The 54,771-nt window shown below is 59.0% G+C and carries 56 protein-coding genes (1 of these 56 cut by a window edge); 23 read left to right on the forward strand and 33 right to left on the reverse strand.

Annotated elements, in window-relative coordinates:
• The 3 genes from AC0QKW_RS21050 to AC0QKW_RS21060 all read left to right on the forward strand — a co-directional run.
• Window positions 1-49: the 3' portion of a hypothetical protein gene (locus AC0QKW_RS21050; protein WP_473153063.1), read on the forward strand. The gene continues 716 nt to the left of window position 1, outside the view; the window shows 49 of its 765 coding nt (coding positions 717-765); its start codon lies off the left edge, out of view; it ends in the stop codon at window positions 47-49.
• A 361-nt stretch (window positions 50-410) separates the two neighbouring features.
• The gene (locus AC0QKW_RS21055; RefSeq protein ID WP_473153064.1) at window positions 411-836 is read left to right on the forward strand and encodes a hypothetical protein; all 426 of its coding nucleotides are present in this window, start codon (window positions 411-413) and stop codon (window positions 834-836) included.
• 49 nt (window positions 837-885) lie between these two features.
• The gene (locus AC0QKW_RS21060; protein WP_473153065.1) at window positions 886-1,404 is read left to right on the forward strand and encodes a hypothetical protein; all 519 of its coding nucleotides are present in this window, start codon (window positions 886-888) and stop codon (window positions 1,402-1,404) included.
• A 216-nt stretch (window positions 1,405-1,620) separates the two neighbouring features.
• Here AC0QKW_RS21060 and AC0QKW_RS21065 read toward each other — a convergent pair whose 3' ends face one another.
• The 3 genes from AC0QKW_RS21065 to AC0QKW_RS21075 form a co-directional block, all read right to left on the reverse strand.
• Window positions 1,621-3,015 carry a di-heme oxidoreductase family protein gene (locus AC0QKW_RS21065; RefSeq protein ID WP_473153066.1) on the reverse strand — a complete coding sequence of 465 codons (1,395 nt, stop codon included), beginning with the start codon at window positions 3,013-3,015 and terminating at the stop codon, window positions 1,621-1,623.
• Window positions 3,012-4,277 carry an imelysin family protein gene (locus AC0QKW_RS21070; protein ID WP_473153067.1) on the reverse strand — a complete coding sequence of 422 codons (1,266 nt, stop codon included), beginning with the start codon at window positions 4,275-4,277 and terminating at the stop codon, window positions 3,012-3,014. Before AC0QKW_RS21070 ends, AC0QKW_RS21065 begins: the two co-directional genes overlap by 4 nt.
• Window positions 4,278-4,508: 231 nt before the next feature.
• A complete protein-coding gene (locus AC0QKW_RS21075; RefSeq protein WP_473153068.1) occupies window positions 4,509-5,171 on the reverse strand; it encodes a Fe2+-dependent dioxygenase in 663 nt (220 codons plus the stop codon).
• 171 nt (window positions 5,172-5,342) lie between these two features.
• On the opposite strand from AC0QKW_RS21075, the gene AC0QKW_RS21080 reads away from it, so the two are divergent.
• Window positions 5,343-6,686, forward strand: a complete 1,344-nt coding sequence (locus AC0QKW_RS21080) for a D-alanyl-D-alanine carboxypeptidase (RefSeq protein WP_473153069.1) — start codon at window positions 5,343-5,345, stop codon at window positions 6,684-6,686.
• Here the strand turns inward: AC0QKW_RS21080 and AC0QKW_RS21085 are convergent.
• Genes AC0QKW_RS21085 through AC0QKW_RS21095 form a run of 3 tightly spaced genes read right to left on the reverse strand, consistent with a single transcriptional unit; the run spans window position 6,656 to window position 9,632 of the window.
• Window positions 6,656-7,918, reverse strand: a complete 1,263-nt coding sequence (locus tag AC0QKW_RS21085) for a lipid-A-disaccharide synthase-related protein (protein ID WP_473153070.1) — start codon at window positions 7,916-7,918, stop codon at window positions 6,656-6,658. The two genes, AC0QKW_RS21080 and AC0QKW_RS21085, sit on opposite strands and share 31 nt — an antisense overlap.
• Window positions 7,919-7,970: 52 nt before the next feature.
• Window positions 7,971-9,284, reverse strand: a complete 1,314-nt coding sequence (locus AC0QKW_RS21090; RefSeq protein WP_473153071.1) for a recombinase family protein — start codon at window positions 9,282-9,284, stop codon at window positions 7,971-7,973.
• Between the two features lie 3 nt (window positions 9,285-9,287).
• Window positions 9,288-9,632 carry a hypothetical protein gene (locus AC0QKW_RS21095; protein WP_473153072.1) on the reverse strand — a complete coding sequence of 115 codons (345 nt, stop codon included), beginning with the start codon at window positions 9,630-9,632 and terminating at the stop codon, window positions 9,288-9,290.
• Between the two features lie 159 nt (window positions 9,633-9,791).
• Between AC0QKW_RS21095 and AC0QKW_RS21100 the strand changes: the two genes are divergently transcribed.
• The gene (locus AC0QKW_RS21100; protein ID WP_473153073.1) at window positions 9,792-10,769 is read left to right on the forward strand and encodes a ribonuclease Z; all 978 of its coding nucleotides are present in this window, start codon (window positions 9,792-9,794) and stop codon (window positions 10,767-10,769) included.
• Here the strand turns inward: AC0QKW_RS21100 and AC0QKW_RS21105 are convergent.
• Window positions 10,758-11,213 (reverse strand): hypothetical protein, encoded by a 456-nt coding sequence (locus tag AC0QKW_RS21105; protein WP_473153074.1) that lies wholly within the window; start codon window positions 11,211-11,213, stop codon window positions 10,758-10,760. The two genes, AC0QKW_RS21100 and AC0QKW_RS21105, sit on opposite strands and share 12 nt — an antisense overlap.
• Before the next feature lie 491 nt (window positions 11,214-11,704).
• Here AC0QKW_RS21105 and AC0QKW_RS21110 point away from each other — a divergent pair, with 491 nt between their 5' ends.
• Both AC0QKW_RS21110 and AC0QKW_RS21115 read left to right on the forward strand, forming a co-directional pair.
• The gene (locus AC0QKW_RS21110; protein ID WP_473153075.1) at window positions 11,705-12,460 is read left to right on the forward strand and encodes a HEAT repeat domain-containing protein; all 756 of its coding nucleotides are present in this window, start codon (window positions 11,705-11,707) and stop codon (window positions 12,458-12,460) included.
• Window positions 12,461-12,561: 101 nt separating this feature from the next.
• A complete protein-coding gene (locus AC0QKW_RS21115) occupies window positions 12,562-13,134 on the forward strand; it encodes a TFIIB-type zinc ribbon-containing protein (protein WP_473153076.1) in 573 nt (190 codons plus the stop codon).
• 97 nt (window positions 13,135-13,231) lie between these two features.
• Here the strand turns inward: AC0QKW_RS21115 and AC0QKW_RS21120 are convergent, their stop codons facing one another.
• Complete coding sequence (locus tag AC0QKW_RS21120) at window positions 13,232-14,218, reverse strand: ABC transporter ATP-binding protein (RefSeq protein ID WP_473153077.1); 987 nt, start codon at window positions 14,216-14,218, stop codon at window positions 13,232-13,234.
• Window positions 14,219-14,270: 52 nt separating this feature from the next.
• Window positions 14,271-14,729 carry an orange carotenoid protein N-terminal domain-containing protein gene (locus tag AC0QKW_RS21125; protein WP_473153078.1) on the reverse strand — a complete coding sequence of 153 codons (459 nt, stop codon included), beginning with the start codon at window positions 14,727-14,729 and terminating at the stop codon, window positions 14,271-14,273.
• 522 nt (window positions 14,730-15,251) lie between these two features.
• On the opposite strand from AC0QKW_RS21125, the gene AC0QKW_RS21130 reads away from it, so the two are divergent.
• Window positions 15,252-15,647, forward strand: a complete 396-nt coding sequence (locus AC0QKW_RS21130) for a bactofilin family protein (RefSeq protein WP_473153079.1) — start codon at window positions 15,252-15,254, stop codon at window positions 15,645-15,647.
• A 3-nt stretch (window positions 15,648-15,650) separates the two neighbouring features.
• Here the strand turns inward: AC0QKW_RS21130 and AC0QKW_RS21135 are convergent, their stop codons facing one another.
• Window positions 15,651-15,812 carry a hypothetical protein gene (locus tag AC0QKW_RS21135; protein WP_473153080.1) on the reverse strand — a complete coding sequence of 54 codons (162 nt, stop codon included), beginning with the start codon at window positions 15,810-15,812 and terminating at the stop codon, window positions 15,651-15,653.
• A gap of 118 nt (window positions 15,813-15,930) precedes the next feature.
• Here AC0QKW_RS21135 and AC0QKW_RS21140 point away from each other — a divergent pair, with 118 nt between their 5' ends.
• From AC0QKW_RS21140 to lexA, 4 genes are all read left to right on the forward strand, one after another.
• Window positions 15,931-16,419, forward strand: a complete 489-nt coding sequence (locus tag AC0QKW_RS21140) for a hypothetical protein (protein ID WP_473153081.1) — start codon at window positions 15,931-15,933, stop codon at window positions 16,417-16,419.
• Between the two features lie 122 nt (window positions 16,420-16,541).
• Complete coding sequence (gene cysE / locus AC0QKW_RS21145; RefSeq protein ID WP_473153082.1) at window positions 16,542-17,279, forward strand: serine O-acetyltransferase; 738 nt, start codon at window positions 16,542-16,544, stop codon at window positions 17,277-17,279.
• 908 nt (window positions 17,280-18,187) lie between these two features.
• Window positions 18,188-19,327, forward strand: a complete 1,140-nt coding sequence (gene rpoD / locus AC0QKW_RS21150) for an RNA polymerase sigma factor RpoD (protein WP_473153083.1) — start codon at window positions 18,188-18,190, stop codon at window positions 19,325-19,327.
• A 416-nt stretch (window positions 19,328-19,743) separates the two neighbouring features.
• On the forward strand, window positions 19,744-20,358 hold the full coding sequence (gene lexA / locus AC0QKW_RS21155) for a transcriptional repressor LexA (protein WP_473153084.1): 615 nt from the start codon (window positions 19,744-19,746) through the stop codon (window positions 20,356-20,358).
• Window positions 20,359-20,417: 59 nt separating this feature from the next.
• Here lexA and AC0QKW_RS21160 read toward each other — a convergent pair whose 3' ends face one another.
• The 10 genes from AC0QKW_RS21160 to rimI all read right to left on the reverse strand — a co-directional run bounded on the left by AC0QKW_RS21160 (window position 20,418) and on the right by rimI (window position 31,152).
• Window positions 20,418-20,942 carry a hypothetical protein gene (locus tag AC0QKW_RS21160; protein WP_473153085.1) on the reverse strand — a complete coding sequence of 175 codons (525 nt, stop codon included), beginning with the start codon at window positions 20,940-20,942 and terminating at the stop codon, window positions 20,418-20,420.
• A 78-nt stretch (window positions 20,943-21,020) separates the two neighbouring features.
• Window positions 21,021-22,058, reverse strand: coding sequence for a UDP-3-O-(3-hydroxymyristoyl)glucosamine N-acyltransferase (gene lpxD, locus AC0QKW_RS21165; RefSeq protein ID WP_473153086.1), 1,038 nt, complete (start codon window positions 22,056-22,058; stop codon window positions 21,021-21,023).
• Window positions 22,059-22,095: 37 nt separating this feature from the next.
• A complete protein-coding gene (gene rlmD / locus AC0QKW_RS21170) occupies window positions 22,096-23,463 on the reverse strand; it encodes a 23S rRNA (uracil(1939)-C(5))-methyltransferase RlmD (RefSeq protein WP_473153087.1) in 1,368 nt (455 codons plus the stop codon).
• 145 nt (window positions 23,464-23,608) lie between these two features.
• Complete coding sequence (locus AC0QKW_RS21175; protein WP_473153088.1) at window positions 23,609-23,914, reverse strand: HigA family addiction module antitoxin; 306 nt, start codon at window positions 23,912-23,914, stop codon at window positions 23,609-23,611.
• A gap of 9 nt (window positions 23,915-23,923) precedes the next feature.
• Window positions 23,924-24,205 carry a type II toxin-antitoxin system RelE/ParE family toxin gene (locus AC0QKW_RS21180; protein WP_473153089.1) on the reverse strand — a complete coding sequence of 94 codons (282 nt, stop codon included), beginning with the start codon at window positions 24,203-24,205 and terminating at the stop codon, window positions 23,924-23,926.
• A 132-nt stretch (window positions 24,206-24,337) separates the two neighbouring features.
• Complete coding sequence (locus AC0QKW_RS21185; protein ID WP_473153090.1) at window positions 24,338-25,663, reverse strand: SUMF1/EgtB/PvdO family nonheme iron enzyme; 1,326 nt, start codon at window positions 25,661-25,663, stop codon at window positions 24,338-24,340.
• A 69-nt stretch (window positions 25,664-25,732) separates the two neighbouring features.
• Complete coding sequence (locus AC0QKW_RS21190) at window positions 25,733-26,329, reverse strand: class II aldolase/adducin family protein (protein ID WP_473153091.1); 597 nt, start codon at window positions 26,327-26,329, stop codon at window positions 25,733-25,735.
• Between the two features lie 9 nt (window positions 26,330-26,338).
• On the reverse strand, window positions 26,339-27,448 hold the full coding sequence (gene mtnA, locus AC0QKW_RS21195) for an S-methyl-5-thioribose-1-phosphate isomerase (protein WP_473153092.1): 1,110 nt from the start codon (window positions 27,446-27,448) through the stop codon (window positions 26,339-26,341).
• A gap of 424 nt (window positions 27,449-27,872) precedes the next feature.
• Window positions 27,873-30,341 carry an ATP-dependent Clp protease ATP-binding subunit gene (locus AC0QKW_RS21200; RefSeq protein WP_473153093.1) on the reverse strand — a complete coding sequence of 823 codons (2,469 nt, stop codon included), beginning with the start codon at window positions 30,339-30,341 and terminating at the stop codon, window positions 27,873-27,875.
• 223 nt (window positions 30,342-30,564) lie between these two features.
• Window positions 30,565-31,152 (reverse strand): ribosomal protein S18-alanine N-acetyltransferase, encoded by a 588-nt coding sequence (gene rimI / locus AC0QKW_RS21205; RefSeq protein WP_473153094.1) that lies wholly within the window; start codon window positions 31,150-31,152, stop codon window positions 30,565-30,567.
• 285 nt (window positions 31,153-31,437) lie between these two features.
• Between rimI and lysA the strand changes: the two genes are divergently transcribed.
• From lysA to AC0QKW_RS21225, 4 genes are all read left to right on the forward strand, one after another.
• The gene (lysA, locus tag AC0QKW_RS21210) at window positions 31,438-32,844 is read left to right on the forward strand and encodes a diaminopimelate decarboxylase (RefSeq protein WP_473153095.1); all 1,407 of its coding nucleotides are present in this window, start codon (window positions 31,438-31,440) and stop codon (window positions 32,842-32,844) included.
• Between the two features lie 90 nt (window positions 32,845-32,934).
• On the forward strand, window positions 32,935-33,855 hold the full coding sequence (cdaA, locus tag AC0QKW_RS21215; protein WP_473153096.1) for a diadenylate cyclase CdaA: 921 nt from the start codon (window positions 32,935-32,937) through the stop codon (window positions 33,853-33,855).
• Window positions 33,852-34,607, forward strand: a complete 756-nt coding sequence (locus tag AC0QKW_RS21220; protein WP_473153097.1) for an isoprenyl transferase — start codon at window positions 33,852-33,854, stop codon at window positions 34,605-34,607. The genes cdaA and AC0QKW_RS21220 overlap by 4 nt, the downstream gene beginning before the upstream one ends.
• A gap of 35 nt (window positions 34,608-34,642) precedes the next feature.
• Window positions 34,643-36,079 carry an SUMF1/EgtB/PvdO family nonheme iron enzyme gene (locus tag AC0QKW_RS21225; RefSeq protein WP_473153098.1) on the forward strand — a complete coding sequence of 479 codons (1,437 nt, stop codon included), beginning with the start codon at window positions 34,643-34,645 and terminating at the stop codon, window positions 36,077-36,079.
• 105 nt (window positions 36,080-36,184) lie between these two features.
• Here AC0QKW_RS21225 and AC0QKW_RS21230 read toward each other — a convergent pair whose 3' ends face one another.
• A complete protein-coding gene (locus tag AC0QKW_RS21230; RefSeq protein ID WP_473153099.1) occupies window positions 36,185-36,445 on the reverse strand; it encodes a type II toxin-antitoxin system RelE family toxin in 261 nt (86 codons plus the stop codon).
• Window positions 36,438-36,671, reverse strand: a complete 234-nt coding sequence (locus AC0QKW_RS21235; protein ID WP_473153100.1) for a hypothetical protein — start codon at window positions 36,669-36,671, stop codon at window positions 36,438-36,440. The genes AC0QKW_RS21230 and AC0QKW_RS21235 overlap by 8 nt, the downstream gene beginning before the upstream one ends.
• Before the next feature lie 262 nt (window positions 36,672-36,933).
• Here AC0QKW_RS21235 and pgsA point away from each other — a divergent pair, with 262 nt between their 5' ends.
• Window positions 36,934-37,458 (forward strand): CDP-diacylglycerol--glycerol-3-phosphate 3-phosphatidyltransferase, encoded by a 525-nt coding sequence (pgsA, locus tag AC0QKW_RS21240; protein ID WP_473153101.1) that lies wholly within the window; start codon window positions 36,934-36,936, stop codon window positions 37,456-37,458.
• 23 nt (window positions 37,459-37,481) lie between these two features.
• Here pgsA and AC0QKW_RS21245 read toward each other — a convergent pair whose 3' ends face one another.
• The gene (locus AC0QKW_RS21245) at window positions 37,482-38,231 is read right to left on the reverse strand and encodes a dienelactone hydrolase family protein (RefSeq protein ID WP_473153102.1); all 750 of its coding nucleotides are present in this window, start codon (window positions 38,229-38,231) and stop codon (window positions 37,482-37,484) included.
• 194 nt (window positions 38,232-38,425) lie between these two features.
• On the opposite strand from AC0QKW_RS21245, the gene AC0QKW_RS21250 reads away from it, so the two are divergent.
• Entirely contained in the window at window positions 38,426-39,412 is a 987-nt protein-coding gene (locus AC0QKW_RS21250; RefSeq protein WP_473153103.1) for a GntR family transcriptional regulator, read from the forward strand.
• A gap of 30 nt (window positions 39,413-39,442) precedes the next feature.
• Here AC0QKW_RS21250 and AC0QKW_RS21255 read toward each other — a convergent pair whose 3' ends face one another.
• Window positions 39,443-40,411, reverse strand: coding sequence for a glycoside hydrolase family protein (locus tag AC0QKW_RS21255; protein WP_473153104.1), 969 nt, complete (start codon window positions 40,409-40,411; stop codon window positions 39,443-39,445).
• Between the two features lie 179 nt (window positions 40,412-40,590).
• Between AC0QKW_RS21255 and mnmH the strand changes: the two genes are divergently transcribed.
• The gene (gene mnmH, locus AC0QKW_RS21260) at window positions 40,591-41,664 is read left to right on the forward strand and encodes a tRNA 2-selenouridine(34) synthase MnmH (protein ID WP_473153105.1); all 1,074 of its coding nucleotides are present in this window, start codon (window positions 40,591-40,593) and stop codon (window positions 41,662-41,664) included.
• A gap of 80 nt (window positions 41,665-41,744) precedes the next feature.
• Here the strand turns inward: mnmH and AC0QKW_RS21265 are convergent, their stop codons facing one another.
• The gene (locus AC0QKW_RS21265; protein WP_473153106.1) at window positions 41,745-42,080 is read right to left on the reverse strand and encodes a hypothetical protein; all 336 of its coding nucleotides are present in this window, start codon (window positions 42,078-42,080) and stop codon (window positions 41,745-41,747) included.
• A gap of 351 nt (window positions 42,081-42,431) precedes the next feature.
• On the opposite strand from AC0QKW_RS21265, the gene leuC reads away from it, so the two are divergent.
• Together leuC and AC0QKW_RS21275 are read left to right on the forward strand one after the other, a co-directional pair.
• Entirely contained in the window at window positions 42,432-43,844 is a 1,413-nt protein-coding gene (leuC, locus tag AC0QKW_RS21270; RefSeq protein ID WP_473153107.1) for a 3-isopropylmalate dehydratase large subunit, read from the forward strand.
• A gap of 315 nt (window positions 43,845-44,159) precedes the next feature.
• Window positions 44,160-44,846 carry a Crp/Fnr family transcriptional regulator gene (locus tag AC0QKW_RS21275; protein ID WP_473153108.1) on the forward strand — a complete coding sequence of 229 codons (687 nt, stop codon included), beginning with the start codon at window positions 44,160-44,162 and terminating at the stop codon, window positions 44,844-44,846.
• Window positions 44,847-44,874: 28 nt separating this feature from the next.
• Here AC0QKW_RS21275 and AC0QKW_RS21280 read toward each other — a convergent pair whose 3' ends face one another.
• The 5 genes from AC0QKW_RS21280 to xdhA all read right to left on the reverse strand — a co-directional run bounded on the left by AC0QKW_RS21280 (window position 44,875) and on the right by xdhA (window position 51,082).
• Entirely contained in the window at window positions 44,875-45,861 is a 987-nt protein-coding gene (locus AC0QKW_RS21280) for an XdhC family protein (protein ID WP_473153285.1), read from the reverse strand.
• 12 nt (window positions 45,862-45,873) lie between these two features.
• Entirely contained in the window at window positions 45,874-46,560 is a 687-nt protein-coding gene (locus AC0QKW_RS21285; RefSeq protein WP_473153109.1) for a hypothetical protein, read from the reverse strand.
• A complete protein-coding gene (locus tag AC0QKW_RS21290) occupies window positions 46,554-46,958 on the reverse strand; it encodes a RusA family crossover junction endodeoxyribonuclease (protein ID WP_473153110.1) in 405 nt (134 codons plus the stop codon). Before AC0QKW_RS21290 ends, AC0QKW_RS21285 begins: the two co-directional genes overlap by 7 nt.
• 74 nt (window positions 46,959-47,032) lie before the next feature.
• Window positions 47,033-49,360, reverse strand: coding sequence for a xanthine dehydrogenase molybdopterin binding subunit (gene xdhB / locus AC0QKW_RS21295; protein ID WP_473153111.1), 2,328 nt, complete (start codon window positions 49,358-49,360; stop codon window positions 47,033-47,035).
• A 261-nt stretch (window positions 49,361-49,621) separates the two neighbouring features.
• Window positions 49,622-51,082 (reverse strand): xanthine dehydrogenase small subunit, encoded by a 1,461-nt coding sequence (xdhA, locus tag AC0QKW_RS21300; RefSeq protein ID WP_473153112.1) that lies wholly within the window; start codon window positions 51,080-51,082, stop codon window positions 49,622-49,624.
• 157 nt (window positions 51,083-51,239) lie between these two features.
• Between xdhA and AC0QKW_RS21305 the strand changes: the two genes are divergently transcribed.
• A complete protein-coding gene (locus tag AC0QKW_RS21305) occupies window positions 51,240-51,797 on the forward strand; it encodes an HD domain-containing protein (RefSeq protein ID WP_473153113.1) in 558 nt (185 codons plus the stop codon).
• 247 nt (window positions 51,798-52,044) lie between these two features.
• Here AC0QKW_RS21305 and AC0QKW_RS21310 read toward each other — a convergent pair whose 3' ends face one another.
• Together AC0QKW_RS21310 and AC0QKW_RS21315 are read right to left on the reverse strand one after the other, a co-directional pair.
• Window positions 52,045-52,911: a CAP domain-containing protein gene (locus AC0QKW_RS21310; RefSeq protein ID WP_473153114.1), complete on the reverse strand. Its 867-nt coding sequence runs from the start codon at window positions 52,909-52,911 to the stop codon at window positions 52,045-52,047.
• On the reverse strand, window positions 52,892-53,452 hold the full coding sequence (locus AC0QKW_RS21315) for a nucleoside deaminase (protein WP_473153115.1): 561 nt from the start codon (window positions 53,450-53,452) through the stop codon (window positions 52,892-52,894). The genes AC0QKW_RS21310 and AC0QKW_RS21315 overlap by 20 nt, the downstream gene beginning before the upstream one ends.
• A gap of 35 nt (window positions 53,453-53,487) precedes the next feature.
• On the opposite strand from AC0QKW_RS21315, the gene rsmD reads away from it, so the two are divergent.
• On the forward strand, window positions 53,488-54,051 hold the full coding sequence (gene rsmD, locus AC0QKW_RS21320) for a 16S rRNA (guanine(966)-N(2))-methyltransferase RsmD (RefSeq protein WP_473153116.1): 564 nt from the start codon (window positions 53,488-53,490) through the stop codon (window positions 54,049-54,051).
• 3 nt (window positions 54,052-54,054) lie between these two features.
• Here rsmD and AC0QKW_RS21325 read toward each other — a convergent pair whose 3' ends face one another.
• Window positions 54,055-54,465 (reverse strand): tellurite resistance TerB family protein, encoded by a 411-nt coding sequence (locus AC0QKW_RS21325; protein ID WP_473153117.1) that lies wholly within the window; start codon window positions 54,463-54,465, stop codon window positions 54,055-54,057.
• Window positions 54,466-54,771 lie beyond the last annotated feature (306 nt).

Raw genomic sequence — 54,771 nt, forward strand, 5'->3', positions numbered from 1 at the left:
CGCCGAGCCCATCACCTCTGACGAAATTCAAACCTTGCAGCGATCGTAGCTTGAGCTCCTCCGGTTGAGACCCAGCCGCGACCACGGGGCGCGATCGCTCATTGCAACATCATTGCAGGCAGATGTGGGGATGACCTAAAGGGTGATCTCCTTTTTTGCTGTGGGCTTTTCTCCCTCCAATGAGCGATATCGATCGCCCGTCATCGTTGTTACAACGCCACAACAGCCGCCAGCTTTGCGACTGCTGGGGGCTTGCCATCGGGCGATCGAGCAGGCATACATTGCTGACCCTTTGAAGGCCACAGCGAGCTATGTACCAGCGGGGCGGGGCTGCTGTTAACCCTCAGCAAGCCGCTGGTGTCATGGCACCCGTTGAGAAAACCCCAATCAAATGATTAAGGAGAACCCCAATGACTATGTTGAAAGCGATCCGCCAGGGGATGATTGCCCTGTGTCTGGGGGTGGTGCTACTGACCACCAGCGCCTGTGGTAGCGCCTCCTCAACCAGCACTGCCCCTGGGTTAGCGCCTACGGTGGCCTACGGCCAGCTAGAACGGGGTGACACTGCCAGCGGCGAAAGCTATGGCCGCTGGGTGATGCAAACCGCCCGAGGGCTGGTGAGCGATGCCTTTGTTCGCGATAACGACAAACTGGGCGTTGTGATCTCGCCAGAGGTCAAGCCGCAGGAGGTCAAGACGCTGGCCCAATCGCTCTTGCAGGGATTCCATAAAAAATTTCCTAACCGAGACCTCAGTGTGCTGGTCTATGCCCCCGATAAAGAGCTGATCTTGACCGCCAACTACGACGAGACAACCCAGCAAATTAGATACCAGTAGAAGCCCGCCTCAGGCATCAAAACTCAAGCATGAAAAATTAGGAGACCCTATGACTAGCAGCAAAGACTATAAACGCCAGATTATGAATGACCTGGCCGGTGGCAATGTTGACAACATTGATGACCTCGCCACTCAACCTGAAAAGGAATACGCCAATTTTGACGATTTTGCCAACCGTTCGTCTCGCGATGAGCGGCGGCAGCTGGTGGGTCGCGGGTTTCACCCCGATCGCATTCCTCCCAGCGAGATGGAGCCCGAACTGCGCCAGGCGATCGCACAAATTAAACCTAACGAACGGGATGACGTTGCCCGCGACTTGGTTAAGCATCTCAAAGGCCGTGGCCTAAGCGATCGCGATCTGGAAAAACAGCTGGGGCTGTCTACCCACCACGCCAGCCGCATGAGCGAAGATGACGTGACCAAGCTAGCGGCTTTTACCTACCACAGCCACCCAGATATTTTTCAGGATGTGCTGGCCGATCAACCCGGAATTCTGAAGTTTTTCAGCAATCCCCTGGTGGGGGCAGCGGTAGGGGCGATCGCTGCCAAGTGGCTGAGCAAGCGCTAGACTCCTGACGCACCTACGGGTGCTATCCCCCCTGGCTTTCACTGCGGATCTATTGACCTGTTTAAGGTTGATAGATCCGCTTTGCCGTTAGGGCTCTCTTGCCTTTGCAAATATTCCCTTCTGCCTAAATCAGGGGCTTGAATTCCTCAATTGCTTGGGTTGTGGCGGGCTCAGGCTGGGGGTGGCCATGGCCCAGGGGTTTCTTGCGGAAATCTCCTACAGCGATCGCAAAAACCGAATCAGCGCGGCGCGATCGTCCTTTTCCATCGCGAGAAAGGTTGACCGAGCCAGCTCCGCCTCGCCCCCGTGCCATAGCACCGCTTCTTCTAGGGTGCGGGCGCGGCCATCGTGCAAAAAGCCTGAGAAGGGTAAGACCGTTTGGGCCAGCCCCACGCCCCACAGCGGCGGCGTGCGCCACTCACGGCCTGTGGCTTCAAAATCGGGCCGACCATCCGCCAGCCCTGGCCCCAAGTCGTGGAGCAGCAGATCGGTGTAAGGGTGAATGGTTTGGTTCGTCAGAGCCGGAATTGGGTGGGGGCCAGTGCGCAGTTCAGACACATGGCAGGCAGTGCAGTTGGCCGCCGCAAACAGGCGCTCGCCCCGCTGTACCTGGGGGTCGTCGAGCAGCGTGCGGGCGGGCACCGCGATGGTCTGCACGTAGACCGCTGCAGCCTCCAGGGTGTCCATGGCGATATCCACCTGACCATCAGCGTCAGGGAAGAGCGGGTTAGTCACCCCCATGTCGTTGATGTAGGCCGAGGCCGACTGCTGCAACAGGGTGGGGGTATTGGCCTTCCAGCCAAAGCGGCCCAGGGTAGGGCGCTGCTCGATCACGTTCCACACCCGGTTGGGGCGACCCGAAATGCCGTCGCCATTGCGATCGCCGGGGTCGGCCCGCTGCACAATGTCGGCCTCGGGCACTGCCTCTAGCAGGCCCGCCCCAAACACCGGCTGCGGAATGCGGTGGGAGATGGCAATGCCCTCGGGCAGGGGCGTACCGTCGAGAGACAGCAGGGTGATCTGGGGCGATCGCAGCCGATACTCGGTGCCGTCGGGGTAAGTGCCTGACTGTTCTTCCCACACCAGTTGCACAATGCCCTCGGGGGCGTAGCCATGCACCCCCTGCTCTTGCAGCTGGGTGCCAATGCCGGGCACTGCCGGGGTATTGGCACCCGGCGACTCGGCCTCCAAGGCGTAGGGATGATCGACCCTCGGCCCTAGACCAGGCTCTACCTGGCTGACCCGCACGGCCCGCTGCCCCTTCTCGGGCAACCCCCGACCATTTTTGATGTGGCACCCGGCGCAGGCGGTGCCGTTAAACAGCGGCCCCAGGCCGGGGTTAACCTGGGCCGGAGCGGTGACAAAGGCGGCCTCAAAGGCCAGGTCGCCCACGGCGTGGCGCTCGGCCCAGTAGGCGTCGAGGTTGGGGGCGGGCTGCTCGTAGGCGCGGGAGGTGCGACTGTAGATTGTGGTGTCGCCGCCCGCCTGAGGTCTGGGGGTTTGGGAGTAGGCGGGCGATCGCAGCAGCCCCGAGAGAGCGATTCCTAACCCCAGGGCCATCAGCGCCAGCAGCGCGTGACGGCCCCAGCGCCGGAGCCTGGACGGCATCATTGCTGGACGAGGGGCAGTACCCGCTGCTCAAAGGTCTCAAACAGGGTGGCAATGCTGTCTACCGCGTTTTCGATTTGGGGCTGGGCGGTGGGGTCGCACAGGGTCTGCTCAATCGGGCCGGGGATGGCGGCTACCGCCGTTTGGGCCGTCTGCATCTGGGCCTGAATTTCGGCATCTAGGGCTGGGTCAACGGCGGCCACAAACGTCTGAAGCCCTTTGCCTTCGGTATTGCCCGCTGGGAAGGTGCCTAGGTAGGCGTTCTGGGCGCTAGTTAAATTGTCCTGAAAGTCTTGGAGGGAGCTTTGGGCGAAGCGGGCCTCCAGCAAAAACGGGTTTTGGGTGGTCGCCGCTTCGCCAATTTTGACGTTGCCCAGTTCATCCAAAATCCCCAAAATGCCCTGGACAATCTCTTCCCCGGCGGCCTGCACGGTGAGGTAGGTGTTGCTATCTTTCCCGGCCTCCACAAACTCATCGCGGTAGGCGGGGAAGCCGTCGATGCCCTCAGTCCAGCTAGCCAGCAGGGCGTTGGCGGTTCCGTCAAACACCGGCCCGATCGCGGCCAAATACTCTAGCTCGCTCTCGGTGAACGACTCCAGCGGTTTGTCGGCGTTAGTGCCGAAGAGGAGAAATGCGATCGCATGGAAGCCCTTCTGACTGGTCTGTAACCCGGCCACATACTCAGGGGTGAGGGCCTGCTCGCTCTCCAGCACCGCCTGCACATCGGTCTCGTTCAGGGGCCAGTCGTCCAGTTCGGCATCGAGCCCTAGGGTGGCAGCGGGGCCAAAGGCAAAGGCTTCGCTCTGCTCCCAGGGCTGGCGGGTGGCCAACCAGGCCTGGCGGGCCGCCGCCAGTGTGTCATCGGTGGGGGTAGCGACAAAGGCGGCGATCGCCTCAGCAAGCGCCCCCGATCGCTCGGTGAGCTGCTCGTAGTTGGGCACGATCAGGGCATCGACAAAGTCGGTGATGATCTGGCGATCGCGAAACTGATCCTCCGGCGCTAGCACGACGGTTTCAGCCGTTTCAGCGGGGAGGGCTGCACCGCCTTCGCCGCCCTCGCCGCCCTCATCAGCCCCGCCGCCCTCGCCGCCGCCATTGACGGCGATCGGACGACAAACGGAGTTTTGACCCACCAGGGTGGCGTCGGCACCACTGCTGGCCCCAACAGTTTCGGGCGTGACGCCTGCCATGGCCGCAGTTTGCGCCCCTGCCACCATTACCCCCGCCGCCAAAAACAGGTCTACGGCCTTGTATCGAGCATTCATGAAAAATCCTGCGTCACGATGAAATGATAATTTCAGACTGTATTCTAAATGAGAATTGCTGTCAAATAGATCTGGGTGGATGAATCTCTCTGGCCAGCAAAATCCTTGCTTGAAAGGGGTTTTAGCGCAAAAGGTCTCAAGGAACTCGCTTTTATGCCGACTCCTGATTGATAAAGAACTTTTTTATTGATAATAGTTCTTGCTGAGGTGAGGGCGTACGGCGGTACGCCCCTACGTAGCCCACTGGCGCAGCAGGTTGGCGGTGGTTTTGGTCAACAGGTCAAACTCTGGGGTCTTGCCGGTTTGGGCAAACAGGGTACGCTTCACCGTTTCAAGGTCAAAGAGAATTTCGCGGTGGGCGGCGTCGCGTACCAGGCTTTGCACCCAGCCCACTGCTACAGTGCGATCGCCCCTCGTCACCGGCTCCACCCGGTGCAGCGTGGTGGAGGGGTAAACAATGGCGCTCCCCGCCGCCAGCTTGTAGGGCTGCTCGCTGTCGGCCCCCTCGATCACCAGTTCGCCGCCGTCGTACTCCTCCGGCCCGCTCAAAAACACCGTAAACGACAGATCTGAGCGGTAAAAGTTAGTGCCCCCCATCAGAGCATTGTCGGTATGTCGCCCGTAGCTCATGCCCACCCCGTAGCGGCTAAACAGCAGGGAGTGGATCATGCGGGGCAGGGCGATCGCCTGAAACAGCGCATTCCTGACCAAAGCCTTCTGCACCACCGCCTTCAATGGCTCAGCTGCCTGCTTAGCCGCCTGCTCATTCTGCTTGACCAGCTTGGCGTGCCACCCCGCCGTCGTTTCCCCCGGCACAAACTCAGCCTCGGCCAAACCAGCCTGAATTTGGGCCACCTCATCCGGGCTCAGCACATCCCCAATGCAAACAATCATCAGCCCCAGCCAAAAACACAGCTAACCTACAGCCTAAAAGATCCAAAACGCCCCATCACCCATCTACCCATTCACCCATCCACTCCCCCACCCCCCACTCCCTAACATCTGAGGTATCTTAGTCGGGTATCGCCCACCCCCTGGGCTACACGCGTGGAGGATTCGCAATCCGTGGCTTCCCTATCGCTATTGGCCCTGCCCCTGGGCGTGCTCTCCGTCATTCTCGGCTTGGGTGAACCCCAGCCCCTGCAACCCTCTGGGCTCAACCCCACGGCCTTGCAGCCCCACTGGCAGTCGCCGTGGATAGCCGGACTGGCCCGCGATCCGGAAGTGGAGGCGATCGTCGAGCAGTACCTGGCAGGGCTGCGGAGCCAGGGTTGGTCGATTCCTGATCAGGGCGTATGGATTCAGGCGGGGCAGAGTGTGGTGGCTGAGCACCGGGGCGACGTGCTGATGCCAGCGGCCTCGTTGACCAAGCTGGCGACCACCCTGGCTGCCCTCGAAACCTGGCCTCTAGACCATCGTTTCGAGACCCTGGTGGGCATCCGAGGCGAAGTGAAGGAAGGTATTCTCTACGGCGATTTGGTGATCCAGAGCAGTGGCGACCCGCTGTTTGTGTGGGAAGAGGGCATTGTGCTGGCCAACCGTCTGCAAGAGCTGGGCATTCAGCGGGTGACGGGGGAGGTGCTGGTGAGCGGCTCTTTCACCATGAACTTTGAAGAGGAACTGACGGACTCCCTGCGGGCGCTGAAACAGGTGATGTCGGCCTCGACCTGGACCTGGGAAACCCGCCAGGCCTACGCCAATCTGCCCCCCGACACCCCTCAACCCAGCCTGCAAATTGACGGCGGTGCCCGCTGGGTAGCCCCGACCGAGCTAGAAACCTTTGCGGTGGATTGGGTGGTGCGGCACCAGTCGCTGCCCCTGGTGGCCATTCTCAAGGCGATGAATATCTACAGCAACAACACCATGGCTGAGATGGTGGCCGACCTGGTGGGAGGGCCTGGGTCGGTGATGGCAAAGGCTACCCAGGCCACAGAACTGCCCGCCGGGGAAATTAGCCTGGTCAATGGGTCGGGCCTGGGCACCGATAACCAGATGTCGCCACGAATGGCGGTGGCCATGACGGTGGCCATCCAGCGATTTCTGTCCGACGCAGGTTTTTCGGTAGCGGATGTGCTGCCGGTGTCTGGGGAAGATGTGGGGACGCTGGTCGATCGCCGCCTTCCCCCCACGGCCGCAGTGAAAACCGGCAGTCTGGCGGAGGTCAGTGCCCTGGCGGGAATGGTGCCCACCGCTGAGCGCGGCCCGGTGTGGTTCGCCATCATCAACAAAGGCTGGGATCTCCCCGACCTGAGGATGCAGCAAGACCAGCTGTTGCAGGCAATTCAGGCGCACTGGGGGGTGGCGGCAGCGCCCGCCGATATGAGGACGAAGGTGATCATGCAGACTGGGCCGTTTCGCTACGGCGACCCCAGCCGCAATCAGGTGGCCCAGGAAGTAGTGTCGGAGTAGGGCGGATGGGCGTAGTGCTGGTGCAGGGCTTGGGCGATCGCCCCGGCAGCCCCCGGTGGCCCCATGCGACAGCGACCGTTCTCCGCAATCTGCTGGAGCCGAGGGGCGTCGGCTAGGCAGGTTTGTAAGGTGACCCCCGCTTCGCCGGGCTGGTTCAGCAATATGATTGATCGCCCCAGCAGCCGCGATTGCGATTCAGCGAAAGCGTAGGTGAACTGTGGCCCAGAGCCAGGGAAGGTGATGACGGGCTTGCCCAGGCCAACGGCCTGCTCGGTGGCGGTGCCAGCGGTGGCCAGGACGGCATCGGCCAGGTGCAGGCATTCGGCAAAAGCGTTGGTGGTCAACACCAGCACCCCATTACTGCGTTGAAACGTAGGGTATTCCCCAGCCACGGGCTGCCAGCCTACGTCCAGCAGCACATCCTTAAACGCTGCCAGGTTGAGGGAGGGAGCCAGGGCGGCGAGCAGGCGGATCTGGCGATCGCCGAAGGTCTTCATCACCGAGGCAACAGCCGTCACCATGCGCTGCCAGTTGTCAAACACCTCGGGCGCACGAGAGCCGGGCAGCAGCGCCAGGGTGAGCCGAGCGGCAGCCGGGGGAAACGTTGCGGTCAGCCGGGCCAGCTTGTCGGCGCTGGTTTCCAGATCATCCATCATCGGGTTGCCGGGGTAGCGGGCGGGCACTCCTCGTTGCTGCAAAATGTCGGCGGTGAGCTGGTCGCGCACAAACACCCCCTGACAGCGAGAATGAGCCATCAGCCAGCGCTCCCAGGGCACGTAGACCGAGCCCGACCAACCCTCCAGCGGTGGGCGACCGGGTAGGCGATGGGTTTCATCGCGCAGGTAGTATTCTGACTTGGCGGTGCCCACAAAGCTGTACTCAGCCCCGCTCTGCCAGGCGATCGCCAGGGGCACAATATCGCCCACCGCCAGAATCTTGCCGCCGCCCTTGGCCCACTGCCGCGCGGTTTTGAGCTGGGCCAGAGTCAACCCCACCAGGCCCCCCTGCAAGTCGCGCACCAGCTCATGGCGATCCATATAGATGAAGCCGCCGGAGGGCATCGCCTGGGTCGGCCCCTGAATGGCAATACCTGCTTTTTCGTAGGCGCGTCCTTCACCAACAATGGGCAGGGCGGCTAGGCTGGGCGCGCCGGGCAGCTGACGCAACTGCTTGAGAATGCGAACGGCGATGCCGTCTTCACCGTGGCCATTGCTGATGCAGAGTAGCTTCATCCGTGGATGCTCAATACCAACCACAACCCTAACAGAAAACCAAAACCCTCCCTCAGAACACCAGCACCAGCTCGATCTGCCACTGGTCTCCCTGGCGCACAATCTGAATCTCGCGGATAAATTCGCGAAAGAAGAAGCGACGCTCGGCCTCGGACAGATCGAGCCAAAACTGAGGAATCGACACTGACTGGGACAGTTCTCGAAGATTCACCGGGGGCAGCTGGGCCAGCTGCTGGTGTAGGTCAGCCACTTCGCCTCGCAGCTTGTAACGGCGCAGGGCGGCAGTTTCGGCATCGAGAATGCCAGAGGCTTCTAGGTCGGGGAGCTGAGCCAAGACCGCTGTTTTGGCATCAATTTCCCCCTGCAATCGGGTGCCAGGGGCGGGCACACCGGGGGGCATGCTGGCGGAGAGCTGGGCCACGGCCTGGGGTAGCACTAGACAAATCTCAGCCACGATCCGGCTCAGGGCCTCGTCGTAGGGAATGGCTTTGCAGCGAGGACTTCTAGAGCAGCCCTGGGGCCGCAGGTAGAGGTAGCTTTTGGCCTGTCCCCTGGGGGCAGTTTTAGAAATGGTCATTGGCTGGCGGCACTCCTGGCAGGTGACTAGGCCTGCGAGCGATCGCGGTGCCCCCGCCGTCCGGGGTGGCAAGGGCCGGTTGCGGCGCAGCAGACGATCGATCTGAGCTGCCTCCTCGCGGCCAATGATGGCGGCGTGGGTGTCGCGCAGCACGGTGCCATCTTGGTATTGCAGATCGCCCCGGTACACCGGGTGGGTGAGCCAGCGCCGCCCAGTCGAGGCTGAAATGCGCTTGCCCAGTTTGTTCTCAATCAACCGCACTGCCCCCCGCAGCGAGCCGTAGAGCAAAAACTCATTGACCAAGGCGGTGACCACCGGAGCAGTGGTGCGATCGATCAGGTAGCGGCCCTGGCCCCGGCGATAGCCGTAGGGCGGTTTGCCCGGCGGTGGTAGAGCCTGTAGGCGGCTGCGGGCGTGGCCCTCGCGCAACCGGCGGCGACGCTGATCGGTCGATAGCTCTGCCCCGTGCAAAAGACTGTCTAAATCGATCGCCCCCGTTTCTACGGTGACCACCTCAGCCCCGGCAGCGGCGATCGCCTGTACCCAGTGGCGCATCTCGTCGAGGTCATTGCCCAGTGTGGCCAAATTGTTGACCAGCACCCGATCTGCCGGGTTGACTTGCAGGTCGGCCAGCAGGCGATCGCGCTCGGGCCGATATCCCGGCTCCGTTGGCAGGGCGATGTCGGTATAAACTCGCTCAATCGGCCCCAGTTCAGTCTCATCCAGCGGGCCGGGCCGGGGCGGCACCCGGTCATCAGTCTCTCGGTAGCAGTAAGCAACAATGCGCATGACCTAGAATGCCAGCTTCAACGCTTCCCGCAGGGCAAGCGATTGATCGTCGTCAGTACCCGCCACAACGACCATGACCGTGGTGATTGCTGGTGGGTTCTCCAGACAGACAAACATGGCGGTTACGGTCTCAGATCGACCGGCAAGGCTGATGGCATCGTTTTGAACTGGGTCTAAGCCCTGGGCTTCGAGTGCTTGCCGGGCTCTCTCCAGGCATTGGGCTGTATCCATATCGAGCACCTGCCAGGCGTAGTGCAGTCCTGGCGGTGCGGCCTGGGTGGGGGAGACATTGGCTGCCAGGCCCAGACCGGTCAGTAACGCTGTCAGCACGTAGGTCATTGCCATCATTGATGTTTCCTCACTGCTGCCTCAATGTCGATGATACCGCCTGGGCCTAGATTCAGCCGTGGGCTCCGACCATTGGCTCTGGGCCATGGCAAGATAGGTGGGTAGGCTGGGCCAGCGGGTTTCCCCTGTGCCCCATGGCGTTCCCCCGAGGCGGTTTCTTTGCAGATTACATTTTTGGGCACCAGTTCTGGCGTGCCGACGCGATCGCGCAATGTGTCGAGCGTGGCCCTGCGGCTGCCCCAGCGGGCCGAGGTGTGGCTGTTTGACTGCGGCGAGGGCACCCAGCACCAGTTTTTGCGCAGCGAGTTTAAGTCGAGCCAGATTCGCCGCATTTTCATTACCCACATGCACGGCGACCACATCTTTGGCCTGATGGGGCTGCTGGCCAGCTGCGGCCTAGCTGGCAACCGGCAGCAGCGCATCGATATCTACGGTCCCAAGCCCCTCAACGACTACCTGCAAGCCAGCCGCCGCTATTCTCAAACCCACTTCACCCTGCCGATCAAAATCCACGCCGTCGAGCCGGGGCTGGTGTTTGAAGACGATGAGTTTCGCGTGTTCTGCGATCTGCTCGAGCACCGGGTGCCCGCCTACGGCTACCGGGTCGAAGAGCGCGATCGCCCAGGCCACTTTGACGTCAAGCGAGCCCAGGCCCTAGGCATTCCCTCGGGGCCAATCTATGGTCAGCTCAAGCAGGGGCAGCGGGTCACCCTTGACGATGGCCGCACCATCAATGGGGCCGACCTCTGTGGGCCAGACCTGGTGGGGCGCAAGCTGGTCTACTGCACCGATACGATCTACTGCGATCGCGCCGTGGCCCTCGCCGCCAACACCGACGTGCTGATCCATGAAGCCACCTTCTCCCACCGCGATGCCGACCTGGCCTACCAGCGGCTGCACTCCACCTCGACCATGGCGGCCCAGGTGGCCCTCGGGGCCCAGGCCAAGCAGCTGATCATGACCCATTTCAGCCCCCGCTATGCCCCCGGCAACGACATTCAGCTCAGCGACCTGCTAGCCGAGGCCAGGGCTATTTTCCCTCGTACCAACCTGGCCCACGACTTCTTGATCTACGACATTCCCCGCCTAGACGAGCCCCGCCCCGGCGAGGCCGTGTTGTCTGCCTCAGCGGTGTAGGTTGGTTGTTGGTTTGACATGGCTCTGGCTTTTCTTCTGGGTCAACCGCTGCTGAAGTGTCGTTAGCCGATCGCGATCGGCTACGCCCGTGCGGGGCATGGGTACTTCGGTATTGGGCCAAGTGGGTAAGTCGTTGCAGGGGCAGAGGTGGGTGGCCGTGCCGGCAGTGGGTATGGCGATGGGCATGGTGCAGCGAGCGCAGGCGATGATATCCCAGGCGGGCGACAGCATTTCGGCGATACTCTGGGTGGTGCCGTCGAGGTAGCAGCCTTGGCCGTTGGTCACCATAATCTGATGCCAGCAATCCTCAAACGATGCACTGTAGTGACCGTTTTGAAAGATGGGAGAGGGCAGGCAGGCAGGCCGATTTGCCGCCAGCACCACAGATTTGCCCAACTGAAACCAGTGGGCCAAAAAATCTCTCACTTCAGTCTGAGATGCCATGTCGCTTGATCCTTATTGTGTCATCGCGTAGCTGAACAGGCCTGGGGGGTATTTTGTTGTGAACTGATGAGGTCCTGAAGGGCTGATACCCCACTAGCCCAAGTGAAGGGAGTCTAGAAAAATGTGCCTCTAGGCAAGGCGTTTGAGCGAGGCCTTTGAGGCCTTTAGGAGGGCTAGCCGCCTGGTCTATGCCCATATCCTAGCGGCTGCCCCGCCTGGTTCTGGCAATCTACTGATAATCTTCGGAAAGATTTTTCGTCTAGCCCTAGGCCCAAAGCGGCGATCGCATCTCCGCAGCCAGGCTATGGCCCCAGTGCCTGCCCAGAGGAGCGGTGCGACTAGGGGCTAACCCGCTCTAGCGGGTGGTGTAAAGCGCCCAGCAAAGCCCCGAAAAGCCTTAGATTCCCTGGTCTGTGCTGTCAACTTAACGAAAGTTTGCAGAGGCCTAGGGTAACCGCTAAAAGTGGGGCACAACCGGATAAAGTAGCCCTATGTATGACGACGACCTCGCTACCCAAAACCCCGATTTGGAGTTTGCTGACCCCCTCGATGCCCTCGGCCCCGTCGAGGCAGACGCAGCCCCTCAGTATGACCCCGAGGCCATGCTGCCGCTGCTGACGGCGGCCGACCCCCAGCAGCGAATGCTGGCCGCGCGCACCTTTTGTGAAGTAGAAGACGGGCGGGCGGTAGTCCCGCTGCTGCTGTTGCTCAACGATTTGTGCCCTCTGGTGCGGGTGAGTGCCGCCTACGCCTTGGGCCGCAACCCCAATGGGCTGGCGGTAGAGGCGTTAATTGCCCAGCTGGCAACCGACTGGAACGGCTATGTGCGCAAAGGTTTGGTCTGGGCCTTAGGAAATGCCCACGACGGGCGATCGCTCAACCCCCTGATCCAAGCTCTTCGCACCGATATTTCTGCGGTGCGGCTGTGGGCCGCCAGTGCCCTGGCCCAGATGTCCCAGGTGGGCTACGACTGCGTGATTGCCGCCATTCCGCCCCTAATCGAAGGATTGCGCCGTGACCCAGTGCCCGCCGTGCGCAGCAACTGTGCCTGGGCCGTGGGTCAGCTATGTCGCGAGCTGCCCTCCAACGTGGTGTACCATACTGCGATCGATGCCTTGATCGAGAGCTTTGCCGAAGAAGAAGACCTAGGCGTGCGCGAAGATGCTCGCACGGCACTGCTCAAGGTGGGCGATACCCGAGGGCTGCAAACCATCGAAGAAATTGAGCAGGATGGCTTCTTCTTTTGATCTGTATCCCCGGCAAAGCCTCGCCTTTGGCCCCAGGCTGGGTGGTTTAATAGTCAAAGAGATCCACAGGGATTTGTTGAAGAAACGCGGGAGCCAGTGCCTTGTATCAGTGCCCTAAGGAAGGGAATATCGACCTCCAGGATGGTCAACTTGCCCCAGATCTGTCGGTTAAAGCCTGCCCTAGCTGTGGCGGCGCATGGATTTCCCCCGAAGATTACATCACCTGGCAAAAGCAGCAGGTCGATACCGAGACGCCGGTCAAGGTATCCATTCTGCCCCTATCGCTCAGCACCCCCTTCCAGCCTGCACCCTTAGACAACCGGGCGGCCCTTTGCCCCGACTGTCGCAGCTACCTGGTGCGAGGGCGAGTGACGCTCCAAAACGGTTCATTTTATGTCGAGCGCTGCCCCAGCTGCACTGGCCTCTGGTGCGACGCTGGCGAGTGGGAGATCTTGCAGCAGCTCAACCTCCATACCCACGCTGAGTACATTTTTTCTGCCGACTGGCAGGCTCAGGTGCGCGACCTAGAGCACAGCGAGCGAGAGCGCCAGGCCACCATTGCCAAGCTCGGGCCAGACATAGCCCAGCGCCTATTTGAGCTAGCCGATCTGCTAGAGCAGCACCCCAATGGCGACTTTGGGGTAGCGTACTTGATGCGACGGGTCGATCAGTAGGCAATTTAGGCTAAAACTACCCAACCTCGCTGAGGCTGACATGCTCGACCCAATGGATCCAGTAGCTTTGATGCTGGATCCAGTCAATTCTACCCCTCTACCCCGCCGCAGAGCCGGCGGCAAACACCCGGCCAATCACTTCCTCCACTGGCGGATCGCTGACGGTCAAGTCCTGTACGTCTAGCTCTCCCAGCAGTTGACCCACGGTCTGAGTTAAGTCTTCCCGATGCACAATCAGCCGGGCGGTACAGCCCTCTAGGCTTTCAATTTCGCCGTAGCGGCTGAAAGTGTCGACATCACAGTTTGTAGCCAGCTCTACGGTCACCTCACGATAGGGGGCAAACCGATCGAGCAGCCCCTCCAGGCTGCCATCATAGATCAGCCGCCCTTGGTAGATCAGCAGCACCCGTCGACAGAGAGCGGTGATGTCGGCCATATAGTGGCTAGTGAGCAAAATGGTGGCCTGGTAGCGCTGATTGTAGTCGCGCAAAAATTCTCGCACTGCCACCTGAGCGTTGACGTCGAGGCCCAGGGTGGGCTCGTCTAAAAACAACACCTGGGGCCGGTGCAGCAGAGCCGCCATCATCTCGGCCTTCATCCGCTCACCCAAGGAGAGCTTGCGCACCGGCTGGATTAGCTGACTCTGTAGCGACAGCATCTCAGCCAGCTCGTCGACCCGGTAGCGAAACTCTTTATCGGAGAGGCCGTAGATGGCCGCGTTGATGCGCAGCGAATCGAGGGCAGGCAGGTCCCACAGCAGCTGCTGTTTTTGGCCCATCACCAGGGTGATGGCCTGCAAAAAGTCGGCCCGCCGCTGAAAGGGAATGTGGTCCCCCACGCGCACAGTGCCCTCTGAGGGGTGAATCAGGCCGGTGAGCATCTTTAGGGTAGTGGTTTTGCCTGCCCCGTTAGGCCCCAAAAAGCCCACGACTTCTCCCGGCTCGATCTGAAACGATACGGACTGCACCGCCTCTACCAGTCGATACTGGCGGCGAAAAAAATGTCTCAGGGTGCCCCCCAGGCCAGGATCTTTTGCGGCTACGGGGTAACGCTTGCTGAGTTGATGAACGTCAATGGTGGGCATGGTGGCGGCTGAGCATCTGGTTTCTACTTTACCGCCAACGCCCACCCGAGGCTTAGCCTACGACTCGACGCAAAAAGTGCAGGCGCTCGTTTAGGCCCATGGCATCGATACGAGTTAGCAAATTTTTGGGGGCCGCAAAGCTATGGGGGGCACTCTCCAGGTGGCAGGCATCCAGCGGTAGCCGACCGGCAGGAATCAGGTGCACCATGCGGTGCCAAAAGGCCAGCTTCATATTGATGTTGAGGGCTTGGTAGGCCTGACTAAAGCGAGTGTCGGCCCCGGCCAGAATGTCGCGTAAAATCGAAACCTGGTCGTGGCTGTCGACCTGCTGCATTTGACTGATCAACTGCTGCACGGCCTGGGAGAAGAGGGCCACTGGAGCGATCGCCGCAAAAGCCTGACCCAGGGTCTCGTAGGTCTGCCAGATGACCGCGATGCGGCAGTCTACCTCAGCAGCCTCGAAAGATTGAACGACCTGCTCAAATTGAAGCGGAATATTGACGGCAGTCATGGCAGTTTTTCCTTATTTAGCTTGTTATGAGGAGCGGTACGGCAAAGGCCGACCGTGGGTTAGACCTAAGAGAGCTCTAAAGAGGCTCTAGGTCTGTCTATAGACAATGTGGTCGAGAATAAACTGAGCGAAATCAACCAAAGGTGTGGCTGATTCCCTTGAGAGCTATAAATCCGACTCAAGAGGGACTCTACCAGCGGTGCCTCTATAGCGGAGGTTGATCAATTTAAAGTGGTTTATCGTCTGTTTATATTGATCCCTATTATTTTTCCCGATGGCCGCTTTCTTCCAAGTTTCTTTTGATTTGCTCTACCCCTGACCGAGTGGCGGTAAGCGTGAGGCAGCTCCAAATCCGCTTCTAGCTCTAAAGCGTCAGGGTCTCAGGTCAGGGCGGAGCCATTGTCTTTTAAGATTTAATACGTACTGTTCAAATACCTACTGTGTTGCCACCTTGGCAAACAATGCCTATAGATAGGGTTGTTCTTGCGATACCGCTCCCCAGAGTAATGAGGGCAATTTTGGATGTTTAAGCGCAAACCGGCTCCGCTGCTGACCTACCTGAGCCAAAAAACTGAGTTTGAGGGAGTCCTCCATGCCGAAGGCATGCTGCGGGTCGATGGCATTATCCACGGCACCGTAGATATCAAAGGCGATCTAGAAATTTCCTCGACCGGGCTGATTGAAGGGCCTGAAGTCAAAGCCAACAATATTGTGGTGCAAGGAGTGCTCAAGGCTCGGGTGTTTGCCGAAGGCAAGCTTACCCTCAGCAGTACGGCTCGTCTTGAGGGCGATGTGGTAGCTGGCTCCCTAGAAATTGAAGCAGGCGCTTACTACACTGGCTACATTGAGACGCGCGATGCTAAGTCACTGCCCCCGGCTCGAGATCTGCCAGAGCTCTACGGCACGACCGAGGTCTAGGGGTTAGGGCTGATCGCCCATGAGCCAGGTGGCCAAAATAAGCCCGATCCCGCCCAGTAGCCAAGGGGAAGGCACCAGTAATTGCCCCAGATGGGGCAGACTATCGACGGCAGTCGCGATCGCCCAAGCTGCTGCTGCAAAGACGATAAGGGTTATGAGTTCCATGGGGTTAGTTCTGCCAGGGGCTAACAGCTGAACAGACAGTTTAAATTTCTGTCTATTATGAGGGGCGATCGCATCCGCCGCCCAGCATCATAGAGTTGAACCGCAAGAGGCTGGAGCCATGGCTGCCCAATCCCACTTCCAATTCAACCGTAGGGCTCTAGCGATGGGGCTGCTCCTGGGTCTGATGGGCGCACTGCCTGCCCTGGCTCAGTCGGCCAACTTTGACTCCTTTGATCTGACTGGCGATCGCCCAACCGCCAGCGTCAGCGGCTTTACCAACGGCATCTTTGCCCTGTCTAATATTGCTGGACGCGATCGTCGTGGCATCATCTGCACCGGGTTTGCCGACAGTAACCCCGACCACATCATGGTACTCCAGCAAGACTTTGCGGCCCTCACCCTACAGGTCAACAGCGGCGGCAATGACACCAGCCTGCTGATCCAAGGCCCCAACGATGGCACCGTGCGCTGCGGCGAAGACACCGGTCGCCGCAACCCCGACGCCCAGGTGCAAGACCAGGGCTGGTCAGCGGGCACCTATCGCATTTGGGTCGGTTCCCACAGCCAGGGGCAGCGCTACAACTACTCTCTGACAGTGAGCCCCTAAGGGTCTTCTCCAGAGCATCTTTTATCGTTATTCAGGTAGACCGTGAGTCCTGCAACAGAGCGATAACGAGAGGACAACCCCACGTTAGGATAAAGAAGCTGCCATTCATTCCATCGATTGCCGTGCTCAAAACCTTGATCGCTGATTTTCGCATCGTGTTCGAGCGGGATCCAGCTGCCCGTAATTGGGTAGAGGTGCTGACCTGCTACCCTGGCCTCCATGCCTTGATGCTGCATCGGTTTAGCCACTGGCTGTGGAATCTTGGCCTACCGGTAGTGCCGCGCCTACTCTCTCACCTAGCTCGGTTTCTCACCGGTATTGAAATTCATCCCGGTGCCACCATCGGCGAAGGCGTGTTTATTGACCATGGCATGGGAGTTGTGATCGGCGAAACCGCCATCATTGGTAACTACGCCTTGATCTACCAGGGCGTTACTCTGGGGGGCACAGGCAAGGAAATCGGTAAGCGGCACCCGACCCTGGGCGACAATGTGGTAGTCGGTGCCGGGGCTAAAGTGCTCGGCAACATTTACCTTGGCCACAACGTTCGCATTGGTGCGGGCTCCGTGGTGCTGCGAGAGGTGCCCTCCGACTGCACTGTTGTCGGCATCCCTGGGCGCATTGTGTACCGAGCTGGAGAGCGCACTGAGCCCCTAGAGCACGGCAGCTTACCCGACTCCGAGGCCCAGGTGATTCGCGCTCTGCTCGATCGCATTGAAGCCCTCGAAAAAGAAGTCCAGACCCTGGGGCAAACCCACCGCGAACCCGTCTTAGTCGGAGCCATCAAGCCCAAAGACGCCTCTAGCTGTCGCCTGCAAGACCGAGTGCTTGAAGAATTTCTTGACGGTACCGGTATTTAAGCCCTAGGCCCCACCGCTGCCCTGAGGAGTCTCTGCTGTAGCTAATCAGCCCCTGGCAGAGTCTCTGGGAAAGAAGATACCCCGATGGATGGGCGCAGATGTATGGGCGCAGGGTCTGCGCTCTCGAAAGGTAACCAAAATTCTTCGGCATTTTGTTGTCATAACTCGTGCTGTCAGAATTGGCCTAAACTTCTTTCCGCATCTGCGCCCAAGGGTTGCCTAGGACAACTGCATAGGGTAAGCATCGCCAGTCCTGTCAAGATGGATCCCATACTGATCCCCCTCCTTTGCCAGATTAGATCTATTGCCAGATTAGATCTATTCTTCCTCAGCCAATAAATAGATGGAGGCATAGTCCCCTCCTCTGCCGATTTCTACTGGCGTCATGTAAGGATTCTGTTACAAAAGCCCCGCCTCTGTCGGCAGAATTTATAACGAAACGGAGATATTTAAGCCGGGCTCGACTCGACGGGTGATTTTCCCAGCTGAGGGGGAGAATATTCTTCCTAACACCGTAAAAAGGAGCCTTAAACTAGTTTGCTTGTCCTAGTTGACGGAATTTTGAGGGTGCCCCAACGGATTTTTTTCGTCGCTTTTTTACTCTTAAACTAGGCATTTAAGCGGATCTCGGCTTCACCCCCACAAGTTGGGGTGGTACATCCCTGGATATTGCAGTTAAAATTGAAAAGCCTTGGCCCCGTTGATGTATTCCTCTAGATAGAGGCGGTGGCTGGCCTAGGCTGACAGCTCCGGTGCGTGGTGCCAACAGCCTAACTGCCTCAGCGCTACCACGACTCCGCCCAAAATTAGATCCGCACTTTTTCGGATGTGTGGGCATCTATCAAAAGGAGCTGTTACTCTGATCACAGTCTTTGTCTTTAGAACTCAAGGAGCACGAGGATCGCGGCATGACCCAAGCAAATCATCTGCTCGGCACTATCAATCCTGAAACTGAACTTGACCTGCTGGTCGACGGTAATGATAGTGACGAGAACTTTGCCGATCAAGATGACGAGGCCGGCGCCGACGAAAAAGCGCCCAAGGGGAAAACAACCCGCCGCCGTACTCAAACCAAAAAGCGTCACTACACTGAAGACTCCATTCGCCTCTACCTGCAAGAGATTGGTCGCATTCGGCTGCTGCGGGCTGAGGAAGAAATTGAGCTGGCCCGTAAGATTGCCGACCTGCTCAAGCTAGAGCGCATCCACGACGAGCTATTTGACTCCCTTGAGCGTGACCCTTCAGATATCGAGTGGGCAGCTGCCGTCAGCCAAGATGAGGGAGCCAACTACACTGTGGCTAGCTTCCGTCATCGGCTGCATATCGGTCGCCGAGCCAAAGACAAAATGGTGCAGTCTAACCTGCGTCTGGTGGTTTCGATCGCCAAAAAATACATGAATCGGGGTCTTTCCTTCCAAGACCTAATTCAGGAAGGCAGTTTGGGCCTGATCCGCGCCGCCGAGAAATTTGACCACGAGAAGGGTTACAAGTTCTCCACCTACGCCACCTGGTGGATTCGTCAGGCCATTACTCGGGCGATCGCCGATCAGTCTCGCACCATTCGCCTGCCGGTGCACCTTTACGAGACCATCTCTCGCATCAAAAAAACCACCAAGCTGCTCTCCCAAGAACTCGGTCGCAAGCCCACCGAAGAAGAGATCGCCACTCGTATGGAAATGACCATCGAGAAGCTGCGGTTTATTGCCAAGTCGGCTCAGCTGCCCATCTCCCTTGAAACCCCCATCGGTAAAGAAGAAGATTCTCGCCTCGGCGACTTCATTGAGTCTGACGGCGAAACCCCTGAAGATCAGGTTTCTAAGAGCCTGCTGCGAGAAGACCTCGAAAGCGTGCTGGGCACCCTCAGCCCCCGTGAGCGTGACGTGCTGCGTTTGCGCTATGGCCTTGACGATGGTCGCATGAAAACTCTCGAAGAAATTGGCCAAATCTTCAACGTCACCCGCGAGCGCATTCGCCAGATAGAGGCCAAAGCTCTACGCAAGCTGCGCCACCCCAACCGCAACAGCATTCTCAAAGAGTATATTCGCTAGATCTAGGGCTTGAATATAGCCAAGGCTGACCCAGCTTTGAGCTGACAAAAAGGCTACCGCTCCGGTGGCCTTTTTTATTGTCTAGGAACTGAATATCCGAGGGGCTAATACCCAATCCTGCTTGGCTGTCCCCGATTTAGCAAGACGCACGGCGGCGCACCCTTGCAGGTTGGCCGATTGAAAGCGGGGGTTGTGGAATTCGGATGCAGCATAAGACCAATTTCAGTAACAAAGGGCACCGCCGCATTTTGGTTTCCTCCCGAGAGCGCAGGCCCTGCGGCTCTAGGTGAGAGTATTTTCTTGCGCAGACATCTCCTCACGCCCTGACTAAATGTTTGTTGCCCATAGTGGACAGAATTTGGTTCAGTTGGTACACTTGTTCCATGAAACAATTCAAAGCCGTGGCTTAAATCCCTATGGAATCCCTCACTACTGCTCAACAGGAGCTCTACGACTGGCTGGTCGAATATATTCGCGCCAATCAGCATTCTCCCTCCATTCGGCAAATGATGCGGGCGATGAACTTGCGCTCTCCCGCCCCCATCCAAAGTCGTCTAGAGCATTTAAAAAATAAGGGCTACATCGAGTGGAGCGAGGGAAAAGCTCGCACTATTCGAGTGCGGGATGATCTGCGTGGTGTCCCCATCTATGGGACTATTGCCGCCGGTTTTGTCAGTGAGGTGTTTACGGATACCGTGGAGCGTTTAGATCTTAACGGGCTACCGATCCAAAACGGCGACTATGCCCTGAAGGTAACTGGTGACAGTATGATTGATGCCATGATTCAGGATGGTGACGTGGTGATCATGCGGCCGGTGAAGGATCCTCACGGTATTCGTGAGGGCACTATCGTGGCGGCCCTGGTAGAGGACAGAACAACCCTCAAGTATTTTCACCGTCAGGACAACCAGGTTCAGCTCAAGCCCGCTAACCCCAGCTATCCGGTCATGGAGTTTCCTGCGGATACGGTGAACGTGCAGGGGAGACTGGTGGCTGTGTGGCGCGGTGTAGACCCCGACTTTACGGTCTAAGGTGAGGTGATTTCCATAGGCTTCTTGCCGCTGCTGCCTTGGGTCGCAGCGGTTTTTCGTTAGCTGCTGGTGTCTCCGTCAGCTTCGGAGGCGACGGACTGGGGGAGATGGTTGAGACGATCTAGGCAGGCTACTAGGGTGGCCCGCACCGACTCATGGGTATATTCGTCGTCTGGGTGGGGTGCTTGGCCTGGCTGTTGAAAATGAGGGCGGCTGTCGTAGATCTGCCCCCAGATGACATCGGCCTGGCGTACCAGTTCGTAAAGGGTTTCGGGCGATCGCAGGACGGCTTCGATCAGGTCTTTAGCCGCTTCCAGGGGATTGGTCATATGGCGGCTGAGGCGAGTTTCATCGTCCAGTAGCCACCGTTCTAATACCTGCTGGAGGGCACCTGGGCCATCTTGCAAAGACGATTTAAGCGCTTCCTGAGCGCCGTGCTTGGCCTGCACCAGAGGCGGTATGGGCGAGGCCCCCTTCATAAAATTGCCAGCCTCCTGGCCAATGGCATCGGCCAGGGTAAACGGACGGCTCAGGCGAATCTCCTGCTGGATATCAGGATTTGAATCTTGAGGCTCAACAGCCATGGCTATCAGCTTATTGAAGAACAACCGAGCGCATACTCATCCACCCCCCACCCATCCACCTCTTCATTCAAAGGTTATCTAGGGCAAGTGCTTTTGCAGGCGCTGGAGAGTTTTGTACATTTCTGGTAGGCGGCGATATACCGCTGAAGCTTTCAGAAAAACCCTGTGGGGTAGGGCTGGAATGCCAGTCACAATTTCGCCGGGAGCTACATCGCCGTGGATGCCGGCCTTAGCGGTGGCGATCGCCCCATCGCCGATCACAGCCTGGTTAGCGATGCCCACCTGGCCCGCCAAAATGACCCGGTTGCCAATAGTCACACCGCCAGCCATACCCACCTGGGCGGCCATGGCTACGCCTTCGCCGACCTGGCAGCCATGGGCGATATGGACTAGGTTGTCGAGCTTGGTGTTGCGGCCCACGCAGGTGGTGCCCACGGCGGGGCGATCGATGGTGCTGTTGCTGCCCACCCGCACCCGGTCTTCAATCACCACGTAGCCCGATTGATCCATTTTCTCCCAGCCGGCGGCGGTGGGCACAAACCCAAAACCCTCGGCTCCAATTACCGCGCCGCTGTGGATGGCGCAGTCGGCCCCGATCTGGGTGCGCTCATGGATTGTGCAGTTGGCGTGCAGCACGGTGCGATCGCCCACCTGCACCTCGGGATAGAGCACGACGTTGGGATGTAGGCAGACCCCGTTCCCCAGTTTGACGTCTGCCTGAACCACGACGTTCGCGCCAATAGACACGTTCTCACCGATCGCAGCGCTGGGGTCGATGACGGCGCTGGGATGAATGCCAGGGGCGGGCTGGTAAGGCTGATAGAACAGGGCAATGGCACGGGCAAACGCCAGGCGGGGATCAGGAGTGCTCAACCAGGCTAGACCCCGCTCGGTAGCCTGGGTTTGTAGATCTGGGTTCTGAGGCAAAATCAGGGCGCTAGCCTGGGTGGTGGCGATAAAGGCGGCAAACTTGTCGCCTTCGATATAGCTCAGCGTGCCAGCGGAGGCCTGATCGACGGCGGCGACCCCAGAGATCTCTGGATCGTGGGCGGGGTTGGCGGAGAGGCTAGAGGCCGCAGTGATCTGAACTTTGTCGGCAATGGTGCTGAACTTCATAGGAGCTGGGAGAAACGCCTGAAAACCAATCTGGCTTTTACGCTACCAGAAATGCGACGCATTCGACGTGGGGAGTCTGGGGAAAGAAGTCGGCGGGCTGGGCCTTAGTTAGGGTGTAGCCGCCTTCCTCGCGCAGCACCTTGAGGTCGCGGGCTAGGGTCGCCGGGTCACAGCTCATGTAGACGATGCGGGGGGGGCGAAGCTCGATTAAGGCGTCGAGCACGGGGCGATCGCAGCCCTTGCGGGGTGGGTCAAGCACCACAATGTCGAGTGGGTCGCTGAGGCTGGCGGCGGCATCGATCAGCAGAGCACCCACATCGCCGGCGCGAAACTCGACATTGTCGATGCCGTTAAACCCGGCATTGGTGAGCGCCTGGGCCACCGCCTCGGCCTGCACCTCTAACCCCATCACTCGCTTGGCCTGTTGGGCCAAAGGCAAAGTCAGGGTGCCCACGCCGCAGTAGGCGTCGATGATGGTTTCGCTGCCGGTGAGCTGAAGCTCATCGAGAATTACCTGCAAGACTCGCTCTGCCTGCTCGGTGTTGACCTGAAAGAAAGTAGTGGCGTGGATCTGAAACCGCAGGTCGGCAAAGATCTCTTCGATATAGGGGACACCATCGATCACCAGGGTTTCGGCCCCGAAGATGGCGTTGGTTTTGTCGGGGTTGAGATTGACGCAGACGCCGACTAGATCGGGGTAACGCTCTCGCCACTCTTGGGCCTGGAGCTCAATATCTTTAAGGTTGGGCGCGGTGGAAACCAGGGTGAGCAACTGCTGCCCGGTGCGGCGACCCACCCGCAGCGCTAGGTGCCGCAGTCGCCCCTGGTGCTTGGTCTCGTTGTAGACCGACCAGCCCCGCTCCTGAATGTCGCGCTTGACCTCTGCCAGCAGGGGATTCAACCGTTCATCTTGCACGGGGCACTGGTTGAGGTTGACTAGCTTGTGGCTGCCCTGGCGATAGTAGCCCGCTTTGACTTGGCCTTCAGGCGATCGCCCCAGGGGGTAGGTGGCTTTGTTGCGGTAGCCCAAGGGCGCTTCAGTGCCCAAAATTGGCAATACGTTTGGCTGCTCAAACCCACCAATGCGGGTAAAGGCCGCCACCACCTGCTGCTGCTTGGCAGCCAGCTGAGCCGGGTAAGCGATCGATTGCCACTGGCAGCCGCCACATTTGTCGGCTACGATGCAGGCCGCCCGAATGCGATCGGGGGAAGGTTCGAGCAGCTGCTTGACCTGGGCCCGCCCGAAGGTGGGCTTAGCTTGCACTAGCCTGGCCCGAACTTTGTCTCCCGGTACGGTGTTGGGCACAAACACCACTCGCTCCTGCCAGCGGCCCAGGCCGTCACCACTGCTGGTGAGGTCGGTAATGTCTAAATCCAGGGTTTCTCCCTGCTGCCACTGATCCACGGTGTTGCTCCCAAACAGTTAATACGGCGAATGCCGCCTATCGACTGTAGCAAGGGAATAGGACAGATGGAGAAAAGCCGTGACGTAATGCAACCGAATTGGTTGGGAACATAGATACCACACACCCTGGCTGATGTAGATTTCGCTAGGACTGGTTAATGAGTGCCGCAACCTCCTGTCTAAGGCGATCGCCCATTTCATCTTCAGCGACATCGAGGTCGTAGTCCATTTGCAGGCCCAGCCAAAACCGGGGCGACATACCAAAATAGTGAGCTAGGCGTAGGGCCGTATCGGCGGTAATGCGCCGATTGCCGTGAACAATCTCATTTATGCGCCGAGCAGGCACCCTCAGGGCCAGGGCGATTTGGTTTTGGCTCAGACCCATGGGTTTGAGAAATTCTTCTAGCAAAACTTCGCCTGGATGCACTGGTTTGAGCTTGTCTTCACCCATAAAATCTCCTCAGTGATAGTCCACAATTTCTACATCAAGTGCTTCACCGTCTTGCCAGCCAAAGCAAATTCGCCACTGATCGTTGATCCGAATGCTGTATTGGCCAGCCCTATCGCCGCTGAGGCGCTCTAGCCGATTAGCGGGTGGAACCCGAAGATCTTGGAGAGTTTCGGCACGGTTGAGCATTCGCAATTTGCGTAGGGCTACCTGCTGAATGTCCGATGGCAGCCTGCGGGAACGCTGCCGCTCAAAGATTTTTTGAGCTTCTTTATCCTTGAAGTTGCGAATCAACGTATCAAGCTTGTGAGCATGCCACCAGTGTATGACGACACGCGTTAAGCGCCAAGGGATAAGCTCACATTATCACCTGCCTTGCAGGCAGCCTGGATAACACTGAGGCTATTGCTTTGAAGCCGGGGAGTGCTACGCGGGAACCGACACAACCCGAAATCCCACATCGCCGTTAGAGTAATCCTGTGAGCAGTAAGTCCGAAGTGTCGAGCTACAGTAAACAGGATCGAGGGCAAATGAACCACCGCGTAGCACACGCCAATGTTGATTGCCGCCTGCCATCCAGGCCGAACTATCAGAGGGGGCACCTTTATAGTTAGCGTGCCACACATCCTGGCACCACTCCCATACGTTGCCGTGCATGTCGTGCAGGCCAAAGGCGTTAGGAGGAAAGCTGCCTACGTCTGTTGTTTCTGATCGAAACAGCCCTTTAGGCCCATCCCCGTATGCATAGTTGCCATCGTAATTGGCTAACTCTGTGGTGATCGTTGGTCCATAGTGAAAGGGTGTTGTCGTGCCTGCTCGACAGGCATACTCCCATTCGGCCTCGCTGGGCAGACGATAGGTCTGCCCCGTCAGTGCCGACAGATTCTCACAAAACGATACGGCAGCATCCCAAGATACTTGCTCAACCGGGCGATTGGCTCCCTGATGATAGGATGTGTTTTCCTTTACAACAGCTTCATACTGGGCCTGAGTGATTTGAAAGCGTCCCATTAGGAAACTGGGTGTGGAGATAATTCTCTCAGGACTTTTCCCATTTCTGCGTCCTTCCGCATCCGGTGGTGACCCCATTACAAACTTCCCGGCAGGAATAGCCGCCATATCCAGGCCAAGGCCATTGCCCAGGTCTTGGCGAAAGACGGTCCCTTGCCTTTGCTGACGCTCAATAACGTTCCCCGTTTGATTGATCCTGACGGATTGAAATTCAACTATGCTCAGGGCATTCGGGCTTACCCCTAGAGAAGTAGCCATCCGTTCTTGCGCTTGGCGCTGCCGCTCAGCACTTAATACATCTACCACTCGGCGAATGCCTTCTTCCACGTCAAAAAAGGCTTCCGCTTTGTCTTCCCAACGGGTGACGGGCTTGCCATCTTTGGGCAACACCTGTAGGTGTTTGAAGTCGCTATATTTCCAGCCACAGGGTTCCAGAATAATGGGGATTACCCTGGCGGTGCCGTCGTAGTGGCGCTGCACGGCTCGCTGCATTTCGGTTTCGTAGCAGTAGTCTGAGGCCAAAAAGTGGCGGGTAATCAGTAGCAAGACGATGTCGGCTTTTTCGAGATTGTTTTTGATCTCGGTGGCCCACTCGGCCCCGGCCTCGATGTCGCGGTCTTGCCAGGTGCGAATTTTGCCCTCCCGTTGCAGCAGCTTGAGATGATAGTTCACCAACTCATCCTTGAGCCCTTCGTCGCGGCGCGAGTAGGAGATGAATATGTCTAGCGCCTCGCCTGCCATGCCCCGTGCTGCCTCTGCGATTGCCCCATTATAGTTTCACCTGTTTTGCCCAGGTTCCGCCTGATGTGGCTACAGCTTGAGGTACTGGTACAGCACCTGGGCGGCGGCATCGAGGGTGGGACCAAAAGTGAGCACGCCTTCTTCATGGCCGGCCATGATCAATATGCGGGTTTGGGCCAGATCGCCCTGGTGCAGGAGCCGGTGCATTTCGTAGGCCATGGCCGGGGTGCCGTAGGGAACGGTGGCGGCAGTGGTGGGCAGCACGCCCTGGTAGCGCTGCCAGAGATCCCGGTTGTGGACGTGGACTACAGCGCCAATCTCGGCGCTGTAGTCGTATAGAGCGGCGTGGGTGAGCGACTCTGACGAGGCCTGGATGGGGCCGATGCAGTGCAGGGTGTTGCGATCGATGTCCCAGCCATCTACCAGGGTGTAGTGGTCGGCGGTGGTGGTGGCCAGGTGGCCGGTCTGGGTGCCAGAGACGACGAAGGTGCTAGGCGACAGGCGCAGGCTGATATTGCCGTAGCCGATGCCGTTGGGGTAGAGGCCGATTTGGCCGGATTGGTGGAGGCGATCGCGCCACGCAATCAGTTCCGCTAGCTGGTTCGCTGCCAGCGGCGGACCAGGCGTCCAATGGCTGATATATTTAATGACCCCCTCGTCCATCATGGGTGTGGCCTAGGACGCTGCCTGTTCTGGAAACAGGCCCAGCAGCCCCTCCTCCGAGGCTGGGCAGATGCCCCGTTCGGTAATCAGCCCGGTCACCAGGCGGGCGGGGGTAACGTCAAAGCCGTAGTTGGCAGCGGGGGAAGACTCGGGGCAGATTAGCACTGAGGTAATGCCGTGGGGCGACAACCCATCCATGTACTTGACCTCGTCCTGGCTGCGCTGCTCGATGGGGATTTCTTTCACCCCGTCCCGCAGGGTCCAGTCGAGGGTAGACGAAGGTAGGGCCACGTAGAAGGGCACGCCGTTGTCGTGGGCGGCCAGCGCTTTCAGGTAGGTGCCGATTTTGTTGGCGACATCGCCCTGGCGGGTGGTGCGATCGGTGCCCACAATCACCAGATCGACCATACTGTGCTGCATCAGGTGGCCCCCGGCGTTGTCGGGGATGACGGTGTGGGGCACCCCATGCTGGCCCAGCTCCCAGGCGGTGAGCTTGGCCCCCTGGTTGCGGGGGCGAGTTTCATCGACCCACACATGGACGGGAATGCCGCGATCGTGGGCTTGGTAGATGGGTGAGGTGGCGGTACCCCAGTCGACACAGGCCAGCCAGCCTGCGTTGCAGTGGGTCAAAATGTTGACGGTCTGCTCCGTTTGGGCATAAATCTCTTCGATCAGCCGCAAGCCATGGAGCCCAATTTGGCGACATTGCTCTTCGTCGGCATCAATAATGGCCTCAGCATTCTGACGCAGCCGTTCCACCGCCTCTGACGACGTTGCCACCGGTTCTAGCGCCCTAAGTTGAGAGGTCAATGCCCAGTGCAGGTTGACGGCGGTGGGGCGGGTCTGGCCCAGGGTGTTGGCCGCCTGGTGTAAAAAGCTGCGAAAATCTTTGACTGACAATGCTTCTAGGGCGGCCAGATACATGCCCATGGCGGCGGTGGCCCCAATCAGTGGAGCACCTCTTACCACCATATCTTTGATGGCGTAGGCGGCTTCATCGACGGAGCTCAGATCTACCCAGGTGAGCTGATGGGGCAATTGGCGCTGATCGATCACCTGCACAATGCGAGCATCATCTTGGTGCAGTCGAATAGTTCTAGTGGGCTCGCCGTTAATTTTCATAGGCCTGTCCAATCGTCCAATGGGCATTATGACAGACGGCTGGGATAGGTGCAGTGCTCATCGGCGACGCTGTGCCGTCAACTTTCACTGCGCAGTACGTCAAGGGTCTCTTGACTAAGCAGGGGTTTCAGCTCAGCCTGCACGGTTTCAGATTGATTGCCCCAGAGCATTTTACAAAATGCGCTTTTACCCTGCTGGCTAGACCGGTTAAACACGGCCGCTAGCTTTTCGCAATTGGTGGTGCCGTCCATGGTGAAACCTTATCTACGGTATTGCGTGCTGCCAGCATAGCGGCTCTAGGTACCCACAACATTACCTACGGATAAAAAGTAAAATGTCGCCCTCCTTTGGAAGAGCGACATTTATGACAGCAGATGATTTAAACCAGACCTAAGTTCAGCCTTGGAAATTATTCCAATTGATCCTAGCTTTCAGCAGAGATCAGCTCTCGCTTCTGTTCAGACTGGATGACTACCTTGCCAGCTTCGTCGACATCGACGGTGGCGGTGTCGCCGTCGCCCAGGCGACCGGAGAGAATCTCTTCGGCCAGGGTGTCTTCGAGCAGGCGCATAATCGCCCGACGCAGCGGCCTTGCCCCGTAGCTGGGGTTGTAGCCCTCTTCCACCAGGCGCTCTTTGAAGCGCTCGGTGACCTGGAGGTGAATGTTCTTCTCGGTGAGCCGACCGAACACTTCCTTGAGCAGAATGTCGGAGATCTCCTTGACCTCGTCCTTGGTGAGCTGGCGGAAGACGATGATCTCGTCGAGGCGGTTGAGGAACTCAGGGCGGAAGTACTGCTTGAGTTCTTCGTTGACCAGGGAGCGAATGCGGTTGTACTGCGACTCGGCCTGGTCTTGCTCAAACTCGAAGCCGAGACCACCGCCACCCTTCTCGATCACCTTCGAACCGATGTTCGAGGTCATGATCAGCAGGGTGTTCTTGAAGTCAACGGTGCGGCCCTTGGCGTCGGTCAGGCGACCGTCTTCCAAGATTTGCAGCAGCATGTTGAAGACGTCGGGGTGAGCCTTCTCAATCTCGTCGAACAGCACCACGGTGTAGGGCCGACGACGTACTGCTTCGGTGAGCTGACCGCCCTCGTTGTAGCCCACATAGCCCGGAGGAGAACCGATCAGCTTGGAGACGGTGTGGCGCTCCATAAACTCAGACATGTCCAGACGAATCATGGAGTCTTCGGAGCCGAAGAAGTAGGCGGCGAGGGACTTGGCTAGCTCAGTTTTACCAACCCCGGTGGGGCCAGAGAACACAAAGCTGGCGATCGGTCGGTTGGGGTTTTTGAGGCCGACACGGGCACGACGGATGGCGCGGGAGATGGCTTTCACCGCTTCATCTTGGCCGATCAGGCGCTGGTGCAGGGTGTCTTCCATGTGCAGCAGCTTCTCAGACTCGGACTCGGTGAGCTTGCTCACCGGTACCCCAGTCCAAGAGGCGACGATGTGGGCGATGTCTTCTTCGCCTACTACGGGCATATTTTCTTCGCCGCCTGCGTCTTCATTGACCTTATTCTGGGCGATCGCCCGAATTTCGGCCTTGATCTCCATTTCGCGATCGCGCAGTTCCCCGGCTTTGTCAAAGTCCTGGGAGCGGACGGCGTTGTCTTTATCTTTGAGCACCTGGCGCAGCTCGCGATCGAGCTCCTTCGCGGCTGGGGGCAGCTGGGAGTTGAGCAGGCGCACGCGGGAGCCCGCTTCATCGATTAGGTCGATGGCCTTGTCAGGCAAGAATCGATCGGCAATATAGCGATCGGAGAGCTTGGCGGCAGCTTCGAGGGCTTCGTCGGCGATCTTCAGCTTGTGGTGCTGCTCGTAGCGATCGCGCAGCCCGTGGAGAATCTCAATAGTTTCATCGACGCTAGGCTCACCCACCATCACCGGCTGGAAGCGGCGCTCTAGGGCAGCGTCGCGCTCGATGTGCTTGCGGTATTCATCCAGCGTTGTGGCCCCAATGCATTGAAGCTCGCCCCGCGCCAGGGCAGGCTTAAGGATGTTGGCAGCGTCGATCGCCCCCTCGGCAGCCCCGGCCCCAATCAGGGTGTGAACCTCGTCGATCACCAGGATGACGTTGCCCGCCGTGCGGATCTCATCCATGATTTTTTTCAGGCGCTCTTCAAACTCGCCTCGGTACTTGGTACCGGCCACCAGCAGGCCAATATCCAGCGTTACCACGCGGCGGTCTTCGAGGATATCGGGCACGTCGCCGTTGCCGATGCGCTGGGCTAGACCTTCGGCGATCGCGGTTTTACCCACGCCAGGCTCACCAATCAGCACCGGGTTATTTTTGGTGCGGCGACCCAAAATTTGAATCACCCGCTCAATTTCTTTCTGGCGACCCACCACCGGGTCGAGTTTGCCGTCGGCGGCCATCTGGGTCAGGTTAGAGCCAAACTCGTCGAGAGTTGGGGTTTTGGTACGGCCACCACTGCTGCCGGCAGACACCTCCGCCGTTTCACCCAGCATACGAATGACTTGGGTACGCACCTTGGAGAGGTCAACCCCCAGATTTTCGAGCACGCGGGCCGCGACCCCCTCGCCTTCGCGGATCAACCCCAGAAGCAGGTGCTCGGTACCAATGTAGTTGTGGCCGAGCTGACGGGCCTCTTCCAGGGAGAGTTCAAGCACCCGCTTGGCTCTGGGGGTAAAGGGAATCTCAACGGCGACAAAGCCGGAGCCACGACCAATAATCTTTTCGACTTCGATGCGCGCATCCTTGAGGTTGACGCCCATTGACTTCAAGACCTTGGCGGCTACGCCCGTGCCTTCCCCAATCAACCCCAGGAGGATTTGCTCAGTGCCCACAAAGTTGTGGCCGAGCCGACGAGCTTCCTCCTGAGCCAGCATGATGACTTTGATTGCTTTTTCTGTGAAGCGTTCAAACATGGCGGTATATATCACCTGGTGCGTGCCGGATAGGCAAATTCTAGCACAGCGATTTTTATCGGTTGTGCCCTACTAAACAGCCGGTTTACCGCGCCTCCTTAGGGCGCTCCTATGGGCCTTGAAATCGGTTGGGATCACCGCTTGTCAATGGATTGAGTCTAGAGAAAATGTGAATTTTCTCAACTTTAAAGGTTCGGTTTTAGGTTCGGTTGGCAAATGTTTTTTAGGCGTTAATCTGCCATCCCTGGCGCTCAAGGCGATCAATAGCAGCCTGACGTTGCTCACCCAGGCGATCGCGAAATTCGGGAGTTTTAAGGGAATTTTGCCAGAGAACCAGGGCATCTTCGCCATCGGCATAGTATCGGCGGCGGCGGCCCAGAGTCTCAAAGCCAAAGCTTTCATAGAGGGCCAGGGCGCGACTGTTGGAGGGGCGCACCTCCAGAGTGGCCCGGGTGAGGGCGCGCTCCCTGGCATCCATCAATAAGTTTACCAACAGCCACTTGCCCAGCCCTCGCCGCTGATAATGGGGATCAATCGCCAGCACTGTAAGATGGGCTTCATCCAAAATTGCCCAGTAGCAACCCAGACCAATGGTAGAGTCGGGGTCAACCATCGACAGCGTCGATGGCTGCTCAGCTGTCTCCTGGCTACGCTGGGGACTGTGGACCAGCATAAGCAGACAGCTATTGGGGCTGTCGATTTCGCGGGCATAGCCCTCTGCCGACCACAGCCCCCCTAAGGCAAGCTGATCGAGCGCTACTAGAGCAGCAATGTCACTGTGGCCTGGGGTATGGCAATGAAGGTAGCCCACGAAATATAGATTGGCTAGAAAAAATGGCTAGAAACTGGCACAGCCCTTAATTGTACACTGGGGGTTGAGCTGACCTACCTATGCCCCTGCCAGGAGTAGACCCACCCCTACCCCTCCCAGGAGGGGATGCTGAGTGCCATCCCCTCCTGGGAGGGGTGCCCGGCGGGCGGGGTGGGTCTTGGGTCTAGGCTGACCCACCCCTGCCTCACCCCTGAGGGGATGCTATTTCGCATTACTCACAACACAACCGATTCACAACCGATTCTCCAGCGAGTTCACCGTCCTATGGTTTCGACTTCTCCCCTGTCTGCCGCCGACAGCCGCCAGTACTTGCCCCCGACCAATCCAGAGGGATCACTGTCTCCCAACCAGCAGCTCCTGCCCCTGACGGCTACGGTCACGGCTGACCACCTCAGTGTCGGCGGTTGCGACGTGGTGGAGCTAGCCCAGCAGTTTGGCACGCCTCTCTATATTTTAGATGACCACACTCTGCGCACTGCCTGCCGTCAGTACCGCCAGGGCTTTGAGCGCTACTACCCCGGCGAGGCGCTGGTGCTTTACGCCTCTAAGGCCTGGAGCTGTATGGCGGTCTGTGCGATCGTCACCGACGAAGGGCTGGGCATTGACGTGGTGTCGGCTGGAGAACTGCTGACCGCCACCGAGGCCGGAGCATCGCCAGAGAATATCTACTTCCACGGCAACAACAAGTCCTTTGAAGAGCTGACCCTGGCGGTAGAGGTGGGGTGCCGCATCGTGGTAGACAACTGGCTTGAGCTCAAGACCCTGGGCGAGATCGCTACCAAAGAGGGCAAGACTGTGCCGGTCTTGCTGCGGGTGACCCCCGGCATTGAGTGCCACACCCACGAATACATTCGCACTGGCCACATCGACAGCAAGTTTGGTTTTGACCCCGATCAGATCGAGCCAGTATTTGAGTTCTTGCGCGGCCAGCCCCAGCTCCATTGCCTGGGCGTCCATGCCCACATTGGCTCGCAGATTTTTGAACTCAACCCCCACACCGACTTGGGCGGCGTCATGGCCCAGTGGGTGGTGACGGCCCAGCGCTACGGCCTGGCACTGACCGAGCTAGATGTGGGCGGTGGCCTGGGCATTCGCTATACCGAGGGCGATGACCCGCCGAGTATTGACACCTGGGTGAAGACCGTTTGCGAGAGCGTAGTGGCCGCCTGCGAGGCCCAGGGCATAGCGCTGCCGAGGTTGCTGTGTGAACCGGGGCGATCGCTGATTGGCCCGGCATGCGTCACAGCCTACCGGGTGGGCAGTCAGAAAGAGATTCCTGGTCTGCGCACCTACGCTTCGGTGGATGGGGGCATGTCTGACAACCCTCGCCCCATTACCTACCAATCGGTGTATCGGGCGCTGGTGGCCAACCGCATGAGTGCGCCTCTAGCTGAAACGGTAACTCTAGCGGGCAAGCACTGTGAGTCAGGCGACATTTTAATCAAAGATGCCCCTCTGCCGACGTTGAAGAGTGGTGATGTCGTTACCATTGCGGCCACAGGTGCCTACAATTACAGCATGGCTTCGAACTACAATCGGGTGCCTCGGCCAGCGGCGGTGCTGGTGGCCGAAGGCGACGCCACTTTGATCATTCGCCGAGAAACTGTGGCCGATTTACTCCGTCAAGACTGCCTGCCCGAAACCCTGCGCCCAAAAGTAAAGTCTACCTAAGCCAGCAAGGGTGGTGCGCCTTGGCCGATGTTTTGGCCGGGCTGGGGCAATCCACCGCACAGCCGCTCAGGCACCATTCTCTAACGCTGCATGAACTACCTCTGGGAGCAATGGCTATCAAACCTAAACCAGGTTAGGTTCCTGCTTCAGGCGCTCGACATAGCGCTGGTGCTGCTGCTGAGCTACGCAGTGCTGGTCATTATTGGCGATCGCCGTACCCTGTGGATGGTGCGAGGACTGATCTTTTTAATGCTGGCGGCGGCGCTGGGCAAGTTTTTGGGCCTGGCGCTGCTGGGTTTTGTGCTCGACAAGCTGGTGATTGGCTCGGCGGTGGCGATGGCCTTTATGCTCCAGGGGGAGTTTCGGCGATTGCTCGAACTGCTGGGTCAGGGTCGCCTGTGGGAGTTGTTAAGCCCCTCGCGAGAAACCATGCCCCAGCCGGACAATGTGATTGATGAAATTGTCGATGCGGTGAAGGAACTCTCCCAAAACCGCACTGGGGCGCTGCTAATTCTGGAAACCGATAAGCCCATTGACGAGCGCGACTTCACGGTGCCTGGGGTGCGCATTAACGCCGAGGTCTCCAAGGAACTGATTCAAACCATCTTTCAGACCAGTACTCTGCTCCACGATGGGGCTATGCTGGTGCGCGGGTCGCGCATCTCGGCGGCGGGGGTGATTTTGCCGATTTCTGAGCGGGTGGCATCGCGCCAGCTGGGCACTCGCCACCGGGCGGCGATGGGCATTACCGAGCGGGTAGAGCACTGTGTTTGTGTTGTGGTTTCTGAAGAAACAGGCTCTATTTCTTTGGCGGAAGGCGGTATTCTAGATCGGCCTCTGACCAGCAGCCGCCTGCGCAGCATTCTGCGGTCTAAGTTTTCTAAATCGGTAGACCGCGAAGCAGTGGCCCCCCAACTCAGAAGCCTTGGTCGGCGGTTGAGCAGCCTGGGCGGTGCTTCGGTGCTGCGTTTGTTCCGTCTTTCCTCATCGTCTCCCCGAGAGAAAAAATGACCACCAAGCCGATTGTGCATTACCCTATGCCCGCCGACCTCAAGCCCGATCGCATGCCTCAGCATGTGGCGGTAATTATGGATGGCAATGGGCGCTGGGCTAAGCGGCGGGGGCTGCCGCGCATTATGGGTCACCGCCGAGGGGTAGACACGCTCAAAACGCTGCTGCGCTGCTGCCGCGACTGGGGCATTGGGGCGCTGACTGCCTACGCCTTTTCGACGGAGAACTGGGGCCGACCCATTGAGGAGGTTGACTTTTTGATGGCGCTGTTTGAGCGGGTGCTGCGCCAGGAGCTGCTGGAGATGATGGAGGAGAACGTACGCATTCGCTTTGTGGGGAATCTGGCGGCGCTGCCCCCCTCACTGCAAGATGAAATCGACCAGGCGGTGACCCAGACCAAAGATAACCCCGGCATTGAGTTTACTGTGGCGACCAACTACGGCGGTCGACAGGAGATTGTGCAGGCCTGTCGGGCGATCGCCGAACAAGTGCAGCGGGGCGAGATCGACCCGGCCCACATTGATGAAGCGCTGTTTAGCCGCCACCTCTACACCGCTGACATCAGCGACCCCGACCTGCTGATTCGCACCAGCGGCGAAATGCGCATCAGCAACTTTTTGCTGTGGCAGCTGGCCTACGCCGAGATCTATGTGACCGATACCCTCTGGCCTGATTTTGACACCTCGGAGTTCCATCGGGCGATCGCCGCCTACCAACAGCGCGATCGCCGCTTCGGCAAGGTGAAGGGGTAGTGCAACAATAGTAGAGACAGCCTGCCCCAGCCACTATGCCGAAAATTTTCCTCTCCTACCGCCGCAGCGATAGCGAAGACATTGCTGGCCGCATCTACGATCGCCTAAAAGACCACTTCGGCAAGGACTCCATTTTCTTCGATATCGATACCATCCCCCTGGGCATTGACTTTCGCGAGTTTCTCCAGGGCGAGGTGCAGCAGTGCCAGGTGTTGGTGGCTATCATTGGCCCCACCTGGCTCGGCACCACCGATGGCGACGGCCACCGCCGCCTCGACAACACCGCCGACTGGGTTCGCATCGAACTCGAAACCGCCCTGGCCCGCCAGATCCCCATCATTCCTCTGCTGGTGCGCGGGACACAACTGCCCAAGGCCAACGAACTGCCAGCCAGCCTGCAAAACCTGGCCTACCGCAACGCGACTACCGCCCGCGCCGGTCGCGACTTCCATACCGACATGGACGTGCTGATCCGGGGGATTGAAACCCTGATAGAGCGCTTTCTCAACCCCACTACGTCCACACCTCAATCCCTTCCTGTACGGTGGGCGCCGCCCACCGCCGCGCCGCCACCCCAGAGACCCGTAATAACTCCCCCAGTAGTCCCTCAGGCCTACCGTGCAGAGCGTGTGGAGAGCTACCCCACCTTTGAGTTTGAAACCGTCACCATTACCGGTATCGAGAAAACTGGACTACTGGGGTTTGGCCAACCCAAGCTTAATCTCACCCGCCGTCGCGCCCAGGCCGAATACTTTCGCGAAGACCTGGGCAACGGCATCACCCTGGATCTTGTGAGAATCCCTGCTGGTCAATTTTTGATGGGTTCCCCAGTGGGTAATGAAAGCCCCCAGCATCGGGTCACCGTTCCAGAGTTTTGGCTGGGCAAATACCCTATCACCCAGGCTCAGTACCAAGCCATTATGGGCGAGAACCCCAGCCACACTGGCGAAAATGGTGCCAACCGCCCAGTGAATAGAGTCAGCTGGATTTATGCCCAGGACTTTTGCCATAAGCTCTCTGAGAAGACGGGGCGCACCTATCGCCTGCCTAGTGAAGCCGAATGGGAATACGCTTGCCGGGCAGGTACTACAACCCACTTCTACTTTGGGCAAACAATCACGCCCGACCTGGCTAATTACGACGGCAACTACACCTATGGCAACGGGCTAAAGGGCATTTACAGAAATCAAACCACTGAGGTAGGTCAATTCCCGCCCAATGCCTTGGGTTTATATGACATGCACGGCAACGTGTGGGAATGGTGCGCCGATTACTGGCACCCCAACTACGATGGAGCGCCCACAGATGGTAGTGCCTGGTTATCCTCTAGTGTCGATCATCGGCTGCTGCGGGGCGGTTCATACAATAGAGACCCGGAGTATTGCCGCTCGGCCTATCGCACCAGTCTCCACCGGATCGAACGCATCGCCGGCTTTCGCGTGGTGTGTGCGGCGGCGAGGTCTCTTTTGTAGAGCTTTACTCTTTAGTACTCTTGCACTATTCACTTTTTTGTCTTGACGAGGTCAGCACCCCAGTTTTTCAAAGAGGCAGGGTGCTTGGACACAGCATGAAATTTGCTAGTCATAGACCTCTCGGCGGTGCTTGATCAGCAAAATGATGACCTCTGCTGCATCATCGTCAATGCGGTAGACCACACGATAGTCTCCTACCCGATAGCGGTAGCGTCCAGCCAGTTCTCCCTTCAAAGCCTTGATATTGGGATGCTGACGCGGGTTTTGCTCTAGCGTCTCAAATGCTCTAGCTAGCCGCTTTGCCAGGGGAGTTTCTGCTGATCGATAGAACTGAGCGGCACGCTTGGTCAGCTTGACCTTATACATCGCTGCGCACAGCTCGCCAGTCGGTGAGTTCGCCTACATTGGCCTCCTGTTCAGCCGCATCTAGCTCAGCTGCAAACCCAGGAATGGCCAGCAGCTCTGCTGTGGCGTCGCTATTTTCGCGTTCCACCAGGTACGACAAAAAATCTAGCACCACCGCCAACCGCTCTTGGGACAGCTGCTCCACATAGCGATAAATCTGTTCTCGCGTATCCGATGAATTCAGCATAGACCGCTCGCCACGTAGGGTAAATCCATTGTAAAACCCTTATCAACTAGGGAGTGGACTAGGTGTCTCAGGAAGGTTCCCTGTCCAGCAAGCTCTAGCCCTCTCTAGCCCGACACTGAATTTGTCGAGGAAAACGACATTCTGACTCTGCTGCCGCGCAAGGGGTGTAAGTTAGGTTTAAGGCTAGCGCGTCGACCATAAGATTATTTTTGTTAAGGCGTTAATACTTAAAGCCATTGATCGATTTTTCCCTTAGCTCAAGATGAATCTCCCCACCTGGATCACTGTCTCTCGCCTGCTGGGGGTGCCGCTGCTGCTAGTGCTGCTGCAATCGCCCAGCCCGGCCCAGCGCTGGTGGGCAGCGGGCATTTTTTTGCTGGCAGCGGGTACTGACTGGCTAGATGGCTATCTGGCCCGCAGACTCAACCAGGTGACGGATCTAGGCAAATTCCTCGACCCGCTGGTGGATAAGCTGCTGGTACTGGCCCCGTTTTTAATGCTAATTGAGCTGGGGCAGGTGCCCGCCTGGGGGGTGTTTTTGATCGTGGCGCGGGAGATTACCATCTCGGGCTGGCGGGTAAACCCGGCTATGCAGGGGAGCGCGGTGCCGGGGGCTAACCTGTGGGGCAAGGCCAAGACGGTGGTGCAGATCGCGGCGATCGCCCTGTTGATCGCCCCCCTACCTCCAGGGTGGGACTTGCCAGCGCAAATTCTCTTCTGGCTGGCGGTAGCTCTGACCCTGGTTTCGGGCGGCATTTATCTGCTGGGGGCAAAATCTAAACGGTAGCGGGCTCGATTTTAGCCCCATGGTTAAGCCTCGCTGGGGAGCGTGGTCTTGAATAACTCCAGCACATGCCCCCATGCCTTGCGGGCGGCTTCGGGGTCGTAGCTGTAGCGCTGATCGCAGAAAAAGCCGTGGTCGGCGTCGGGGTAGCGAAAGATTTGGTGGGGGATGCTGTTTTCCGTCAGTGCGGCCTCGATCTGATCCACTTCCTCAGCCGTAATCAGCGGATCTTTGCCGCCAAAGAAGCCGTAGAGGGTGCCTTTGATCTGAGGGGTAAGAGTGAGGGTGGGGTCGCCGCCGCCCGGCGTCATGGTCGTAATGCCTGCGCCGTAGAAAGAGGCCGTGGCTTTGACCTCGGGTAGGGTCGCCGCCAGGTAGGCCCCATGGCCACCAAAGCAAAAGCCGATGCAGCCCACCCCGTCGGGGATAACGTTGTCTTTGCCGTAGAGGTAGGCGATCGCCCCCTGTATATCGGCCAGCAGTTCCTCAGCCGTCGTCCCCTGTTTGTAGCGGCGGCCTAGCTCCAAATCTTCAGCGGTGTAGCCCACCTCAAAGCCAGGAGCCTGGCGGTGATAGATGTGGGGAGCGATCGCCACATAGCCCGCCCTCGCCAGACTCTCAGCCACCTCGCGGATGTGGCTGTTGACCCCAAAGACTTCTTGAATGACCACGACGGCCCCAAAGCGCCCAGAGTGCGACGGCTCGGCCAGGTAGGCCAGAATTTCGGTATCGCCGCTGGGGATGGAAATGGTTTCGGTGCGCACTGGAGATGTCATTGGGCTAGGTCGTTGCCAACTCTCTTACCTTAACGTCGGCATGGCTGCAATTGTCAAAAATCATTGCGGTAGCCGGAGCTAGGGCTCAAAAACCAGCGACTTTTTTAGAATCGTCCTAAATTGGCAGTACAGCCAGTGTATTTAGTCTGAAGAGAACGGCACGATGTATCTGGCAACAGCCTGGAGGTAGTTTGGTGGTGCAGTTTCATATTCAGCCCGACAGCGAAATACCGGCGTCGACCCAGCTGTACGACCAGGTCTGGTTTGCGATCGCCTCGCGGCAATATCCCCCCGGCTATCGGCTGCCCAGCACCCGCCAGCTGGCCATGCAGACGGGCCTGCACCGCAACACCATTAGCAAGGTCTATCGCCAGCTCGAAGACGCGGGGGTAGTCGAGGCCATGCCCGGTTCGGGCATCTACGTGCGTGAGCAAAACAGCACCGACAGCGCCCGTCCCCAGACCGTACTCTGGGCCGAGTTTCCCCAGGCGCGGGAGGTGGTGGAGTCGGGGCTAGACGAGCTGCTGCGCCAGGGCTGCTCGCTCAACCAGGCGCGGGAGCTGTTTCTCGCGGAGATCGACTGGCGGCTGCGCTGTAGCGCTCGAGTGCTGGTCACCACTCCGGGCCAAGACATTGGCGCGGGCCAGCTGATGGTGCGCGAGCTAGAGGCGGCGCTCAAAATTCCTGTGCAGCTGGTGCCCCTTGAGGAACTCGATACGGTCTTAGCCCAGGCGCGATCGGGCACGGTGGTGACCAGCCGTTATTTCATTAGCGAAGCCGAGGCGATCGCCGCTCCCAAGTCGGTGCGCGTCATCCCCGTCGATATCTACGACTACAAAAAAGAATTGGGCCTGCTGAAGGATCTGCCCAAGGGCACCTGTCTCGGCATGGTCAGCGTCAGCTCGGGCATTTTGCGGGCGGCGGCGGTGATCAGCTACAGCCTGCGGGGCGACGAGATTTTGCTGATGAGCGCCCAGCCCGACGATGCCTACAAGCTCAATGCCGTCATCCACAGCGCCCAGACCATCGTGGTCTTTGATGAGGCCAGCTTGCCCACGGTCAAAGAGGCGATCGCTGCCGCCCGCGACGACCTGATTCGCGCTCCCAAGCTGATCATCTGTGACAACTACATCGGCGAAAAATCGATTCTGCTGCTCAAGCGCGAGCTGGGGTTAGACTGACGCGGCAACCGTTGACTACGGTAAGTGGCCTCAACCGTTCCAATTGACCACCAGCGATGAAAAGTCGCGATCGCAGGGCTGAAACCCTGTCTTCACGCCGCTGCGGCGGAGACCTCCGGTGGCGCTGTCAAACCCGACCATCTCGCCGCCCAGCTCAGGAATGATGCGACAGGCGTACAGCCCTGCTGACTCTGGCAGCAGCACGTGGGGCCGGTCACCAACGTTGCCCAGTTGGGCATGGGTAAACCCCTGGAGCCCCCCTGCCCCCTGAGTGGAGGGGGCAAAGTCATACTTTGCCCAGGTAGAAAACACCAGCTCGTAGTGGCCCTGACCATTGCGGTAGATCTGGGGCACCTCCATTTCGGCATAGCAGCGGGGGCGGGCCAGGGGCTCTAGGTACTCCCAGGGGTCGTTGAGCGGGTCATTGCCCTGGAGGCGGAGAAGGGCGATCGCCCCGTTTCGGCCCAAGTCATCTGCCGCCACCTTGGCCGAAACCAGCATGTAGGTCTGACCGCGATCGCGAAACAAAAACGGGTCACGCCAGGCGTGAATGGTGAGATCTCCAGAGACACTTTGGCGCTGGTAGCCCTGCCCTGGCTGAATTTGTAGCAACGAGAGCTGCCACGGCCCTTGCAGGCTAGGGGCGTAGGCGGCTCCTATGTGCTGGGTCATACCATCGTCCAGAAATTGGTCTCTGGAGGTGAAAAACAGCAGAAATCCGCTGGAGACTTTGACCACATCCCCTGTCCAAAGGGAGGTGTTGGCCCAGTGGTTTTTGGCCGCAGTCAGAACTTGGTAAGCCGCCTCGCTGCCCCAGGCCATCTGGATGAAGTCGGGGGTAGTGGCATAGCCGATGCAGGCGTTGTAGGGGTGGTGGCCCAGCGGCACCAGGGCCGGGTCGGCGTTGAGGTAAAAAACGTGAAAGAGCTGGTCGGCGGGGTTGAAGTAGTACCAAAAATCCCAGACGTAGCGGCTAGGGTGTTGCAGGGTGGGAAACATTGAGGAGCAAGCGGCAGGGCAAGAACTCGAAAGGACTCTAGCAAATCTTGGTGAAAGCCGTGGGCCGTTCTTGGGTGAGCATTGCGGTAAGTTGGTAAAACCTGCTCAGAGAACGGGTCTTTTTTAGTTGCAGTTACGCTGAATCTAACTGTCGCTGTGAGGGGCGATCAACTCAACCCATGCCTAAGCCTTTGGATATTGACGCCTTTTTGCAAGGCCCAGGCCCCATTCTGGATGTGCGCAGTCCGGGGGAGTACGCGCACGGGCACATTCCCGGCGCGGTGAGTTTTCCGCTGTTTACTGACGAAGAACGCGCCCAGGTGGGCACCTGCTACAAGCAGGTGGGTCGTGAGGCCGCAGTGGAGCTGGGTTTCGACATTGCTGGCCCCAAGTGTGGCGAGTTTATTCGCGCTGCCAAGGCTCTGGCCCCCGATCGCCAGCTGCGGGTGCACTGCTGGCGGGGCGGCATGCGCAGCGGCGGCATGGGCTGGATTTTGGAACTGGCCGGGTTTGCGGTACATATCCTGGAAGGGGGCTACAAGGTCTATCGTCGCTGGGTGCGAAAAACCCTGGCCACCCCCCAGCCGATTGTGATCCTCGGCGGCATGACGGGCAGTGGCAAGACCGAGATTCTCCACGCCTTGGCGGATTTGGGGGAGCCGGTGCTGGATCTGGAGGGGATGGCTAACCACCGGGGCAGCAGCTACGGAGCACTGCTGCTGCCGCCCCAGCCCTCGACAGAGCACTACGAAAATCTGCTGGCGGAGCAGTGGGTGAGGTTCTCTAGGGAGAGTCAAGGACTGGCCTCAACGGGGCAACGGCCCATTTGGCTGGAGGCTGAAAGCCGTCGGGTGGGCATCTGTCGCATTCCTGACGAGCTGTTTGCTCAGATGGAGACGGCCCCGGCGGTGGAGGTGGTGCGATCGCTCGATGAGCGGCTAGATTTACTGGTGGAAATTTACGGCGAAGCCGATACTACAGGGCTGGTGGAGGCGACTCAGCGGATTCGGAAGCGGCTGGGGGGCGATCGCACTCAAGCCGCCATCCAGCATATTCAATCGGGCCGTCTGCGCGAGGCCTGCGCCATCATTCTCGACTACTACGATCGCAGCTACCGTTACGACCTAGAGCGACGCGGCAAAGTCATTCCCCAGATCGATATTGCTGGCCTGTCGCCCCAGGGCAGCGCCCGGTTGTTGATTGACAAACTTTCTCATCTTCACCAAGGCTCTGTAGACACAGCCGCCAGATAAAGCAAAAAAAAAGCGGCCAAAACCTAGGTTTTGGCCGCTCTGGTTATCTATAGCTGATCTATGGCCTAGGGCAAGTTTGCCTAGGAGTTGGGCTCGGCGGTGACGTTGGTAGCGCCGTCTACGGTGAGGGCGACTTTCTTCGCCTGCTCTAGCACACTTTCAGCATCGGGGTTGTACTTGAGCACCACGGTAGAGCCGGTTTGGGCCACCCACAGACCCACGCTGTCAGAGATGTTGGCTTGGTCGAGGGCCAGGGCCACGCGCTTGGCCAGACCGCTCTCGTCAAACTGACCGTCGATGCCCACCTTGGCAGGGTCGATAGAAGCGGCGGCGGCAGCCTGCTGCACGTTGATTTTGGGGGCAGCTTTAGCTTTTTCTTCTTCTTTTTTGCCAAACAGTTTGCCTAGAAAACCCATGACGTATCTCCTAATGTATTTAATTCCGTTCTCATCTGGGCGGCATGGCCCTGGAGCCGGGCTCCCCGCGCATTGTCAGGGACATCACCGTACCAGACTGGAACTTAGCAGCAAATGGTAAAGGATCGATAAAGGGGTGCCAAGGCTAACTCGATACAATTGCATTGCCAGCTTTTAGGTCGTTGGGCTGATGCGCTCTGTGGAGTGCGCTCTCTGGGGTGCACCCTCTGGGGTGCGCTCTCTGGGGTGCGCTCTCTGGGGTGCACCCTCTGGGGCTAGACCTTTGGGCTAAGATAGAAAGCTGGCAATGCATTCGCCATTACCTTTTACCGCTATCGCCATAGGTCTGCCATGAGCAAGGGTACGCTGTTCGACAAAGTTTGGGATCTTCACACTGTGGGCACCCTGCCCTCGGGGCAGACCCAGCTCTTCATCGGGCTGCATCTGGTGCACGAGGTCACCAGCCCCCAGGCCTTTGCCATGGTGCGCGAGCGGCAGCTCACGGTCATGTACCCCGATCGCACTGTGGCCACCGTAGACCATATTGTGCCTACCGAGAGTCAGGCCCGCCCCTTTGCCGACCCCCTGGCCGAGGCCATGATGCAGGAGCTGGAGAAAAACTGTCAAGACTACGGCATTCGCTTTTACAACATTGGCTCGGGCAGCCAGGGCATTGTGCATGTGATTGCGCCGGAGCAGGGGCTGACCCAGCCGGGTATGACGATCGCCTGCGGTGACAGCCACACCTCTACCCACGGGGCCTTTGGGGCGATCGCCTTTGGCATTGGCACCAGCCAGGTGCGCGACGTGCTGGCCTCCCAAACCCTGGCTCTGGGCAAGCTCAAGGTACGCCGCATTGAGGTCAATGGCGAGCTGGCCCCCGGCGTCTACGCCAAAGACGTGATTCTGCACATCATTCGCCATCTGGGGGTGAAGGGCGGCGTCGGCTACGCCTACGAGTTTGCGGGCAGTGCGATCGAGGCCATGTCGATGGAAGAGCGCATGACCCTGTGCAATATGGCGATCGAGGGCGGCGCCCGCTGCGGCTACGTCAACCCCGACCAGATCACCTACGACTATTTGCAGGGGCGCGACTTTGCCCCCCAGGGTGAGGCGTGGGATCAAGCCGTGGCCTGGTGGAATACCCTGCGCAGCGACGCCGATGCTGAGTACGACGATCGAGTGGTGTTTGAGGCCGCCGATATTTCCCCCACCGTCACCTGGGGCATCACCCCCGGTCAGGGCATTGGCATCAACGAAACCCTGCCCATCCCTGACAGCCTGCCCGACGAAGACCAGGTGCTGGCCCAAGATGCTTTTGTCTATATGGATCTCACCCCCGGCCAGAGCCTCAAGGGTACGGCGGTGGACGTGTGCTTTATCGGTAGCTGCACCAATGGCCGCATCAGCGACCTGCGTGAAGCTGCCAAGATCGCCCAGGGCCACACCGTAGCCCCAGGGGTAAAAGCTTTTGTGGTGCCGGGTTCGGAGCGGGTGAAGCAGCAGGCCGAAGCCGAAGGACTCGATAAGGTCTTTACTGCTGCGGGCTTTGAATGGCGCGAGGCGGGCTGCTCGATGTGCCTGGCCATGAACCCCGACAAGCTCCAGGGGCGGCAGATCAGCGCGTCGTCGTCAAATCGGAACTTCAAGGGACGCCAGGGCTCGGCCTCGGGGCGCACCCTGCTGATGAGCCCGGCCATGGTGGCGGCGGCGGCGATCGCCGGTCAGGTCACTGACGTGCGAGATTATCTGGCGGTTTCCTAGAAACGTGGGTCGCAGGGGATGGTAGGCGATCGCTGGGGAAGGTCTGGCGACCCATGCTAAGCATCGCCCCCAAAGGTATCGCAGACAGCCAAAACTCATTGAATTGGTGTGTCAGATCACAGATGTTAATGAATCATTTCCCTGGGCTTAACCTAGTTGGGGGGCTCTCTTAATTTTGGGCGTTGAAGATAAGGCTGGGTACGTTGCTATCGCTAGGTTGGGATCCATCCTCAAGATGCCCAGTTGTGGGGGTGAGAGGGCGATCGCCCTGCTTTAGCAATCGGCAACTTGCCCGGGCGAACTCTAGGTATCCCCGTGTCTCTAACTGCAACCACCGCTGCCCGTGACGCTGCCCTCAACCATCATCATCATCAGACCTTCATTCAGCTGCTAGAGCAGCTCTATCGAGAACGCGCTCTGGTGCCCTACGCCGCAGGTCGGCCCATTCCCCTGCGGGCTGATGAGGTGCTGGTGATTTGCCGAGGCATTGCGCAGCTATTCACCATTCAGCAAGACGGTAGCGAAACCCTGCTGGGTCTGGCGGGGCCGTCGATGCCGGTGGGTCTACCCCTGACTACCGTTGACCCCTACTGGGCCACCGCCCTCACCGATGTGGATATACTGTCGCTGCCCATGGCCGAGATTGAGGGGTCGCCAGTGCTGATGGCGGGCATGTTTCGCCATCTAAATCTGCGGTTGCAGCAGGCGGAGGCCTGGTTGGCTCTCTCGGGCAAGCGCCTAGTGGCCGATCGCCTCAAGCAGTTTTTGCTCATGCTGGCCAAAGACTTTGGCCATGTCGAGCCCAGCGGTATTCGCATTCCTGTGCGGCTGACGCACCACCAGTTGGCCGCCGCCATTGGTACCACCCGGGTCACTGTCACCCGCCTGCTCAAAGATTTTAAGGCTGACGGTTGGTTGACCATTGATCAGCGCTATGTTGTGCTGCATCTTGGCCCCAGATTTCCTGCTAGCCAGCTGCTAAACCCCATGGCCCAGCGCTAACCCTAGACCAGTGGCGGGCCACAGAGATCTACAGCCCCAGGCTGAGGGCTTGGCGCAGGCGTTCGGAGAGCGATCGCCCCGTGCCGCCCCGCTGCACCATAATTAGCTCAGCGCCAATGCTGACGGCAATTTCTTCGGGCGTCAGTGCGCCAATATCGAGCCCGATGGGGCCGTAGATGGTGGCTAGTAGTTTCCTCGAAATGCCGGTCTGTGCGATCGCCCCATAGACCTGTTTTACCCGCTTTTCGCTGCCGATCATGCCGATGTACTGGCAGGGAATGGGTCGCGTCAACAAGCCCTGGAGGGCTTCGAGGTCGTAGGTATAGCCTCGGGTGACCAGGGCAGCGTAGAGGTTTTGGTGGTGGTTGAGGGATGCGATTGCACGATCTATGGGTACTGCAAAAATCTGGCTGGCCTGGGGGTAGTGGTCGGCGTTGGCCCACTCGGGGCGATCGTCCTGCACCGCGATTTGGAACCCGATGTGGTGAGCGACTTTAGCGAGCTGAATACCCACATGGCCTGCGCCGACGATTAGCAGCGTGGGTTGGGGTTGGAGAGTTTGAACGAAGGCGATCGCCTCATCTACGTCAACGGCATCCTCTGCTAGGTAAGGATCGTGAACGCCATCTAAGGGCGTTACTAACGTCACCGCCTGCCCCTGCTGGAGCTGCTGCAAGATTTCAGCCACCAGAGATTTCGCCCCCTCTCCCTGCCAGCGCTCTAGCCACACCCCCATGTGGCCGCCACAAATGCCCTGGGTCTGCCGCTGGGGTGCCCCAGAGAGATCGATTTCGACCAACTGCTTTTCCCCAGTTCTCAGCACTTCATGAGCGTGGTGCAGCACCTTGTCTTCTCCCGCCCCTCCGCCGATGGTGTTGAAGGCTTGGCCGTTGACATCGACCACTAACCTGGCCCCGACTTCCCGGGGCACCGACCCTTTGACCCTAGTAACGGTGGCTAAGACGGCGGGGCCGCGCTCCAGTGCCTGAGCTAGCTGTTGAAAACAACTTACTATCACGGTGCTGTGCTAGCTCACTGCTTCACTAGAGTTCAAAAGCAAGAGTAACTGTTCCGCAAGATCTATCAACTCACCCACCGTATTTGAATTAAGCTCATCGACTTTGAATCCATGGGCAGTAGCATTACGTAATGGAAGAATGTTGGTCAGTAACTGGTAGTTGGCTCTAGAAATTACACCCTCTGCGACCAATGTTTTGATCAAATAAAGTGCATCGAACGTTCTCAGACCGATCTCTTCACTTTTGGCTAATAGCCTAAGTATTGCTTCAACCAAAGACCACGCATACAATAGAGCAGACTCGGGCTGAATTAATGCTAACTGCTTGGCAGAATTCAAGCCAGATGCGATGTCTTGAATTCTCAATTCTCCCTGAAGATGAGAAGGTTTGGCAGGCTCATCATCTTCTTCTGACGCTAACACTACTAATTCAAAACGCCATCCAGGGTGGGCGTCTACGATCTGAGATAAGCTCTTGAGATACTCAGAGTCATTCTTGGCAAGCGGCCTGGCCTTAACCTCAATTACTACGGACTCGTTGTCGCTAAGAGCCAACATGTCTGGCCTATAACTTTTTAGAAAGTCAGGCAATATATCGCGATCGGGTTGAGAAACTACCCTGTAGCCCTTGGCACGATATTCGTTAACAAGCCCTAGCAAGTACGCTCTCTTAGATTCTTTAGCAGTGGCTACCATAGGTTCAAGATATCCTCCTCAGAGGTGCTGGCAACAGCAATGTAGAGAAAGTCATTCCCTCGGGCAAAGCCTTCGGCCAACATGGCCAATCCGTGATCTATCCTCAGGTTTCCAGTCAAATCTCGCTTGCTCACTAGAATATCAATAACCTGCTTGTCATCGATATAAACAAGTCCAATCAATGCGTCTTGAATTGGCTTTACTATATTGTCTACATCCATATCGATGTCATAGAAATAGATGATTCGGAGCATGACCAGGCCGGAGGTTGGCGGTTGCTCGGATGGCCAGTTTTTCTCTGCTTCACTACGAACCTTTGCTCGCCAGGCTCTTAGGTTCTCACGCCTACGAGCTTGTTGTGATACGGGCGGGCCATCAATCACAAACTCGAATCTCACCACACAGCCTATACGCTAACGCCCGTACCGGTGATTGTATTCCCTTCGACAGCAAACTGGTCTCTTCGGACTGTCTACGACACTGCCACCGGCTGAGCCTGAGCCGCCGCCGCCCGCACCCCCTCGATCGCCCATAAAGTCGCCTCCGGGGTTGCAGGCAGCCCCAGCGGCACATAGTCGGCATCGCCAAAGGCTGCCACCGACGCGCGGATCGCCTCCCGCACGGCCATGGCCAGCATGAAGGGCGGCTCGCCCACGGCCTTGCTGCCGTAGATCACCCCATCCTGGGCAGCGCGCTCCAGCAGGTGTACGGTGAACTGCTCAGGAATCTCGCTGATGGTGGGGATTTTGTAGGTGCTGGGGGCAAAGGTGCGCAGGCGGCCTTCGCCGTCCCACACGAGTTCTTCCATGGTCAGCCAGCCCATGCCCTGCACAAAGGCTCCCTCCACCTGGCCCTTGTCCACCAGGGGGTTCAGCGACTCGCCCACGTCGTGGACGATGTCTACCTGGCGCAGTTTGAAGGTGCCGGTAAAGCCATCGACCTCCACTTCGCAGACCGCCGCACCGTAGGCAAAGTAGTAGAAGGGGCGACCCTTACCGAGCTTGGGATTCCAAAAAATATTGGGTGTGCGGTAGAAGCCGGTGGTGGAGAGGCTGATGCGCTCGCTGTAGGCCTGGGTGACCACCTCGTCGAAGGCGATGCGGGCGCTGGGGTAGGTGCGGCAGTAGATCCAGTCGTCCTCGAACACCATATCTTCGGGAGCATCCAGATTCAGCATGCGCACGGCGACGGTGGCCAGGCGATCGCGCAGGATCTCGCAGGCATTTTTCACCGCCTGGCCATTCAGATCTGACCCGCTGGAGGCGGCGGTGGCGGAGGTGTTGGGCACCTTGTCGGTGCTGGTGGGCATCAGGCGAATGCGATCGATCTTGACGCCTAGGGCCTTGGCGGCGACCTGCATCATTTTGGTGTGCAGGCCCTGGCCCATCTCGGTGCCGCCGTGGTTGAGCTGAATGCTGCCGTCGGTGTAGATCAGCGCCAGCGCCCCAGCCTGGTTGTAGGTCACCTTGTTGAAGGAAATACCGAACTTGACCGGGGTGATGGCGAGGCCGCGCTTTTTATAAGGGCTGGTGGCGTTGAAGGCGGCGATCGCTGCCTGCCGCGCCTCGTAGTTAGCGTTTTCCTTTGCCTCTTGCCAGACGCGGGCGAGGCGGTTGTCGACGATCTCCTGGTCGTAGTGGGTGGTGTTGGTAGCCCCGGTGCCGTGGTAGAAGTTGCGATCGCGCACCACATCGGGGGGCAGATTGAGGGCACGGGCGATTCTGTCCATGACTTCCTCAATCACGATCATGCCCTGGGGGCCACCGAAGCCGCGATAGGCCGTGTTCGACACCCGGTTGGTTTTGGCGATGCGCCCCTCCACCACCAGGTTGGGCACGTAGTAGGCATTGTCCACATGCAGCATGGCCCGCCCCAGCACCGGGGGCGATAGGTCTAAGCTCCAGCCGCCGTCTGCCGTCAGCACCGACTTCATCGCCGTGATGGTGCCGTCGTCGTTGAAGCCTACCTCGTACTCGCCGAGAAAGCCGTGGCGCTTGCCGGTGATCAGCATGTCGTGATGGCGGCGCAGGCGACAGCGGGCGGGGCGTCCGGTCTTGTAGGTGGCCAGGGCCGCCGCCGAGGCAAAGGGGTTGGCCTGCGATTCTTTGCCGCCAAAGCCGCCGCCCATGCGAATGCAGGTGCAGACCACCCGGTTTTTGGACAGGCCCAGCACGCGAGCGACGATCTCCTGGGTTTCGGTGGGGTGCTGAGTAGAGGTGTAGAGCTGAAGGTTGCCCTCGCCGTCGGGCACGGCCCAGCTGGTCTGGGTTTCGAGGTAGAAGTGGTCTTGGCCACCGATCTCGACTTCGCCAGTGAACCGGTGGGGAGATTGGGCGATCGCCGCATCCGGGTCGCCCCGACGAATGAACTGGGGATCGCTGTGGTAGCTGTCGGCGGCGATCGCCTCTTTCACCGTCTTTATCGCGGGCAATGGCTCGTACTCCACCACCACCTTCGCTGCCGCTTCCCGCGCCGCCGCCTCGGTTTCACCCACGGCCCACACCACCACCTGACCGTAGTAGTAGACCTCATCCGTCGGCAGCAGCACCTCGTCGTGGACGATCACCCCGGTGTTGTTTTCCCCCGGCACATCCTCAGCGGTCAGCACCGTCACGCAGCCCTCGACCGCCAGCGCCGGGGCCACATCCAGTTTGGTGATCTTGGCGTGGGTGTGGGGCGACAGCACCGGAAACAGTGACAGCATCCCGGCGGGCTCCCGCTGGTCGTCGGTGTAGATGGCGGTGCCGCTGACGTGGGCAACGGCGCTTTCGTGGTGTTTGGGCTTACCGACTGGGCTCATGGGGCAACCTCGTAAGGGAGTTTGGACGGTCTATCCCCTCCTAGGAGGGGCAGGGGTGGGTTTGAGAGAATTTTGGACGGCTTATCCCCTCTTAGGAGGGCAGGGTGGTGAAGAGTTTGGACGGCTTATCCCCTCTTGGGATGGGCAGGGGTGGGTCTGTGAGGATTTGTGATTTTGGATTTCCCCTCCGGGAGAGGAGTGGGTATTAGCTTCGATGGGTGGCGGGCAGTGCCCACCCATCGAGGATCCGGAGGGACTAAGTTACGGAAATTCTACAAAGAACTTCTCGAACAAATTCACCACCAGTCGCTTACGGTACTCGGCGCTGCCCCGCAGATCCGTCAGCGGAGTAAACGCCTCCTGAAGCATGGGTTTTACCGCCTGGATGGTGTCGCCATGCCATGGCTTACCGACCAGAAATTCCTCCGCTGCCGTGGCTCTGGCCGGAGTCGCCGCCACCCCCCCGTAGCCCAGTCGTGCATGCAGAATCTGGTTATCCCCATCCACATCCACGACGAAAGCGGCGGCCACAATGCTGATGTCGTCGGTGCCGCGCTTGCCGATTTTGTAGGACTGCGCCAGGCGGCGGGCCGTCCCCGGTGCGATCGCCTTGGGAATCATGACAGACGCGATCACCTCGCCGGGCTGGAGTTCGGTCTGGCGATAGCCGGTGAAGAAGTTGGCCAGGGGCATTGTCCGCTCTCCCGCCAACCCGGCCAGCTTAAGCGTGGCATCTAGGGAAAGGAGAACCGGTGGCAGATCGCCAATGGGAGAAGCCGTGCCAATGTTGCCGCCGAGCGTCGCCCGGTTGCGCACCTGGCGGGCTGCAAACCAGTGGATCATCTCATCCAGGCTGGGAAAGATGCCGTGGAGGGTGGTTTCGATATGGCTGAGGGGCACCACCGCACCGATTTCGATGAATGCGTCGGTCTGATGAATCTGCTTAAGCTCCGCTACCGCTTCTAGGGAAATCAAAATTGGGTAGTGCTGCCGGTGCCAGCTCATCTCTAGGCCCAGATCTGTCGCGCCTGCCACCAGGGTGGCGTCGGGATGCTGCTGGAGAAGTTCAAGGACTGCTGACAGCTGGGTGGGACGGTGGAACTGTTCGCTGTGGCCGTTGTTTTGCGTGGTGTAAGACAGCGGAGGGAGTTCTGGCGAAACCGAGTTCAACGATTTGGCAAACCGATCTTGGGGGGCAGCCTCCGCCAGCATCTGAGCGGCGTGGCGAATGGGGATGTAGCCTGTGCAGCGGCAGAGGTTTCCCTCGACAGAGAGGTCGTCGGGGGTGCCGTCGTAGTAGGCGGCAAACAGGCTCATAATGAAGCCGGGGGTGCAGTAGCCGCACTGAGAGCCGCCCGTCTCTACCATGGCCGCCTGCACGGGGTGCAGCTGGTCGGCGGTGACGGGTTCTTTCACCAAAGGGCTCTTGGCAATGCGGCCCTGGGCAACGCCCTCTGCCGTGAGCACCTGCCGCCCCGCCACCGCCCCCAGGGGAATCAGGCAGCTGTTGACCGCCTGGTAGTGGGGCTGGCCGTCGGCCCCTGCACCGACGATCGCCACTGTACAGGCCCCGCAGTCACCGTCGCCGCAGCCCTCTTTGGTGCCCGCCCGCCCGCTCAAGCGCAGGTACTCTAGCAGTGTCATCGCCGGAGAGTAGTCTTTGACTGAGACAGACTCTCCGTTAATATTGAAGCTGAGTTGACTGTTGAGTTGTTGGGGCATTGGGGCTCTACCGCATTCAGAAAAGCAACCTCGTTGGGCACAGGCCCATGGGCTATGAGATTAATGTTCAACTTACCGGCGGTTTGGTGACCCAGGCGACAGTTTGAAGAATATTTAATTTCACCCTGGGGCGATCGCCCCAGATCAGCCACCACCTATGCCCCTGACAACTGCCATCGACGCCTCCGTTTTGCTAGAAACGCTGCACTTTGCCGCCGCCAAACACCGCGACCAGCGCCGCAAAGATACCGAGGCGTCGCCCTACATCAACCACCCCATTCGCGTGGCTCAGCTGCTGGCCAGTGAGGGTGGCGTCACTGACTTGGTGACGCTGCAAGGGGCGATTTTGCACGACACCGTAGAAGACACTGACACCAGCCCAGAGGAGCTAGAGCGGCACTTTGGCCCCGAGGTGCGGCGGGTGGTTCTTGAGGTGACCGACGATAAGAGTCTGCCCAAGGGCGATCGCAAACGCCTGCAAATTGAGCACGCTCCCCACCTGTCGCCCCAGGCGCAGCAGATTAAAATTGCCGACAAAATTGCCAATGTTCAAGATGTCATTGCCTCGCCCCCGGCCACCTGGTCGATAGACCGGCGGGTCGACTATCTCGACTGGACAGAGCAGGTGGTCAACGGCTGTAGAGGCTGTAATCCAGCGTTAGAAGCACTGTTTGACCAGGTGTTAGCGGTGGGTCGTCAGGTGCTCAAGGGCTAAAAAATGGCTCTATGCCTGAGCTAAGCGGCGTGGCCTAACCCCAGGGAAATCGGCTGCTTCCCTTCCCCAAGGCTGAGCGGAAGACGGCATCTTCACCGTCTTGCAGCGGGGGCAAGGTTGGCAGAGAGGTTTAGGGCGTGTCATCAATTGCAACCAAAACCCTGGTGGGACAAGCCCTGCCCTGCCCGTCCCAAACAACAGGCTAGGGGCTGTAACCTCTGATCCTTGGGCCATACGCGGACAGCCCCTAGTAGGGGCGACGGTTGAGCACAATGCCGCCGGGGTAGTAGTGGCAGGCCCACACCTCAAGCCGGGCATCTCTGGTGCGGGCCATGGCACAGCCCACCTGCCGCGTGTCGCCCCATACCATTTGTAGGTAGTGGCCGCACTGTTGGCCGGGGGCGCAGCGGTTGGTTGGGTAGGCGTAGTGGTCGCCCTCGGCAATCCACCCAGCGACGGCCTGGCTGGGGGTGGCGTAGGAGCGTCCGGGGCCGGTGCGCCGCCGATGCAGATTTTCGCCGACGGTGCTGCGCCGTCGCTGGCGGTCGGGGCTGTGGTAAAAGGCGTTGTTGGCGACCAAAAAGTCGGCCCACTGCTGAGCTGAGCTGGCTAAATCTGACGACCAGGTCAGCGATCGCACCCCCACCTGCCGCCGCAGATTGTTATGAGCTGTCAATATCTCATCAACCCCCGCCTGGGTGTCTAAGTCATAGACCTTGGTGGTGACGCCTTGGGCCTGGGCTTGGGCCAATGTCAGCATCTGATTGGCAGAGATATGGGCGCGCAGTTCTCTAGCCCCGTCTAAAAACTGCACCTGGTAGACCCACACCCCGGCCCCGGCGACCATTTGTCGGCTACTGCTGAGAACGACTGCCTCTCGCCATTGCCCCTGGTGCAAGACAAACACTAGGCCCTGATGGGCAAGGGCAGCGTCGGTGGGGGCTACCGCTGGGGGCACCCCCTGGGCAACAGCTGACCCTACAACCAAGCTCCCGACGAGTAGGCCAATCCCCAGCCCGATGGCCATACCCCACTGAGTGAAGTAGCGCCCCTGGCTGCTCCCTGGGTTTCTTAGGTTAACCGCTGTACCCACTCTAAAAGCTTTCACTATCATGGTTTGAGGTTTTGCTTTGCAGAGTACCCGTCAGCCCAGAGGTTGCACCAGATCGCCAAAAGTCGCGATGAAGGGCCAGAATCTCGGTCTCTGCCTCGGCAATCGGCCCCCAGACTTGCATGGCTTTTTGGCCGTGGTCAAAGATATAGCGACAGGGCACGTCTAGGGTAGGGTTGGCGGCGTGGTCGCCGGTCAACGTTAGCAACTGCCGTTCTGACACGCCATAGACCAGTCGCCCCACGTTGGCCCAGTATTGGGTGCCCGCACACATGGCGCAGGGCTCGACGGTGGTATAGAGGGTGCAGCCCCAGAGATAGTCTGCCGGGTAGCGATCGCAGGCCGCCCGCAGCAGGGTCGCCTCGGCGTGGTTGACGGTGTCTATGTTGCCCTGCTCTAGCAGCACCGTGGTTTGGTCGGGGCCGACCAGGATGGCCCCAAAGGGGTGGTGCCCTGCCGCCATAGCTGCCCTGGCCACCCGGTTGGCGTGGCGCAGGTGGGCGATCTGCTGGGCTAGAGTTGGGCTACTCGCTGGGCTGCTCATGGCGGGCGCGGTACACTGGCAAGATTCTAGCCTGTATGATCAGACCCCCTATGCTGCGCATCTACGGCAACCGCGCCCTCAAGACCCTGCCCGGTCTCGACACTCGCCCCACCGCCGCGCGGGTGCGCGAGGCTCTGTTTAACATCTGGCAGGGGCGCATCGCAGACTGCCGCTGGCTCGACCTCTGCACCGGCACCGGGGCCATGGGGGCCGAGGCGCTCTGTCGTGGCGCAGCGGCGGTGGTGGGCATTGAGAAAGCTGCCGATGCCTACGCCCTCACCCGCGAAAACTGGCAAAAGGTAGCCCAGCCCGACCAGAGTATCAGCCTGTTTAAGGGCGACGTGGTAAAACAGCTGTCGCGGCTGCACGGACAGCCCTTCGACTGCATTTATTTCGACCCGCCCTACGCCAGTGAGCTTTACCTACCGGTTTTAGAACGGGTGGTGAGCCTCAATCTGCTTCAGCCCACGGGGGAAATCGCCGTCGAGCACAACCCTGAGATGTGGGAACCTGTGGCGATCGCCGGTCTCGATCTGGTGCGCCAAAAGCACTACGGCACCAGTCATCTGGCCTTCTATGCCAAGGCCGCTGGGCGGTAGGTACTACCCGCGATTTTTGATCGTCATCACCTGCACAATCTGTTGGGCCAAGGGGCTGGGGATTTCGAGAATGCGGTAGAGATCTTCGAGAAAAGCCTGCTCTTGGGGGGTGACGGTGCGGTCTGAGAGCACTAGATCGGTGGCGATGGCAAAGGCTGTCTCTCGCATCTCTTGGGAAAGCGTCGCCTTGGCCTGAGCGACGAGCACCCCTGGCCCTTCGGCTTTGAGGCGAGCGAGTACCGTGTCGAAAAGGTGGTGTAGAGCATCGGCAGAGTAGTTGCTAAACAGCGCCATGCGCGACAGCAGCATGGTCATGTCCTGCCCCTCCTGCTCAGCCATGTAGCCGTCGGCAGCGATCGCAACCATGGCAATGCTGGCCAGAGCTTCTGCTGCACCTAGAGATGGATTGGACATGGCACTATCCTTATAGTTGATTGGGCTGCGATTGCCCACCGCCCCTTCTGCTTGCCCCCTATTTTTGCCGCAAAGGGGCTAGGGCGCAATCTAGTCGCCAGGAGTCTTTACAGTGGGTCAGAGAGTGGGGCCTCAACCGGGGCACTGCCATCCGTCAAACTACGTAATTTTGTGATCGATCTCACCAGGGCCGGTGACAAATTCGCTAGGTTCCCCAGAACCTCTGATGGATACTGTAGATGACTCAACTTTAGCCGAGTCATCTACAGGGAACACACAACCAACCGGCAAATCTCTCGGGGTCTG

Source organism: Pseudanabaena sp. PCC 9330 (genome assembly GCF_055795045.1).

Excerpts from the sequence above, each read along its gene's own strand:
- AC0QKW_RS21230 (WP_473153099.1), bottom strand. The coding sequence starts at position 36,445 with ATGTATAAGGTCAAGCTGACCAAGCGTGCCGCTCAGTTCTATCGATCA.
- AC0QKW_RS21255 (WP_473153104.1), bottom strand. The coding sequence starts at position 40,411 with ATGTTTCCCACCCTGCAACACCCTAGCCGCTACGTCTGGGATTTTTGG.
- lysA (WP_473153095.1), top strand. The coding sequence starts at position 31,438 with ATGGTTTCGACTTCTCCCCTGTCTGCCGCCGACAGCCGCCAGTACTTG.
- cdaA (WP_473153096.1), top strand. The coding sequence starts at position 32,935 with ATGAACTACCTCTGGGAGCAATGGCTATCAAACCTAAACCAGGTTAGG.
- AC0QKW_RS21120 (WP_473153077.1), bottom strand. The coding sequence starts at position 14,218 with ATGCCCACCATTGACGTTCATCAACTCAGCAAGCGTTACCCCGTAGCC.
- leuC (WP_473153107.1), top strand. The coding sequence starts at position 42,432 with ATGAGCAAGGGTACGCTGTTCGACAAAGTTTGGGATCTTCACACTGTG.
- mtnA (WP_473153092.1), bottom strand. The coding sequence starts at position 27,448 with ATGAAAATTAACGGCGAGCCCACTAGAACTATTCGACTGCACCAAGAT.
- AC0QKW_RS21185 (WP_473153090.1), bottom strand. The coding sequence starts at position 25,663 with ATGGCAGGCGAGGCGCTAGACATATTCATCTCCTACTCGCGCCGCGAC.
- AC0QKW_RS21265 (WP_473153106.1), bottom strand. The coding sequence starts at position 42,080 with ATGGGTTTTCTAGGCAAACTGTTTGGCAAAAAAGAAGAAGAAAAAGCT.
- AC0QKW_RS21140 (WP_473153081.1), top strand. The coding sequence starts at position 15,931 with ATGGCTGCCCAATCCCACTTCCAATTCAACCGTAGGGCTCTAGCGATG.
- mnmH (WP_473153105.1), top strand. The coding sequence starts at position 40,591 with ATGCCTAAGCCTTTGGATATTGACGCCTTTTTGCAAGGCCCAGGCCCC.
- AC0QKW_RS21225 (WP_473153098.1), top strand. The coding sequence starts at position 34,643 with ATGCCGAAAATTTTCCTCTCCTACCGCCGCAGCGATAGCGAAGACATT.
- AC0QKW_RS21305 (WP_473153113.1), top strand. The coding sequence starts at position 51,240 with ATGCCCCTGACAACTGCCATCGACGCCTCCGTTTTGCTAGAAACGCTG.
- AC0QKW_RS21060 (WP_473153065.1), top strand. The coding sequence starts at position 886 with ATGACTAGCAGCAAAGACTATAAACGCCAGATTATGAATGACCTGGCC.
- AC0QKW_RS21235 (WP_473153100.1), bottom strand. The coding sequence starts at position 36,671 with ATGCTGAATTCATCGGATACGCGAGAACAGATTTATCGCTATGTGGAG.
- AC0QKW_RS21190 (WP_473153091.1), bottom strand. The coding sequence starts at position 26,329 with ATGATGGACGAGGGGGTCATTAAATATATCAGCCATTGGACGCCTGGT.
- xdhA (WP_473153112.1), bottom strand. The coding sequence starts at position 51,082 with ATGCCCCAACAACTCAACAGTCAACTCAGCTTCAATATTAACGGAGAG.
- rsmD (WP_473153116.1), top strand. The coding sequence starts at position 53,488 with ATGATCAGACCCCCTATGCTGCGCATCTACGGCAACCGCGCCCTCAAG.
- lexA (WP_473153084.1), top strand. The coding sequence starts at position 19,744 with ATGGAATCCCTCACTACTGCTCAACAGGAGCTCTACGACTGGCTGGTC.
- AC0QKW_RS21105 (WP_473153074.1), bottom strand. The coding sequence starts at position 11,213 with ATGGCATCTCAGACTGAAGTGAGAGATTTTTTGGCCCACTGGTTTCAG.
- AC0QKW_RS21325 (WP_473153117.1), bottom strand. The coding sequence starts at position 54,465 with ATGTCCAATCCATCTCTAGGTGCAGCAGAAGCTCTGGCCAGCATTGCC.
- xdhB (WP_473153111.1), bottom strand. The coding sequence starts at position 49,360 with ATGAGCCCAGTCGGTAAGCCCAAACACCACGAAAGCGCCGTTGCCCAC.
- AC0QKW_RS21310 (WP_473153114.1), bottom strand. The coding sequence starts at position 52,911 with ATGATAGTGAAAGCTTTTAGAGTGGGTACAGCGGTTAACCTAAGAAAC.
- AC0QKW_RS21125 (WP_473153078.1), bottom strand. The coding sequence starts at position 14,729 with ATGACTGCCGTCAATATTCCGCTTCAATTTGAGCAGGTCGTTCAATCT.
- lpxD (WP_473153086.1), bottom strand. The coding sequence starts at position 22,058 with ATGAAGTTCAGCACCATTGCCGACAAAGTTCAGATCACTGCGGCCTCT.
- AC0QKW_RS21160 (WP_473153085.1), bottom strand. The coding sequence starts at position 20,942 with ATGGCTGTTGAGCCTCAAGATTCAAATCCTGATATCCAGCAGGAGATT.
- AC0QKW_RS21065 (WP_473153066.1), bottom strand. The coding sequence starts at position 3,015 with ATGATGCCGTCCAGGCTCCGGCGCTGGGGCCGTCACGCGCTGCTGGCG.
- AC0QKW_RS21245 (WP_473153102.1), bottom strand. The coding sequence starts at position 38,231 with ATGACATCTCCAGTGCGCACCGAAACCATTTCCATCCCCAGCGGCGAT.
- AC0QKW_RS21175 (WP_473153088.1), bottom strand. The coding sequence starts at position 23,914 with ATGGGTGAAGACAAGCTCAAACCAGTGCATCCAGGCGAAGTTTTGCTA.
- AC0QKW_RS21070 (WP_473153067.1), bottom strand. The coding sequence starts at position 4,277 with ATGAATGCTCGATACAAGGCCGTAGACCTGTTTTTGGCGGCGGGGGTA.
- AC0QKW_RS21135 (WP_473153080.1), bottom strand. The coding sequence starts at position 15,812 with ATGGAACTCATAACCCTTATCGTCTTTGCAGCAGCAGCTTGGGCGATC.
- AC0QKW_RS21315 (WP_473153115.1), bottom strand. The coding sequence starts at position 53,452 with ATGAGCAGCCCAGCGAGTAGCCCAACTCTAGCCCAGCAGATCGCCCAC.
- AC0QKW_RS21220 (WP_473153097.1), top strand. The coding sequence starts at position 33,852 with ATGACCACCAAGCCGATTGTGCATTACCCTATGCCCGCCGACCTCAAG.
- AC0QKW_RS21075 (WP_473153068.1), bottom strand. The coding sequence starts at position 5,171 with ATGATTGTTTGCATTGGGGATGTGCTGAGCCCGGATGAGGTGGCCCAA.
- AC0QKW_RS21110 (WP_473153075.1), top strand. The coding sequence starts at position 11,705 with ATGTATGACGACGACCTCGCTACCCAAAACCCCGATTTGGAGTTTGCT.
- AC0QKW_RS21130 (WP_473153079.1), top strand. The coding sequence starts at position 15,252 with ATGTTTAAGCGCAAACCGGCTCCGCTGCTGACCTACCTGAGCCAAAAA.
- AC0QKW_RS21095 (WP_473153072.1), bottom strand. The coding sequence starts at position 9,632 with ATGATGGCAATGACCTACGTGCTGACAGCGTTACTGACCGGTCTGGGC.
- AC0QKW_RS21200 (WP_473153093.1), bottom strand. The coding sequence starts at position 30,341 with ATGTTTGAACGCTTCACAGAAAAAGCAATCAAAGTCATCATGCTGGCT.
- pgsA (WP_473153101.1), top strand. The coding sequence starts at position 36,934 with ATGAATCTCCCCACCTGGATCACTGTCTCTCGCCTGCTGGGGGTGCCG.
- AC0QKW_RS21055 (WP_473153064.1), top strand. The coding sequence starts at position 411 with ATGACTATGTTGAAAGCGATCCGCCAGGGGATGATTGCCCTGTGTCTG.
- AC0QKW_RS21090 (WP_473153071.1), bottom strand. The coding sequence starts at position 9,284 with ATGCGCATTGTTGCTTACTGCTACCGAGAGACTGATGACCGGGTGCCG.
- AC0QKW_RS21085 (WP_473153070.1), bottom strand. The coding sequence starts at position 7,918 with ATGAAGCTACTCTGCATCAGCAATGGCCACGGTGAAGACGGCATCGCC.
- AC0QKW_RS21285 (WP_473153109.1), bottom strand. The coding sequence starts at position 46,560 with ATGGTAGCCACTGCTAAAGAATCTAAGAGAGCGTACTTGCTAGGGCTT.
- rpoD (WP_473153083.1), top strand. The coding sequence starts at position 18,188 with ATGACCCAAGCAAATCATCTGCTCGGCACTATCAATCCTGAAACTGAA.